The 57,671-nt window shown below is 44.0% G+C and carries 38 protein-coding genes, 1 tRNA gene and 2 pseudogenes (2 of these 41 running past the window's edge); 10 read left to right on the forward strand and 31 right to left on the reverse strand.

Annotated features, from left to right (window positions below; genetic code table 11):
* From EXT48_RS14660 to EXT48_RS14735, 16 genes are all read right to left on the reverse strand, one after another.
* Positions 1–114, reverse strand: the 5' end (the start) of a protein-coding gene (locus EXT48_RS14660) for an NAD(P)/FAD-dependent oxidoreductase (protein WP_130164896.1). 1,500 nt of this gene lie to the left of the window's left edge; only the first 114 of its 1,614 coding nucleotides appear in the window; its start codon is at positions 112–114; its stop codon lies beyond the left edge, outside the window.
* Between the two features lie 9 nt (positions 115–123).
* Positions 124–1,302, reverse strand: a complete 1,179-nt coding sequence (locus tag EXT48_RS14665; protein WP_130164897.1) for a hypothetical protein — start codon at positions 1,300–1,302, stop codon at positions 124–126.
* Between the two features lie 8 nt (positions 1,303–1,310).
* Positions 1,311–2,102, reverse strand: a complete 792-nt coding sequence (locus tag EXT48_RS14670) for an outer membrane lipoprotein-sorting protein (RefSeq protein WP_130164898.1) — start codon at positions 2,100–2,102, stop codon at positions 1,311–1,313.
* The gene (locus EXT48_RS14675; protein WP_130164899.1) at positions 2,083–4,449 is read right to left on the reverse strand and encodes an RND family transporter; all 2,367 of its coding nucleotides are present in this window, start codon (positions 4,447–4,449) and stop codon (positions 2,083–2,085) included. The genes EXT48_RS14670 and EXT48_RS14675 overlap by 20 nt, the downstream gene beginning before the upstream one ends.
* A 156-nt stretch (positions 4,450–4,605) precedes the next feature.
* Positions 4,606–5,190 carry a TetR/AcrR family transcriptional regulator gene (locus EXT48_RS14680; RefSeq protein WP_165384115.1) on the reverse strand — a complete coding sequence of 195 codons (585 nt, stop codon included), beginning with the start codon at positions 5,188–5,190 and terminating at the stop codon, positions 4,606–4,608.
* A 354-nt stretch (positions 5,191–5,544) separates the two neighbouring features.
* Entirely contained in the window at positions 5,545–6,054 is a 510-nt protein-coding gene (locus tag EXT48_RS14685; RefSeq protein WP_088531706.1) for a DUF3016 domain-containing protein, read from the reverse strand.
* Positions 6,055–7,810: 1,756 nt separating this feature from the next.
* Positions 7,811–9,100 (reverse strand): beta-ketoacyl synthase, encoded by a 1,290-nt coding sequence (locus EXT48_RS14690; RefSeq protein ID WP_130164900.1) that lies wholly within the window; start codon positions 9,098–9,100, stop codon positions 7,811–7,813.
* Positions 9,101–9,287: 187 nt separating this feature from the next.
* Positions 9,288–9,983, reverse strand: a complete 696-nt coding sequence (locus EXT48_RS14695; protein WP_130164901.1) for a flavin reductase family protein — start codon at positions 9,981–9,983, stop codon at positions 9,288–9,290.
* Between the two features lie 88 nt (positions 9,984–10,071).
* On the reverse strand, positions 10,072–10,914 hold the full coding sequence (locus EXT48_RS14700) for a MaoC/PaaZ C-terminal domain-containing protein (protein WP_130164902.1): 843 nt from the start codon (positions 10,912–10,914) through the stop codon (positions 10,072–10,074).
* Entirely contained in the window at positions 10,911–12,164 is a 1,254-nt protein-coding gene (locus tag EXT48_RS14705) for a beta-ketoacyl synthase (RefSeq protein WP_130164903.1), read from the reverse strand. The genes EXT48_RS14700 and EXT48_RS14705 overlap by 4 nt, the downstream gene beginning before the upstream one ends.
* Before the next feature lie 805 nt (positions 12,165–12,969).
* Positions 12,970–13,239, reverse strand: a complete 270-nt coding sequence (locus EXT48_RS14710) for an acyl carrier protein (RefSeq protein ID WP_130164904.1) — start codon at positions 13,237–13,239, stop codon at positions 12,970–12,972.
* Positions 13,240–13,388: 149 nt separating this feature from the next.
* Positions 13,389–14,303 carry a hypothetical protein gene (locus EXT48_RS14715; RefSeq protein ID WP_130164905.1) on the reverse strand — a complete coding sequence of 305 codons (915 nt, stop codon included), beginning with the start codon at positions 14,301–14,303 and terminating at the stop codon, positions 13,389–13,391.
* A gap of 148 nt (positions 14,304–14,451) precedes the next feature.
* Positions 14,452–15,189, reverse strand: coding sequence for a 3-oxoacyl-ACP reductase family protein (locus EXT48_RS14720; RefSeq protein ID WP_130164906.1), 738 nt, complete (start codon positions 15,187–15,189; stop codon positions 14,452–14,454).
* A gap of 41 nt (positions 15,190–15,230) precedes the next feature.
* A complete protein-coding gene (locus EXT48_RS14725; RefSeq protein WP_130164907.1) occupies positions 15,231–16,151 on the reverse strand; it encodes a metal-dependent hydrolase in 921 nt (306 codons plus the stop codon).
* Between the two features lie 109 nt (positions 16,152–16,260).
* Positions 16,261–17,874 carry an NAD(P)/FAD-dependent oxidoreductase gene (locus EXT48_RS14730; protein ID WP_130164908.1) on the reverse strand — a complete coding sequence of 538 codons (1,614 nt, stop codon included), beginning with the start codon at positions 17,872–17,874 and terminating at the stop codon, positions 16,261–16,263.
* Positions 17,875–17,878: 4 nt separating this feature from the next.
* A complete protein-coding gene (locus EXT48_RS14735; protein ID WP_130164909.1) occupies positions 17,879–18,760 on the reverse strand; it encodes a DUF1702 family protein in 882 nt (293 codons plus the stop codon).
* Between the two features lie 1,145 nt (positions 18,761–19,905).
* Here EXT48_RS14735 and EXT48_RS23890 point away from each other — a divergent pair.
* A pseudogene (locus tag EXT48_RS23890) lies at positions 19,906–20,154 on the forward strand (transposase family protein); the annotation flags it as partial.
* Between the two features lie 47 nt (positions 20,155–20,201).
* Here the strand turns inward: EXT48_RS23890 and EXT48_RS23895 are convergent.
* Positions 20,202–20,333, reverse strand: a pseudogene (locus EXT48_RS23895) (DDE-type integrase/transposase/recombinase); the annotation flags it as partial.
* Positions 20,334–20,692: 359 nt separating this feature from the next.
* Positions 20,693–20,842, reverse strand: a complete 150-nt coding sequence (locus tag EXT48_RS14745) for a transposase (protein WP_130164911.1) — start codon at positions 20,840–20,842, stop codon at positions 20,693–20,695.
* Between the two features lie 315 nt (positions 20,843–21,157).
* On the opposite strand from EXT48_RS14745, the gene EXT48_RS14750 reads away from it, so the two are divergent.
* Both EXT48_RS14750 and EXT48_RS14755 read left to right on the forward strand, forming a co-directional pair.
* The gene (locus EXT48_RS14750; RefSeq protein ID WP_130164912.1) at positions 21,158–21,358 is read left to right on the forward strand and encodes a hypothetical protein; all 201 of its coding nucleotides are present in this window, start codon (positions 21,158–21,160) and stop codon (positions 21,356–21,358) included.
* A gap of 748 nt (positions 21,359–22,106) precedes the next feature.
* On the forward strand, positions 22,107–22,613 hold the full coding sequence (locus EXT48_RS14755) for a hypothetical protein (RefSeq protein ID WP_130164913.1): 507 nt from the start codon (positions 22,107–22,109) through the stop codon (positions 22,611–22,613).
* Between the two features lie 19 nt (positions 22,614–22,632).
* Here EXT48_RS14755 and EXT48_RS14760 read toward each other — a convergent pair whose 3' ends face one another.
* From EXT48_RS14760 to EXT48_RS14775, 4 genes are all read right to left on the reverse strand, one after another.
* Entirely contained in the window at positions 22,633–23,262 is a 630-nt protein-coding gene (locus tag EXT48_RS14760; RefSeq protein WP_130164914.1) for a hypothetical protein, read from the reverse strand.
* Positions 23,263–23,565: 303 nt separating this feature from the next.
* Positions 23,566–25,212: a chaperonin GroEL gene (gene groL / locus EXT48_RS14765; protein WP_017217202.1), complete on the reverse strand. Its 1,647-nt coding sequence runs from the start codon at positions 25,210–25,212 to the stop codon at positions 23,566–23,568.
* 50 nt (positions 25,213–25,262) lie between these two features.
* Positions 25,263–25,550 (reverse strand): co-chaperone GroES, encoded by a 288-nt coding sequence (locus tag EXT48_RS14770; protein ID WP_010368755.1) that lies wholly within the window; start codon positions 25,548–25,550, stop codon positions 25,263–25,265.
* A gap of 157 nt (positions 25,551–25,707) precedes the next feature.
* Positions 25,708–26,220 carry an FxsA family protein gene (locus EXT48_RS14775; RefSeq protein WP_099028990.1) on the reverse strand — a complete coding sequence of 171 codons (513 nt, stop codon included), beginning with the start codon at positions 26,218–26,220 and terminating at the stop codon, positions 25,708–25,710.
* A gap of 129 nt (positions 26,221–26,349) precedes the next feature.
* Here EXT48_RS14775 and cutA point away from each other — a divergent pair, with 129 nt between their 5' ends.
* The 7 genes from cutA (at position 26,350) to EXT48_RS14815 (ending at position 32,883) form a co-directional block, all read left to right on the forward strand.
* Complete coding sequence (gene cutA / locus EXT48_RS14780) at positions 26,350–26,670, forward strand: divalent-cation tolerance protein CutA (RefSeq protein WP_039494127.1); 321 nt, start codon at positions 26,350–26,352, stop codon at positions 26,668–26,670.
* A complete protein-coding gene (locus tag EXT48_RS14785) occupies positions 26,670–28,631 on the forward strand; it encodes a protein-disulfide reductase DsbD (protein ID WP_240703391.1) in 1,962 nt (653 codons plus the stop codon). Before cutA ends, EXT48_RS14785 begins: the two co-directional genes overlap by 1 nt.
* A gap of 195 nt (positions 28,632–28,826) precedes the next feature.
* Complete coding sequence (gene aroQ, locus EXT48_RS14795) at positions 28,827–29,288, forward strand: type II 3-dehydroquinate dehydratase (protein WP_010368763.1); 462 nt, start codon at positions 28,827–28,829, stop codon at positions 29,286–29,288.
* Positions 29,289–29,307: 19 nt separating this feature from the next.
* Positions 29,308–29,769 carry an acetyl-CoA carboxylase biotin carboxyl carrier protein gene (accB, locus tag EXT48_RS14800; protein WP_130126957.1) on the forward strand — a complete coding sequence of 154 codons (462 nt, stop codon included), beginning with the start codon at positions 29,308–29,310 and terminating at the stop codon, positions 29,767–29,769.
* A gap of 20 nt (positions 29,770–29,789) precedes the next feature.
* Positions 29,790–31,136 (forward strand): acetyl-CoA carboxylase biotin carboxylase subunit, encoded by a 1,347-nt coding sequence (gene accC, locus EXT48_RS14805; protein ID WP_010368767.1) that lies wholly within the window; start codon positions 29,790–29,792, stop codon positions 31,134–31,136.
* A gap of 513 nt (positions 31,137–31,649) precedes the next feature.
* Positions 31,650–31,726 (forward strand) — tRNA-Ile (locus tag EXT48_RS14810).
* A 410-nt stretch (positions 31,727–32,136) separates the two neighbouring features.
* Positions 32,137–32,883 carry a hypothetical protein gene (locus tag EXT48_RS14815; RefSeq protein WP_130164915.1) on the forward strand — a complete coding sequence of 249 codons (747 nt, stop codon included), beginning with the start codon at positions 32,137–32,139 and terminating at the stop codon, positions 32,881–32,883.
* Positions 32,884–32,926: 43 nt separating this feature from the next.
* Here the strand turns inward: EXT48_RS14815 and EXT48_RS14820 are convergent, their stop codons facing one another.
* From EXT48_RS14820 to EXT48_RS14855, 9 genes are all read right to left on the reverse strand, one after another.
* Positions 32,927–33,988, reverse strand: coding sequence for a DUF6765 family protein (locus EXT48_RS14820; RefSeq protein WP_130164916.1), 1,062 nt, complete (start codon positions 33,986–33,988; stop codon positions 32,927–32,929).
* 69 nt (positions 33,989–34,057) lie between these two features.
* Complete coding sequence (locus EXT48_RS14825; protein ID WP_069021378.1) at positions 34,058–35,137, reverse strand: prohibitin family protein; 1,080 nt, start codon at positions 35,135–35,137, stop codon at positions 34,058–34,060.
* The gene (locus EXT48_RS14830) at positions 35,134–36,795 is read right to left on the reverse strand and encodes a cyclic peptide export ABC transporter (protein WP_130164917.1); all 1,662 of its coding nucleotides are present in this window, start codon (positions 36,793–36,795) and stop codon (positions 35,134–35,136) included. Before EXT48_RS14830 ends, EXT48_RS14825 begins: the two co-directional genes overlap by 4 nt.
* Positions 36,796–36,950: 155 nt before the next feature.
* Positions 36,951–37,127: a hypothetical protein gene (locus EXT48_RS23735; protein WP_017217212.1), complete on the reverse strand. Its 177-nt coding sequence runs from the start codon at positions 37,125–37,127 to the stop codon at positions 36,951–36,953.
* Between the two features lie 80 nt (positions 37,128–37,207).
* Positions 37,208–37,768, reverse strand: coding sequence for a YcjF family protein (locus EXT48_RS14835; protein ID WP_010607109.1), 561 nt, complete (start codon positions 37,766–37,768; stop codon positions 37,208–37,210).
* Positions 37,769–38,034: 266 nt separating this feature from the next.
* Entirely contained in the window at positions 38,035–39,411 is a 1,377-nt protein-coding gene (locus tag EXT48_RS14840; protein ID WP_130164918.1) for a serine hydrolase, read from the reverse strand.
* An 81-nt stretch (positions 39,412–39,492) separates the two neighbouring features.
* On the reverse strand, positions 39,493–40,461 hold the full coding sequence (locus EXT48_RS14845; RefSeq protein WP_039494111.1) for a TauD/TfdA family dioxygenase: 969 nt from the start codon (positions 40,459–40,461) through the stop codon (positions 39,493–39,495).
* Positions 40,462–40,493: 32 nt separating this feature from the next.
* Positions 40,494–52,550: a non-ribosomal peptide synthetase gene (locus EXT48_RS14850; protein WP_130164937.1), complete on the reverse strand. Its 12,057-nt coding sequence runs from the start codon at positions 52,548–52,550 to the stop codon at positions 40,494–40,496.
* Positions 52,550–57,671 carry the 3' portion of a non-ribosomal peptide synthetase gene (locus tag EXT48_RS14855; RefSeq protein WP_240703392.1) on the reverse strand. Its footprint extends 4,688 nt past the window's final position, so only the last 5,122 of its 9,810 coding nucleotides appear in the window; its start codon lies beyond the right edge, outside the window; it ends in the stop codon at positions 52,550–52,552. The genes EXT48_RS14850 and EXT48_RS14855 overlap by 1 nt, the downstream gene beginning before the upstream one ends.

Here is a 57,671-nt window from a genome sequence, read left to right on the forward strand (position 1 = left end):
TCTCTCTATAACCGTAATTTTCATATCTGGGTGAGCCAATTTTAGTTGTCTTGCCAAGCAAGCCCCCGCCATTGAACCACCAATAATCAATACATCTGCGTATTGGCTTACCATAATTTCTCCTTAAAGGTAGTAAGTCAGCCTAAGTTCTATAAAATCATCATCTTTAAACCCGTAGGTCGCATCACGCTGGGTTTGCTCTAAAAACAAGTTTGCTTCAAGCGCTAGACTCAAGTGACTGGAGAGCCTAGTCGAAAATTCGGTTTTAATGGTGTGAGCCCCAGTATCGTTATCGATTAAGACCCCAGTAATCATGCTCGTATCATCAACATCATTCCACGCGAGTCGCATGCCAATAAATGTCGCATCTTGATAGAGACGATTTAGATTCACCTGTTCTTCGGTATCTCTATGTAACTCCATGAGTAAACTGAGATCTTTGTTGGAATTGGCGATACCGTAAAAGTAGTATTCGGCACCGACTACATAAGCCCAGCTTTTCCCTCCCATTTGGTGTTGGCGATGTACCGCTTCAACCTTCCCAAGCAGGTACTCAGACGTCCACTGTAAGTCCAATGCTGTTTGTTGAAGGCGCCGATAAATGGCATCGAACTTTTGATTATCATTAGGCCGTATAACGGGCTCCCTGTCGATGCCGTCGAAGTAGTAGGCTCCAACATCCCAATCACCTAGCACACCGCGATAACCTAATAAGTAGCTACCTCTATAATTAGCATCTCGGCCTACAAATTGCTCATCTGTTACAGCCAGTGGCAACGACAAGCGATCATCAGGAAGGCCGAAATCACGCTCACGAAAATAAGGTAAAGACATGGCAAACCAATGACCATTATCAGTAAAATGCTGATAATGAAGTAGTAACTCTCCAAGCTTAGACTCGTTATCTAAATTTCGTGTCGGCTGCTTTTGATTGACGATATCAACCAAATGACGAGACTCTGCAACTCCCCAAAAAACAGTATTTACACCAACATTCAACTGTCCTTGTGAGAAAGAGCGAGTGATATATGCTTCTTGAATGTCGAATGCCCTTACCCCCTCATTTTTCGCTGCACTCAACACAGGTTTAAACCCTCCGCTTAAGCCTGTTTTCGGGTTTTCAAAATCCAACTCCCACATCAATTTAGCATCGAATTCTCGGTCAAGTTGTGAGGCTCTCATTGGAGAGCCATTATACTGCCGAGTGCTAAGGTCAATGCTGGTGCTACTTTGCCATTCCATCTCTGCTTTCGCATAAGGAATGCAAGATAGCACAACAGCAAGCATCGCCTTGAGTCGCATACCACCCCCTATTTCAACGACGACTTAATAAAGTCGCGAGCACTCAAGGCAATATCAAATTGGTAGTCTGAAAACTCTAATATCGTCTTTTTGCCCGACTGATGATTTTCCATTGTCATGGTAAGCGGGCGCCAGTACGCCTGTTGATATAACTTGTAGTTATCTAGGCTCAATGTTTTTAAATGACTGCCTTTTCTATCGTAGAAGTCTATTTTTCTAACTTGATAATCCTTGGTATCTATTAATGCACGTTGTTTGGTATATCCCGAGTTTTCATATTTTGGAAACCGATCTATCACCGCACATGTCAGCTCGCCACACGCCTCTTCCGATACATATTCATAGCTATACTTATTGAGTTCTTGTGCTGTAAAATCTTCAAACGCAAACTCGCTGCCAACAAATGGTCCCGATTTGTTTGCAGAAGAGATCCGTTTAACACGCTTAAGCGCTGGGAGATATAACCACTGATCATCAGCATCTATAATTTGCGCATGTGAAAGCAGCTTGGTTTCTTTTACATCTGCAGGAGAGTTAAAAATAATAAGGCTTTTGTCACCTTTGTCTTCGTCTGCCACTTCCATGGTTTTCATGGTCAATAAACGTTCGGTTTCTTGGCCTTTCTTGTCTATCAAACGCATTTTTAAATCAACGGCACTGACTTCAAAACCTCGATCTGAACGATCTGCTTTAGCTGCAATGTTGTAGCCTAGATTGTCTTGCGTTGCGTTGCTGGCAAAAGGTATAACCAGCAATCCGATTGCTAAATGCGATAAAAACTTAGGCGTTGTAGATTTCATTTTTCGTTCCTTCTTGAATAGACGCTTTGCTCGCTTGCTTTGATCTTTTAGCCAGTAACATAAGCAGCGCGGGTAAGAATAAAAAGTCCACGATGAGTGCCATGACAATGGCAAGTGCAGTTAGCAGCCCCATCTGCGCATTGATCATAAAGGTTGAATAGGCCAACACTGCGAAGCCGCCAGCCAGAATAAATGTGGTCAGTAAAATAGCTTCACCGACGGTTTCAAAGGCATACTTCACCGCACCTGCTGGGTCCAATCCCTGCTCTCGCCTCGCCCGTAAGTACTTGGATAGGAAATGCACGGTATTATCAACAATGATCCCTAAAGAAGTTGAAGTTACCGTAGCCGCCGCCACACCAACTTGACCGACCAATATAGCCCAAATACCAAAAGTGAATAGCATCGGAATTGTGTTGGGTAGAATACTTGCGATCCCATATTTAATACTTCTCAGCGTCATCACCATAATCAAGGTGATCACGATAACGGCAATTAAATTACCGCTGAGCATGCTTTCTGCGTTACGCTGGAAAATATGTGAGAACATTACGGTCGCACCGGTTGCTTTAGCATGCATAGCATCTGGTGTATGGTCGGCTAACCAAGCCTCAGTACGAGCGATAAAAGATTGGATCTGGCCAGTTGAGAGGTTATCTAGAGTCAAGCTTACTCGAGTTGCCGATTTATCCATACTGATCCTGTCCGTCAGGTCTAACCCAAATGGCAAGGACATTTCATAAAGCAGGAGATACTGCGCTGCTAACTCTCTATCAGCAGGTAAACGATACATACTGGTGTCATCTTGATGCATATTTTTGTTGAGACGCTTAACAATATCCGTGTAACTATAGACATGAACCACCTCTGGTTGCATTCTCAGCCACTGTGTAAATTGATTCAGATTGGTAAGATATTCAGGCTCACTGATCCCACCTACTTTGCCACTTTCAACATCAAACTCAACCACATAAATACCAGTAAGGTTTTCCATGGTAAAATCAGTATCACGGCGAAACTCCACTCGATGATCAAAGTACTTCACAAACTCATCATTGAGATCAATATTAGGGACCACGTAGGCACTAGCCGCAATCGCAACAACAGTAAATAGCAAAATAGCTCGATATTTCTGCGCGACAACACCACCAAAACGACCTAAGTAATGAGATAACATGCTTGTACGAGTTGCATAGCTCTTTTTGTCTGGCAAAATGGCGATGAGGCTGGGTAGTAAAATTAGAGATAATACCCAAGCAGCAGCAATACCAAATGCTGTAATGTTGCCCAAATCGGCAAATGGAGGGGCATCCGACATGTTAAGAGTTAAAAAGCCTACAATTGTAGTCAAGCTGGTTATAGATACGGGAACGAAGTTAATTCGTAAACTTTCCACTATCGCGTGATTTTTTTCGTGTCCTGCTTTTCTTGCTGCATAGTAAGACAACAAAACGTGTATGCTGTCAGCTATCGCTAGCGTTAGAATAATAGTCGGTGCGGTTATCGAAATAGGAGTTAATTGAATACCAGCGTAGCCACTGATCCCCATAGCAACAACACTTGAGAAAATCACCACAGATACAGCTGCAATAGTTCCTGGAAAACTGCGTAATCCACAGTACATTACAATGATCAAAACCAAATACATGATAGGCGTAAGGGTTTCGGCATCTTGCTGCCCTGACTCACTAAATGCATTGTTTAGCATCGAAATTCCAGAAAGCGCAAACACTAAATCAGGATTCTCTTGCTGTGCTTTTGCGACTATTTCGCGAACATGCTTTACCGCTGTCGGTACTTCAGTCAGTGATTCACCTGGGTACTGAACGGTAATATTGATACCTGTCGTCTTCCCGTTATTTGCGATCAAGCGCTGTTTTAATAAAGGTTCTTGTTGTGCAATTTCCGCTTTTTGTAAAATGTCTTCTTCACTTAATGACTGGATGTTTTTCATTAAGTCCGCAACTATCAGCTCATCTCCCTCCGCGTAACTATGCTGAAAGTTAGTCACAGAGTCGACTCGACTAGCATAGGGGGTTTGCCACGCAGCCTCTGTCAGCTGCTCAACCACCATTGCGTGTTGTTTGGATAAACCGTTACCCTCTTTTTGATGCACAACAATAAGAATATTATCGTTCTTGGTGTACTTGTCCTGAAAAGCTTCAAAAGCCAGTAGTTCGGGGTTTGAAGCACTAAAAAATGCCCGATAATCATTAGAAAATGTTAAGCCTTTTGCCCCAATACCAATTGCAATACAAGACATGATACTGAAGAGTAAACACAAGTATTTATATCTAGTGACAAACTCACCGAGTCGCTTAGCAACTCCTTCTAGCGATGATCCCATTGTCTCTCCTTAAATAACAGAACAACTATTCTGATATAAAATAAAAAAATAGCTAAAAGCTTTTCTTCACGATCACTTCTAGCAATTAAGCAAACGCTTTGGGTAATCTTTACTGATCACTCAATTCAAATCTTTATCACGACGTATTATCTTTCGTTACTTCTGCGCCATCATGTCAAAAATCGTAGTTAAGTAATGTCTCAGAGTTTCACGATGGAAATCTCCTTTTGCCATCACGGCTACACCTTGAAGCACACCAAGTAAACAAAAGCTCAAACTGTTTGCATCAATCTCTTTGCGAATCTCACCTTGCGCTTGCGCTTTTTCAATGAAATCTCGAAACTGCGCACTCAACGCACTGTAGACCTGTTGCACCGCCGAATTCATATCAGGGTCGGACTCACCCACTTCTGTGGCCGTATTACAGATCAAGCAGCCATTAGCACCATGCGCTGCAATGTTTTGACTATACAAGTTAAAAAATGCAGTTAAGTCTGCCAAACTGCCATCGCTTGCACTTAAACGCTTAAGCCCAGGTCCAATTTTACGCAGAGAATACTCCTGCAAACAGCGTTGAAACAATTCCTTTTTATTACCAAATTCTTGGTAAAACCCGTACCGACTAACACCAGTACAAGTGACTAACTGTTCCATGGAAGTATTCCTATACCCTTGCTTCCAAAACAGGATTGTCGCTTGTTCCAATGCTTTATCGACATTAAACTCTCGCGTTCTTCCCATAGGCTCCTCAAAAAACAGAATATACATTCTGAAATAAAAAAGTCAACAAAATCACAACAAAATAATAAAACCGTAACAATTGGATTGTTATGACTTTAGTTCAGCTTAGGTACTTATAAAAGCATCCAACCTAAGTACGAAATAAGTAGTGAGTTACGATTAGAACTTTTCACAACTCCAAGGAACAGTAACATGTATTTGAGGTAGGCAAAATATTTTGAGGTATAAAACTAAAAATTCCCACAATAGAGTACAAGTAGTAGCACTCATCTAACTTACTAATATTCAGCTAAAAGAAGATGAGAATGCCCAATCTCGGCGCTCTCATCAAAGTCACCATAACTATTGATCAACTCAACTAGCTTTCTTCATCAAGTCATCTTCAAACCAGTCAGTTAAAAGACGCTTTTCATAATAAAAGGATTCGTCCATGCCTCTTTTTATTCTATCCATGAACGACATATCTTTTAACGTCACGCCATTTTCCTCTGCGATGGTTTTACCAGACTTATCTGTTAACTTATAGCTAATTTCAAAACGGGGGAAATGGATTGGTTTAATCACCCGAATATCAGTGGTACCGTAATGAACATCACCAGCAAGGTCTATCTCATCAAAGGTAATTGCGAGCTTGTAGCCCTCGGGTAATTTAGTCGCTAATTCTTCTAGGTGTTTCTGCAGTTGCTTTTCAACCCGTTTATGAAATGAACCTCGCGTTTCATTACCTGGCTTAACATCGCGATACTCTTTAAAGTCCTTCCAAGTCACAGCGACCTCACCTGCATTGACAAACAAGGGAGTCATAAATAAAGCAAGTATTGCAATTTGTGTTTTCATCTTTGGATCTCCTTCAAACTCTACCATCACCTTACTCCTTCATTGTGCGAAGTAAAGCAAGATCACACCCTTTTACGCAGTGTGACATTTGACTACATTTACATAACCAACCTAAAGCTGTACACAAAAGTTAGTTAGCTAACTGAATGAAAAACTAAGTTCACTAATACTATTCCACCCTAGATAAGTGCTTTCTCAAAAGCAATGTAGGTTTTCGGGGCTATTAAAAACAAAGTTAAAGCACTCTTAAGAAATCTCAATCGCTAGCGCGCAAGTTGCTACTCTGCCAACGTTCAAGTTAGTTTATAGTTAGTAAGACCGAGATTAGGGTAAATCGTTCTCAAATGGATGTAATCAAAGCAGTATCTTTACGACTATAAGCAATCGAGTAGCTTCATCTCTATGCTCTTTTATCCCCCATCAAACCACTGCTACTTACCCTGCATGATAAATCCGACCAATAGAAAAACGTAAACATTTCACATTGATTGTCAGCTACTCTTTTCTATCGTTATCTTATGATTTTCTTTATATAGATCAGTCAGTTCTTTGTAGTTCAAGTTTAATTTATAAAACCCTGAAAAGTAACAATATTTACCGTCAATATATTTATAGTAAACCTCAACTTTTCTAATCCAGCCAATAGACTCAAAAGCATAAATAATATCAATCTTTACAAACTCAATTTCACTCATATCTATAGTATTTCTATCTAAAGACAAATGGTCATGAGACAAGCTTACTGTTTTGTATGACTTAAAGGATCGAGTGAGTGAATAAATAAAATATGCGAAGAACATTGGGGTCAAGAAGTAAAGTATTTTTATCTTGCTATGGTCAATAGACTCTGGATTAAAGTGCAGAAATATGCCATACAATGTAAAATACAACGAACTAACAACCTCAAGGTTCAGCAAGTTTTTTCTCATTTTAAGCATATATTTCCTCTTGTATAAAAGAAGGAGCCCCTTGTTCACCTACATATTATTAAGGTCCATCACGATTTTTGCAGTAAGCAATAATCTTAATTTACTTGTGATGTTATGGTAAGCGCTTTGCACTCACCACGGATAGCATTGTGACACGAAGTCACTAGATTGGGCTGGGTTTAATGCTATTCATATCGAAAATACGACCACATGTTCCGTCGAGGGCATGTCTACTTCCTCTAACATGAGGCACTAAAAGAAACTAATGCAAAGCTTTTCAGCGCACTTATTATGCACTAGAAACAACACATGGGCGTTAAATCGATACCCCCACTTTGCCCCCAAAATGATGAAATTTTAGCAAATTCCAGACACAAAAAAACCCTAACATCAATGTATTAGGTTTTTTCTAAAGCGTGTAGTACTTAGAGGGTGATGTTTATTACATCACGCCGCCCATGTGAAATCTAACTATTTGTTTCTATTAAACTATTAGAATGGGGGAAAAGTAGCATACCTCACTTTATACCCCTAAGGTGAAATAAAGGATAAACTTTTATTTTTCAAAAAGTTACCTATAACTACAAAATCTCTATTGAAGCCTCTTTGGTATATACAGAAATTAAAACTGACAGTCACCTATAAAAGTGGGTAACTACCAGTTTAATTTTTGAGCTAATACACCTTATCGGACAATATTTTCCTTATTATCTTGTGATTCCAAGGGGACTAGCGTAAGCAGTCCATAGTGCTTGTTTCACAAACAACAATAAGGGGCCTGATGACTTCCAAAATCATTACAACTGAGCCGTATTCACCTAATAATGAGGCCTAATAGCTCTTATGCATTGCCGCTATGAGTATGAACCAAAAGCGAGACAAACATTAGTTCCTCCGAAGCCAAACGAATTTGATAGTGCAAAATCAACTTTTTGCCTCAGTGGTTCACCGAATACATGCCGTACTCCTGCGCACTCAGAATCCAAGTTATCTTCCGTCAAATTCCTAGTAAAAGGCACAACTCCGTGTTTAATGGATAGCACGGTAAAAACAGCTTGTAGTGCTCCTGATGCCCCTAACAAATGACCTGTGCACGACTTAGTTGCAGAGACAGCAACATTAGGTGCATGAGGACCAAATACGTCACGAATCGCCCTAATTTCAGTGCCATCAGCCTGAGTACTTGTAGCGTGCGCGTTTACGAAATCTACGGACGTTGCTGGACGACCTGATCTTACTATGGCTCCTTCCATCGCACGTTTCGCTCCTAACCCCTGAGGGTGAGGCGCAGTTATTGATCCCCCTGTTTTTCCATCCCCAGTTCTACAAAATGATACAAGTTCAGCAAGAATCGTGGCTCCACGTTCAAGCGCGTGAGAAAGATCTTCCAGAACGATAGCCGCCGCACCTTCACCCATTACAAACCCTCGTCGATCACTGGTAAAGGGCCGCGAAGCCTGTTCGGGAGCATCATTTTTGGTAGACATAGCAGACTGAGCATTAAAAGTTCCGATTCCAACTGGTGTAATTGCGGCTTCAGTTCCACCGGCGACAATTATGTCCGCTTCGCCACTTACGATTGCATTGTAACCGTCGGCAATAGAGTGCGAACCAGCCGCACATGCTGTGCAGTGCGCATTATTCGGCCCGCTAAACCCCCAAGTACTCGCAATATAGCCAGCAGCGATGTTTGGCAGAAACTTTAAGTTACCGAACGGTGATTGTCGGGACCCTGATCGAGAAGTAGTAGTGCATTGCTCAACACTTTCAAGGCCCCCAACGCCCGTAGAAAAATTAACACCAATTCGATGCAACTTTTCAGGATCAGTTTCATCATGTAACTGTGCCATTTCAATCGCTTCGGCCGCTGCGATCATCGCGAAAACCTGATGACGATCAAGTTTTTTTAGCTGCTTGGTTTGTTCGGCCAAAGACAAATTTTTGAACGGCGAAAATTTACCTGGATTGAACTCCTTGTCTACCTGAGCCGCAAAGAATGTTTTGCATGCAACTTCTGCTGGATCGAATCTTTCAATTTTCCGTATCCCATGTTCACCACGAATAAGGCGTTCGAAGCTCTCATCAGCACTACCACCTAAAGGGGAAATTGCTCCAATTCCCGTTATGACAACTCGTCCTTTCATCTTCACCTCTGAAATATATTGTTTCCTACACGTCTAATCTAAAAAGCAGATCAGTGCTCAGTAGACCCTCAGTTATATATTATCAAATATCTCTAAACTGTTGTTTATTTTTTCCACTTTTGGCCAGAAACTATCAACGAGTACGATGTGGACTAGTTTAGGTATAGCCACTTTGAGCATGATAATATTATCCGCCCCCAGACATTACCTTTTCTAGTATTTCTGGCGTAACAGCCTCGAGTAGCTCTTTACTTACCGGCATTCTCATTGGAAAGATATTATTAACCGTTGTGTAGTCAAAATACCCCATTCTTGCTAAGGGACGAAGAGTATCAATATCAATTTTACCATCCTCACCAACCGCTGATTCTTTAATATGAATTCGACGCACCAAACCGATAATCATATCAACTTTACCCAACCCCAACTCTACTTGGCTCGATTGTGGGCATTCAATTGTTTCAAACTTGAAAAGTTCACACTCCATCTTTATAGGACTGGATGCCACCATGCTAACATCACATAAATCAGCCTTTTCCTTTTCAAGCCCAGCTAACTCAAATTCGTCTGTTTCATGGGAGACAATTGAGGAAGAGGCGTTCATTTCACCTTTTAGTTCTTCTGTACAAAAATTCCATACAAACCACCCAGTTTTTTCAATATTAATAGAGGAATCCTTTCGTAACCCATTTGGGTAATGGTTTGCTGTAAAGCAAACCATTGGTGGATCAATGTTGAATATTTGCGCTTGACTAAAAGGTGCCAAATTACAAATTCCGTCCTCGCTTTTAGTGGAAATCCACGCTATCGGACGAGGTACAACACAGCTACGGAAAGCGGAAAAAGGGAGAGGACACTTCTCTGTTAATGGATCAAATTTCATAAAACATACTCCTTATATTATTTTAGTATACAAGTATTCAAAAACAGGGCACCGAATCACTCAGGTCTGTCAATCAAATTACTTAGCATCACCGCGTGCTTTCACTCGAAGTTATGGGAGATTTACCCGCACTCATATCAACTACGAGTTTGCTCTTTTCGAGGAATTTCACCATAAGCCCCATTCCAATCTTCATGACGGCTTCATCGTCTTCAAGGACGCAGAAGTCTACCGAGCCATATACGGAATCAGTCATTCTGACCAGATCGACTCCCTTAGTAGCGTAACTCAATCCGCTTAACTCCTGCCGCGTCTTGCCCACTAGTTTTCGTGCTATAGTTACCTTATGACTTATCTGGTAGACAGCAAACTCTTTTTCGTAGACTTCGCTACCAAGAAACTCTTGAGTGTCTTTAGCGAGCGATGTGCCACCATTACCCTCAACATATATAGCAAATATCAACGCATCGAGAAAAATCCAATCAAATGGTATGTCAGGGTAATTTTCACTAAACTCAAGGCGTTTTTCGTTTACAAAATCACTGGGTAGATCCCTATGAATTGTGGCTTTATCATCCATCACAAGAGGTTTAGAACTCTCCTTAATGCTCGAGATATAAAACGTCTCTCCACTATCTCCCTTTTTTATACTCAAATTCGTGTGCTTTTCTAATTTGTTGAGCTCGTATATCATTTCTTGCTGTAATGGAATGGGTTTCCTGAGTGAAAAATTGATTTCTATATTACTATCATCAATGATGTCACATGCCATTTTCTTTGCCTGAAGCATTGCAAGCATTCCATGCACGACTGTAGAATCTAACCCATTCTTTCTAGCCAACTCATGATCGAAATGAATAGGATTCCAATCGCCGGAAAACGTTGCCCAGTCACGAAGTTCGTTTTCAGTAAATGAGTGAGAAACGCTCATTTATACCTCCTAAGCACCAATGCGCTATTACAGCCTCCAAAGCCATAATTAATATTTAATACATTTTCAATGCCTTTGACGGTTCTGTGTTCATTAGGAGTAAAATCGAGATCTAACTTTTCATCTGGTGTTTTAAGGTTTACCGTCGCTGGTACCATATCATCTTCCATGGTCTTCAAGCAGAAGATGCTTTCAATGATCCCGGATGCAGAAACCAAATGTCCTGTATACGACTTTGTACTTGAAATGGGAATTCGCTTGGCATCTTCTTGAAAAACCTCTTTGATTGCCTGTGTCTCGTTCGCATCATTGAGCGGTGTCGATGTCCCATGAGCATTAATGTAATGAATATCATTGTTCTTTAGCTGTGCTCTTTCAATTGCCTTTTCAATGGTCATTATGCGACCTTTTAGGTCAACAGCCGGTGCTGTGATGTCATAAGCGTCAGAGTAATTTGCATAACCTGTGATCTCACCCAATATATTTGCACCTCGGCGAACTGCATCTTCCATATTTTCAAGAACCATTGCAGCAGAACCTTCTGTTAAGACAAAACCACTACGATCGGCACTAAACGGACAGCATGCCTTTTCTACATCATTTTGCTCCTTGGAAAGTGCCCCTAAGACATCGAGAGTCCACACGTTATAATCGTCTAATACACTTTCTGCCGCACCAGCGAGCATCATTTTAGCTCTACCACTGCGTATGATTTCGTAAGCATCACCAATCGCAATGTTCCCTGTAGCGCAGGCCGCCACGGGAGTATTTTGATAGCCTCGGAGATTCCAGTTAATTGACATCAAACCGGTACCGACGCTTGGCATGCACTCAAGATTAGCAACAGGGGACGCTACTCCATATTTAATATAGGAGTTATTATTTGCGATACTGGTGTCCTCACCTCCCCAGCCAGTTCCGAATATGATCCCTCTATCGAAAGGGTCATAGAATTCATCAAGCGTAGCCAGTGGCTCTTGTCCAAATGCCATTTCAATGGCTTCGTCTGCCGCGATAAGACCCAAGCGACCGAATCTCGGCATACTTTTTAGTATCTTTTTAGAGAACTTACTCACATTGATCGGTTGTTCGATTCTTCCAAAGAACTTTGCGGTCACAGATTTATTCGGATGGGTGTACTTGGCATACCCTAGCCGATATTCAATAATGCTTTTCCAGATCTCTGGTACAGAATTTCCTAAAGGGCATATCGCTCCGTAACCGGTTATCGCTACTCGGTTTTTATACATATCTTGGTTTTCCCGTAAATTGTTTAACAGCTTTAAGATTTCTATAGTTCGCTTTCAGCACATCCAATTGCTGACTCAGAGCTATATTGCACAGCAGTCATTGTATATATCCTCTGACACTATTCAGCGACGCGCACAAATCTATTGCTGTCAACAGCGTCTTTCATAGAGGTCATCTTCAGTGATCAGCTGAACTGCTTTTTCATAGGCGTTTATTTATTCGATAATCACAAAATTGAAATAGATAAATGTTAGCCATGATGGAAAGCCCCTAATAAAAGTTTTCTTTTTATCGTGAGTATCAAAGTCGTAATTTCAGCTAGATGAGAAGGAATGTTAGACAGTAGCTGTATTTTATGACTACACAATATTTCCTTGAAGGTTATGTCCCAACTCATGTTCGATAGCCTTTCAATATGCGAGATAGAGCCTGCGAAATAGTCTGCTTTGTGATTCTCTTCCCGCTTAGTAATTAAATCTTGCATAACAACGTGCTATATTGGAAAAGTTCACTCGAATAGCTGGTGGTCTCATAACCACACAGATATATGCTACTCTCCGCACTTTTAAGTTCAGTCATACATCTCAATTCCATTATGTACACATATTTCCTTTCAACCGCAGTACTTCAAACACTTCCTGCTACACCGTCACACTGACACCACTTTGGGCACAGTTGAGTATGACAATTCGCTCCGATTTCACTCGTCCTAGGCGATTAACTACCTGAAATGGATTTTCACCATACCTTTACCTAGTTCAAAGCTTAAGCAATCACAATGCTAGTTATCACACTCTCATTTGCCTACGCTGGTGTTTCTTCTTCCAACGGGCTTGAAGCCACAAAATTTACTAGGTCATCAAACGTTTGTAACTCAGCTTCAGCCATAGCGTCGAGGTCCACTGCAATCCCAAGCTCTTTCTTAAAAGTTACCATTATGGTTACATAGTCAAGACTAACCAGATGCAACTCTTCCATATTAGTGTTACTGTTGATGTCGCTTGCGTCATAATCAACTAGCTCTCCAATCGTGTCCTTCAACAAAGTTGCAATTGAATTATTTTTATCACTCATTTTAAATTTACTCCTTTATATAAAATACGACATACCTACAATGGGTATGCACACCAGTGCGACAAGACATCACTATGTCCGCACGATAACCTAGAAGCTCTCTCAATCAGCTAGGATCACTCATCCTAGATGCCCAGACAAACTTCTCATTAATCAATAAAACAAATATTCCCTTCTACCTCTTCCGAGAATACGGCCCGCTTCTTTCCGCGCGTTCTGGCAAGAAACGCATAATGATTTTCTTTCACTTGTGCGAAGCTATAAGGGTTATCTTCTCCAAACAGTGTATTGAGAAGTGTATATTTAGTATTGATGATCCTTTCGATGGTTCCTGGTTCTCCATTCTTTGAGCTAACGAAGAAGCGCATCATCTTGTTTTGCCCTTCAAAATAGGTTTCATGTACCATAGCGTTGTGATAATTCAGACCGCAATCGAGTTCATCCAGAAAACACTTTTTATGGTATTCGTCTGCATCGACTATATTTTTTATGACGCTCAGCCAAGCGCGGATATGTCTAGCTTCATCTTTCATAATATTCGTGATGACTTCTTTGAACTTTGGATGCTTTATTTGCGGCCTCATATCCTTGTACAGCTCAGTATTGACCACTTCTGCAAACAAATGAGCTAGTGCATAGCTATATAAATTCCAGTATCTCCTATCTTCATAACACCATATGTATTTCCGACTGTAGTCCCTCACAGTTAAGTGTTCGAAGTAGTCGAGATTTCCATGGCAGGCGTAGTGGTTTATCAACCCAACAGATAAACCATGTCGCGTTTCTTCATAAGCTATAATATTGCTGTACGATAGGAATTCCCCCCAATCATCCAGCAACTCCTTAGGATATCCTTCCTCTTTTGCTTTCATCATCAGTTCGTAGGTCTGTGCCACAGATGCTTGACCTGAGTATTCCCCATCGGCAAGACAGTCAAGTAACTTCGCGATCTCCTTATCATCCGGTTCAAGTTCTCGAAGCCATTCCCATTTGTACCTATTTGCATCCCATCTTTGTTCGTCAGACATACAACCATATTTTACGATCGTGTTGATCCCAGTCATCTTATTCCTCCAATATCGCTATATTGAACAGGGCTACCTTAAGTAGCATCCACCATTTTCCTTTGCTTTTAGTAACATACGTGCGCTAACTACTGACATTCACTCCATTCTCTACGCCTTCAAAGAACCAAACAAAGGCAGGGAAACACTAAGCAGTGAATCCACCGTCAATCACGAGTGTTTGACCTGTGATATAATTTCCACCTGCTCCGAGTAAGAAAAGTACAGCTGGTGCAACATCATGCACTTGGCCTATTCTCCCCAATGGAATACTCTTGAACATGCTATTCATACTTCTCTCGTCTATTTTCGATGTCATTTCTGTTTCAATCAGGCCTGGAGCTAGAGAGTTCACCCGGATATTGAAACGTCCCAACTCTCTGGCCAAAGTTTTTGTCATTGCTATAGTGGCAGCCTTTGTTGCGGCATAATTGATTTGGCCCGGATTTGCCTTAAATGCAGTGACAGAACTAACATTGACGATACAGCCGCCTTGCATCAGCATCGATTTAACCAAACTTTTTAAGACATAAAACTGTGAGTTCAGGTTGGTATCCATCACTTCTTCCCAGTGCTCAAGCTCCATATTCAAAAGTATCGCATCTTTGGTAATTCCCGCATTGTTGACCAATGCATACGGCGCTCCATATGCCTTCTCAAGCTTTTTAGCCAGCTCGCCTACTTCACTAAATTGTGTCATGTCGCACTGATGTGCTTCGCACAAATGCCCTTCCTCGGTCAGGCTAGCACTTATACTCTCTGCTTTTAATTGACTACTTTTGTATGTAAAGACAACACGATACCCAGCAACAGCTAACTCACGTACGATCGCTTCACCGATACCTCTAGTTCCACCAGTAACTAGCACCCATTTCGTTTTATTCATATCTTTCTATCCAATCACTGATTCGCGTATGCTCGCAGCACTTAATTAACCGACTGTTGATTAATTGCCCTAAGCAATTGCGGCTCCCACTCCTTATCCCACTTCTCGATCAAATAAGCTCTCCGTTTCTTCACGTCAGCATCGTTGGGATGAAACCCTTCTTGAATGAGTTCTCTTCGATTAGCCATTATGCCGCTATAGAAGGCAGATGCTTCAATATCCGCCCGGGAAATGTCTTCACCAATCTGCTTTGCTATTGAGTACGTTGATATAATCGCTTCTACGTCGTCTAGATCACGTGTATTAGCCAATTCTTCAGGGCTCCACACTATTTCATCGTAGATCGATTGGTATAAATCGACAGCAATACTGCAATGCTCAATTTCTTCAATAAAATGGTACCCGAGTAAATAAAGTATCCCCAGGTTTTGAGAGTTTCGAATGGTGTAATTAAGGATCCCGTTATCGAATAATTGTTCGAAAAAAACGAAGCTAGATACACAAGTTTTACTTTCGAAAACAGCCACATCAAGAAGCGCCTGTTTAAGGAATACATTATCTTTTCCTGAGAATCCCAAATCATTGCGAGCGCCTTCCAACATTGGCTCATATTTATCTTTATAAATAGGATACAAAAAGTCATACACCCTTGGATGATAGCGCTCCTTAAACACTACTCCCTTGTGAAGCACTTTATTCAATTTCCTATGCTGGTTAGCATGGTGCATTTCCTGAGTGTAGTAATCTTTTTCGGCACGCATCACGGCTGGATCTGTAAGCAGTTTAAGCGCCGCTGAACGAACTCCTGTATAGAAGAGTTCGATAAACTCCACATAAAATGAGTAGCCGAGCCCTAGTAAGGAAGTTGCTCTTTCAAGGCTCCAAGCATAGTTAAAACCACTCTCATTTATCACCTTTTCTTCCATACGAAATGGGACCGCTCTTATAGTTATATTTTCCATACAACCTCCGAACGATTCAAAACATGATCTAAAAGTGATCGCTCACCAGTCTGCTCCTTGCTTATATTGATTCGTTTCATACTTCCCTCGTAATTTATTATGCTCATTGTCAAACACCTACTTTATCTAAAATATAACTGTAGTGTTCACGGCGGCCAGTTACCGATACATACTGTAAGAACTCCTCTAGCTCAGGTACACGATTAACACCGGCTTGTACCATTTCCCCAGCTGCTTGAGACAGTCTTTCGAATGCACCCTCCAACTCCTTAAGAGTCTGCGTATTCTTGGTCGCACAGACTAAACGCTCATTTAGTGACCTAAGGAACTCACACTCCGTCCAATCAATGTACTCTTGTGTCGGTTCATTTTTGGTATCAAGGCGGCTCCAAGTTAAGAAAAACCGTTGCATGTTTTCATTGAGAGCTGTAAATGAATGGAGCAAAGGCCAAACTTCGGGTTTCTTTGGTAGCTCTGCATAGTCTCCTTGACAGAAAATGAAAGCATTTTGGGTCCAATATATTGACCAGTCCCAACAAATCTTTAATGGCATAACTTGCTGGTTTCCAAAGATTTCATATTGACCACGAAATATCTTGAAGTAGGCATCTGTAAGACTTAGGAAGAAAGAATTAGCCGCTTCAATTCGACGATCTACACCTTTATCCCCAGCATGGTCACTGCAAATTAGATCCGTAATAAAAGTATTACTAAATGCAATAAAATCACTTCCAGGGGAGTAGAACGGATCAACGAATACTCCAGCAATCCCTGTTAGAAACCAGCGATCAGGTGAGTAAGCTTTTGTAGTGTGACGTGAAAATTCTTTTAAGATTCCAAAGTCTTGGAAATCAGAAACTGCTTCTTGTACCAGAGAAGCACATTGTGGCTCGTGCTTTTCCATCCACTTAACAAGCTTTTCGAATGTGTCGAATTCACAGCTTGGATGAAGATGTTCATCAGCAACGAGACCAATACTTGTGGAGCCACTTGCTAGCGGTATTAACCATATCCAATAGCCTCGTCCCATAAGGTGGTTGACACTAAGGCGTCGTTCAGGGCCACTGCCATGTCGCTCTTGCCATTGTAATGATTCGCTCCATTCATCTACTTTGACCTCACGTGCAACCCTAAACCATGCAGAACTAACCTTATGATCTGCCTCACGATCTAGTTTCAGTTTCTGCTTTAGTACGGCCCCTCCGCCAGTTGCGTCCACAAGCCACCTGCAACTGACTTGGCTTTGACTCCCCGCACGTTCGTAAAACACGGTATGATCTGACTCCTCTGAGCCTATCTGCACATCAATAACTTTAGTTCCTTCCTGAACGTCAATATTATCGCGGTTACACTTATCTATAATGAAGTTTTCAAAGCGTCCTCTGGCAATTTGGTAAGTATCAGCGGCAGGGAAATCACGACACCCGAGCTCCAGGCGAGATGATATATCTGTGTTTGAGCCATTATCCCAGAAAAATCGCTGGCCAAGTTTTGGCAAATGCTCATCTTTTAGGTGCTGCCCAAAACCAAGTATATTGGCAAAGTAGTGAGACGAAACCTCTACCGTAGACTCGCCAATTTTATAGGCACTTTCCTCAACAGGAAAAGTGTTCCGTTCAAGTACAAGAATTCGAATTGTAGGTAGTTGGCGTCTCACCTGAAGTGCAAGTCCCATCCCGGCCATTCCACCACCGAGAACCACTAAATCCATACGCTGTTCCATCGTTTCACCTCAAGTAACTAGATGCAGTTGTAATGTTTTTATGAAAGGGGTTGTTATAATCTAATGGTTTACAGAGAATCGTCTTGGTTTTCTGGATCGATGGAAAATTTTCGTGCGCTTTACCGCGCAAATACAACCCGTATTGTGCACCATGTGAAAGGTGATGACGGTGCTCCGTGCAGAAATCAGACAGCTCGGTGATTACGTCAAGTTCCGCTCCGCCAGTAAATGTTGCCGCCAGCCCAACGCCACGCCACACCGCACCTCTGCTACGCAGAGGTAGGGTTTGCAGGATGTTAAAAAGCTTTTCTGGCTGCGATGAACTTGCAAACCATAACGAACGTCCGTATCCGCTCCAAAGCCCAAAGTCAGAAGGACCATCATTTATGAGAGCATGCCCATGCCTTTGCAGCCGATGCCTAAACCTTATGCCGGAGTAGAAGCCATATCCATCCTTTATTGCTCTAAAACTCAAGCGTTCCCTAAAGCCTAAGCATTTTTCAAATGGTTGCCCCAGGAAGCCAATGCTCATCCCTACCCCGAAGGAGAATAACCTGTTAATGCTTGCTATATTAAAATAAGAATTTTCAAGTACATTTACTGTAATAAAACGAGTGTGAAAAAGTATACCGAAGGCCATTCCCGCGCCCTCGATAATATATGGCGCATTGAATGTATTATCATTATTAACTTGATATTCTAGTGCCGAGAAGTCTCTACCATCCACATATTCCAACATACTCTCGTAGAAAGTATCTAACAATGACTTAAAGTGCGCCTTTGATTTTTCTGAGCTATCGGGATCAAACCATTGTTCATAATCAACTTTTCGAGGAAGTGCGGCAAATAGTTCCGATCGACCAAATTTATTTTTAATAACATCCATATACTTATCTCCAACACTTCAAATCAGACTACCAAAGAAAAAAGAAAGTCACGCCAGACCTTCCTTCTCAAAGCAAATAAACAATATTTAAACATCATATTTAAATCCAACCATTAAATCAACAACCCCACCCATAGCGCATATTATTGCAACAAATTAAACACAAAACTTTTTTGAAATTTCATTCTATTAAACAGCTGAGGGGTTTTAAAATTAAATTTTTATGTAATACAGGGATTCACTAAAATTTAATATTTGATAGTAAAAACTGTTAATTTTGGATGAAAATCCACTTAAACCCATGATTTATAAAGTATAAAGTAATCACTTCCGGAGCATAGACTTAAAATATTCACATAAGTGTCAAAATAGAGTTATGTGCATGACCTGAGATTCATACCTTGTAGCCTTTTAGCTACGAGACTTATAGATAAATTTAATACCCCACAGTCAAAGACACAACCTTCACTTAAAAAACAAATAGTTATAAAAAAAACTTGAAATTTAAAGCTATTACTGGTGCTTATTCGATAAAAAATTGCTGAAGATACAGCAGTACTAGCTACCTTTATCTTTAGTTCAATAAAGAGACAACCTTATTTTCCCGTTTTCATCAATGCATTGTAAAGTTGAATAATAAAAACTAAACACATCCAATTTACTGTATATTTTTATTCACCACTGAAAATAATCGACATGACTAAAACCAAGCACCACTCACATCAAGAATAAGAATTGATAAGTTGCATACTTAAGAAAAGAATTTATCTTTTTTATTTTTAAACACTCCCTTTGACATATCTATTGTGATTAACGTAGGCACTATCACACATAGCCACAAACTGAAAATAAGAAAATTATAGCGATAAAAAACTATTAGAAAAAATACAATTCACCTAAAGAAAAAAGCAATAATTTATTGATAAATACAAAACAAAATAGGTCTGTAACTCCTAAAAAAAACGATATAAAATACTAACCCTTCAACTTATTAATAAAATTAAGGATAAATAAAAAGAGCAAAAACACTAATAATATGAAAAATATTAACAAACATCTTCGGGCTAGGGTGGGATCGAGCTTTAAATTGACAAGTATTGGAGTTTTATGATCTGGTTAAGCACCGCAATTTTTATGTCGTTACAATGAGCATCATGCATTTAGAATGGATTGAAGATCCTATAAGCGATGTTAATATCAAACATAATCTTGTCGGCATCTTGTTTTTGACTCTGAGTGCCGTGCTTAGTGGCGCTGACGGATGGATGCCAATTCTAGAGTTTGGTGAGCTGCAACTGGATTGGCTACGGCATCACCATCCCTTTGAAAAGAGCATTCCAAAACGCCATTGTATTGCTAATATAATCAAAGTGTTGGATACAGACGCTTTACTCACTAGATCAGTGGTCATACACCTATCATTATGCCAGCCAACAATTCAACGTGAATATAGATCCATTACAACAGCAAGATACATCCAGCCTTCGTCATTTTTTAGGTACGTCACGTCGCCAGCCCAAATTTGATTCGGTGCTACCGGATTAAAGCTCTGGTTAAGCAAATTATCAGCAACGGTATCAGAGTACTTCCGCTGAGTTATTACCTTATAAGCCACACGTTGTTTAACAACTAAATTGAGCTTCGCCATTAACTCTCTGGTTTTATAGCGCGTTATTTTAAAACCTGCTTTGCTTAAGCTCTTACATAACTCACGGTAGCCTAAGCTTTCTCTGCTGCATTTCAACAGTGCTTTGCCTTTCGATAAAGATGTAACTTTTCAGCCGTTATAAGCTTTACTGGACTCGCTAGCCGTGCGTAATAGTTTGAGCAACTCACTTTCATAGCTGAACATAATTTGATAACTCTAAAAGCTTGGCTATTCTCTCTGAGGAACCGATACTTTGCTTCTTATCTCAGCCGTTTTACTCATCTTCATTTAATGAATTTCCAGCTATAAATCAGTTTGGTGGTGATCTCTAAAGAAGCAGCCGCCTCTGAAACTGAATAGCCTTGCTCTATCACTAAAGCAACTGCTTCTTGCTTAAATTCAGTTCTATAAGACTTATTTTTACGTTTTGTCATTTAACACCTCAATATTAGATCATTGTCCATTATTAAAGTGTCCGGCTCAATTAAACCAGTTCATCATTACAATTCGGCCTTCGCTTGGTCAGACATCCTTTACCCACTTATCCAACAACGACCCTTGCGGGTCGCCTACCTATAACTTTGATAACAAAAGTTAAGCGAATAATTGGGCTTCCCAAGTTCCACTTTGATGACAACGATAGGGTTAGGTTCTACTTATCCACCAATGGTTCTTGTCATCATATTCCCAGATGTAAAAGGAGTAACCCGCCACATACCTTTTGCTTTAAGCGTAACAATGAGATTTTGATGATTGCAGTTGACTGTGTTTGCAGTAGTTTACGTACGCTAACCATTGCTATCGGCCTAGCCCTATTTCGGTTTGTCATTCACCAAAACCACCTTTTGTTCACAGAAAAAGATGCCTATTACAGAGGTACATTGTCAGGAAGCTTTGCACCATGCCGTTACCAGCATCGCACTATCCCTAGGCTACTGTTAGCTGAATAACAGGTCTGGCCGCGGACGAAATACGCCAGACAATCACCAAAGCAGCTTATATCACTGCGCTGTTATTGAAGTAGTAACAGCAACAATAAGATGCTGTGAAACTTACATTTTGAAATAAGCCAACTCCTTCAAGAAGTTGGCTTAATTTTGAAGCAAGGTCAGTTGGTTCAATTACATCATGTAATCGTTCAACTCGAGCACCCATTTAATATGTTGACCTTTGGTGTTCTAAGAGTCCCAGATAACTCTGGGTAAGGGGTATTGAGCGTTTCGTCAACGCTCAACCAAGGGAGCGAAACCTACAAAATCACCATACTAATCAATAGGTTATAAAAACAAGCGCGACTCTCGTCGCACTTACATCATGCCGCCCATACAGAGCTTAAGCTTTTGTTTATATTGGACTATTAGCATGGGAAAAAGTGGCGATACCCCACTTTATACCCCTCGGATGAAATAAAGTATAAATTTATTTATATTTCAACCAGTTACCTATATCAATAGCGCGCTAACAACAACTCTAAGGCTCTGAAGCAATTCAATATAAATTATTTAATAACAAATTGTTATGATACTGGCAATCATATAATTAGAAGTAAATTTCGAACTACCTTGTATTGTAATAGGAACATAGATAAATTAAAATTTTCTCCGAGTTTGATTCTGAGAAAAGGCTTTCAAGAGTCAAGTTACAAAATCACTCTCTTTTTCTCATCATACAAAATAACTTCAAGGACAAAGGAATATTATGAAAGTTATCGGTTTATTAAAATCACTTATGTTAGCGACATTGGTTAGCACTTCTGCTATATCTTATGCTCAAGCCGAAGGTGGATTAGTTCAAAGAGCTGAAGCGGTCGCTAAAGCTGAAGGTATTACTATGGCTGAGCTGCTAGACCGTTCTGAAAGTGGCGAACTAGACGTAAATCAAAGAGCCGCTGAATTAAATGCTGAATGGGGACGCTGCGAGACCTATAAATATACAAAGTATGCAAGTGCTAAAGTAGATCAAGAAATTACTCTTACCAATTTTTCAAGCTTTGGCGGTACTTGTAATTCTTACTTTTTCACAATAGAAAGAAACTATGATGGCCATGATATGGAATTAATTTTATACCGTGATGATAGAGAAATTGATCGAGGTACTCATATCGGAAGATACCTTCCTCGTGGCAGCTATAGATTAACTCTGAAAAACAACGGTGGCGGTACAAGTATACGTGGCGGTGTACGTTACGAATACCGCGAGAATTAATTTATATTACGCAGGCTAATTAAGCCTGCGTATCAACAAGTTTAGTTTCTTGGCTTTTTAGGAAATTGATCACCTTCTCTTGATACTCTTGGAGAAAAGATTCTGAAGTGATTTTAGCAACTGTTTGCTGTTTCTTTTGAGCATTACCCAACACACCATGAAATGAGCGGTAGTTCTCTTTTTCCATTTGCGCCGCGCCTTCTACATGATCTACAAAGAAGTCGATAATATTTATTTTTTCGTCAGGCTTGAAACCTTTTTCCTCAAAATTGACACCATCTAAAGAACCTTTCACCCCCATTACATCATCCCAAAATGTGTCACGTAAGCTCCCCGTATACCCACTCGAGCGTGCCATATCAGACTCCAACGTTCGAATTGCGTCAACAATACCTTTAAATTCATTGATAGACATATTCTCAAAATCAAAGCCCTCAGGATTAAGTAGAGCGCTGTATGGTGAACTGCTCGGCGCATCACCTGTAAATGCAGCAATAGACACAGACTCGTCAGATACTTGTTTCTCTTTGGTATCTTTAACCTGATTTGGTTCTGGCTCCTTTTTTACGGGCGTAGCAAACGGTTGTGTAGGTGTTGATGTTGGCGCATTCGTTGTTGACACCGAATGGATATTAAAATGAATAGTCATAAAAGCTCCTTTTCGTATTGCCTTAGTATCGGCAGTATTCCTATTTTACTTTAGCATATTGTGTTGGATTTTATGGTTGTTATACATTGGTTAGTTAGCCCAACTAAGCATGTTCCTGCTACTAGTCCATTTGTGTAAAACAGCACAAAGCACATTTTTTTTACAACACATGGGACTTAAATCGATACCCCACTTTATACCCCTAAAATAATGACGCTTGAGCAAATTTCAGACACAAAAAAACCCTAACATCAAACTGTTAGGGTTTTTCTAAAGCGTGTAGTGCTTAGGAGATGATGTTTATCACATCATGCCGCCCATGCCACCCATTCCGCCCATGCCGCCCATATCTGGACCAGCAGCTTCTTCTTTCGGAATTTCAGCAACCATCGCTTCTGTAGTGATCATTAGACCAGCAACCGATGCTGCGAACTGAAGTGCAGAACGCGTTACTTTAGTTGGGTCTAGGATACCCATTTCGATCATGTCGCTGTATTCGCCAGTTGCAGCGTTGTAACCGTAGTTACCTTCGCCAGCTTTAACTGCGTTAACCACAACTGATGCTTCGTCACCTGCGTTTGAAACGATTTGACGAAGTGGTGCTTCCATCGCACGAAGTGCCACTTTAATACCGTGGTTTTGGTCTTCGTTGTCACCAGTTAGCGATTCAAGCTTGCTCGCTACGCGAACTAGCGCAACACCACCACCAGGTACTACACCTTCTTCAACCGCTGCGCGAGTTGCGTGTAGTGCATCTTCTACGCGGTCTTTTTTCTCTTTCATTTCAACTTCAGTTGCTGCGCCAACTTTGATTACTGCAACACCGCCTGCAAGTTTTGCCATGCGCTCTTGTAGTTTCTCTTTGTCGTAGTCAGAAGTTGCTTCTTCGATTTGTGCTTTGATCTGAGATACGCGACCATCGATTGCTTCTTGCTCGCCAGCACCGTCAATGATAGTTGTATCATCTTTAGTGATAACCACGCGCTTAGCTGTACCTAAGTCTTCAACCGTAGCTTTCTCAAGCTCAAGGCCAATTTCTTCAGAGATAACCGTACCACCAGTTAGTGTCGCGATATCTTGTAGCATTGCTTTACGACGGTCACCAAAGCCAGGTGCTTTAACCGCAGCAACTTTCACGATACCACGCATGTTGTTTACAACCAGAGTTGCCAGCGCTTCACCTTCAAGGTCTTCAGCAATGATTAATAGCGGCTTGCTTGTTTTAGCAACGGCTTCAAGTGTAGGTAGAAGTTCACGAATGTTAGAGATCTTCTTGTCTACTAGAAGGATATGTGGGTTATCTAGCTCAACTTGGCCTTTTTCAGCGTTGTTGATGAAGTAAGGTGATAGGTAACCACGGTCAAACTGCATACCTTCAACTACATCTAGTTCGTTCTGTAGTGATTGGCCTTCTTCTACAGTGATAACACCAGACTCGCGACCTACTTTTTCCATTGCTTCTGCAATGATGTCACCAATCTCTTTATCAGAGTTAGCTGAAATCGTACCAACTTGTGCAATCGCTTTTGCGTCTGAACAAGGCACTGAAAGCGTTTTTAACTCTTCAACAGCAGCGATAACTGCTTTGTCGATACCACGCTTAAGGTCCATTGGGTTCATACCCGCAGCAACTGACTTAAGACCTTCGTTCACGATAGCTTGCGCAAGAACAGTTGCAGTTGTAGTACCGTCACCCGCTGCGTCATTAGCTTTAGACGCAACTTCTTTAACCATTTGTGCGCCCATGTTCTCGAACTTATCTTCAAGCTCGATCTCTTTCGCAACAGATACACCGTCTTTAGTGATAGTTGGTGCGCCGAATGACTTTTCTAAAACAACGTTACGGCCTTTAGGACCTAGCGTTACTTTTACTGCGTCTGCTAGTACGTTTACGCCTTTTAGCATTTTTGTACGAGCGTCACCTGCAAAACGAACTTCTTTAGCTGCCATGTTATAAATTCCTCTTAAATTCTGTTGTCGATTAAACTAAAAAGTATTAATTATTCTACGATGCCTAAGATGTTATCTTCGCGCATGATCAGGTACTCTTGACCTTCGATCTTTTCAGTTTTTTCGATGTAAGAGCCGAACAACACTGTGTCGCCTGCTTTTACTTGTAGTGCTTTAGTTTCACCATTGTCCAACACGCGGCCGTTGCCTACTGCAACTACTTCACCACGTGAAGACTTTTCAGCTGCAGAACCAGTTAACACAATGCCGCCAGCTGACTTTGTTTCTTCTTCAAGACGCTTAACAATGACGCGATCATGTAAAGGACGAATGTTCATTTATATAGTTCTCCTAACAGTTTCTGAACAATGACAGAAATAATGCTTTTTTAAGGCGCTGTTACATCCACAGGTTGTGGTTAACACACGCAATTTTAATTGCTTTCATTTATGGGGATGGGCAAATTAAAACCCAAGAGAAAAAACCAAAAAAAGTTTAGTCTTTTCTTTCGTATTCACCTTCAATCGTTGTTGAAGAATTTCTACCCGATTGATTTTTAAATGGATCTCTAATTTCTTCCTGCTGCTCCGCACGCCCGTCGCGTGATTGATTAGCAAACGGTGACTGACCTGAGTGCATGCCTGTTTGCACTCTTACGGTGGCATGAGCTAAAAGCGACTGCGCCAGCCTTTTTCTAACGGCTGGGGTTAACAGTAAAAAACCTAATACATCGGTCATGATCCCAGGCGTCATCAATAGCACACCGGCAATGATCACACACAAACCGGTAAATAAATCTTGTGCAGGCAATTGCCCACGAGACATCTGTTGCTGTACGTTGACATAAGCGCCAAGACCCTGCTGTTTAACCAGTCTTGCCCCTAAAATGGCGGTACCAATTACAAGCGCAATGGTAGCAAAACCGCCTATCACCTCGCTGACTTGGATCAGCAAAGCAATTTCAATAATCGGAATAGCGATAAATAAAATAAATAAGAATCTAAACATACTTTCTCCAAATCTACGAAAGATAAATATGGGTGCAAAGGTCTTAATTCAAGCGATACAAGTAAGACGCTTTAGAAAAGAGGAGCTATCCGCTAAGATGCCATTACTAACCCTAAAATGGAAATGGCAATGGGCGTAAGATATAAACTCGTCTTATCTACATGCGATTCGGTTGCAGAAGCGCGTAAGATTGCAACGCAACTTGTAACGCAAAAACTTGCTGCTTGTGTGAACCTAATCCCAGCAGTGGAATCTATTTATGTTTGGGAAGGTCAGGTTGAACATGCACAAGAAACCAAGCTGTTAATCAAGACAAAATCCGAAAAACTAGAGCAAGTGATGGCTGCTATTCGTGACTTACACAGTTATGATGTCCCAGAAATTCAAGTCGTGGACGTCACCAGCGGCAACTTAGCTTATTTCAAATGGATGGACGAGGTATTATTGTAATGCGACTCTTAGTAGTTCTTTTCTCATTGCTGATGTGGTTTCCCGCGCAAGCAAACAATGCGGTGCTAGACAGCTTACTGGCTCCTAAGCAACAGACTTTTTTACCAGTAAAAGAAGCATTCAAGTTCGATTTTGACCAGCAAGGCAACACCTTGTTTGTAGGTTGGGACATCGCCGACGGCTATTACTTATATAAGAAGAATCTTCAAATTATCGCCAAACAAGCCGACATCCAAGTGCCACAGCTTGAAAAAGGGGAGATGATTGAAGATGAGTTTTTTGGTCGCACTGAAGTCTACTTTAATAACTTATCTGTTATCTCTAAGCTCAGTAATATCGAGCAAGGTGCAATCGTAAAAATACGCTATCAGGGCTGCGCCGAAGCTGGACTTTGCTACCCGCCAGAAATTGTAGAAGTGCCGTTAAGCACGATTGCAGGAGAAAAGCCAAAGACCACGCCAACCAAAGCTCCTGAAACAAAAGCACCTGAGACAAAAGCAGAAGCTCAAAGCGAAAGCGCGCCTGTGGATGACGATAATTTGTCTTTCACTGAGCAGTTAATGCAGCGCAGCTTACTTGCGAATATTTTGACGTTCTTTGGCCTTGGTATTGGCCTTGCGTTTACCCCTTGTGTATTCCCGATGTTCCCAATTTTGTCGAGCCTCATCGCCGGTCAACAAGGCCTTTCGACTAAAAAAGCCTTCAGTTTGTCTTTTGTTTATGTGCAAGGTATGGCGGTCACTTACGCTGCACTTGGGTTAGTCGTTGCGTATTTCGGTGGCCAAATTCAAGGCTACTTGCAGCATCCAGCGGTACTTATCAGCTTTAGTATATTGTTCGTCGCACTCGCGCTATCTATGTTTGGGGTTTACGAAATTCGTTTACCTAGCGGCATGATGGATAAACTCACTCAGCTCAGTAACAAGCAAAAAGGCGGCAATTACTGGGGCGTATTCATTATGGGTGTGCTTTCTGGACTTATTGCATCGCCCTGCACCACGGCTCCACTTTCTGGCGCGCTATTATTTGTCGCGCAAAGCGGTGATTATGTAGTGGGCGCGGTAACGCTATACGCACTTAGCTTGGGCATGGGCCTACCGCTATTACTGCTAGGTACCTCAGGTGGAAAATTACTGCCAAAAGCAGGTGGTTGGATGGATCAGGTCAAAACGCTATTTGGTTTTGTGATGCTCTTCGTACCGCTTATCCTTTTAGAGCGTATTGTAGACTTTGACATCATAGTACTAATGGCAAGTATTTTGGCTATTGCAACAGCTCTATATTTACACTTCTGGCAAAGCCAGCTTCAAGCAAGTAAAGGAAAGACTTTACTATGGACAATGGCACTTATGTTACTGATACCGGGTTTATTTGGTGTTAAAGACGCAATTATGCCTAAACAAGAGCCAAGTTTAGAAGCCAGTCTAATACAAACTCAATTACACGTGGACGAATTAGCCGCTGAGTTGGCTGCTGAGTTGACCGCAGTAAAACAACAGTTAGCAGAAAAGACGGCTGGGCTATCCGCAAAAGACCAACCAAAGGCGACTGAGTTACCAGCCATAAAGCAACCAAGAGTAAGTGGACTGCAAAAGTTTAGATTGATCCCTGATTTAGCTGCACTGCGAGAGGAAGTGATCAAGGCTAATGCTAAAGGCAAAGTGCCTATCGTTGATTTATACGCAGAGTGGTGTGTTGCGTGTAAAGAGTTTGAAAAATACACTTTCCCGAAACCTGAAGTACAAGCACAGTTCAAAGATTATGAGCTATTAAAGCTCGACTTGACCAAAGCCAATGACAACACCCAAGAGATCATGGAAGCATTTACGGTGTTTGGTTTACCGACTATTTTAATCTTTGATAGTCAAGGTAATGAGATGCTAACACACCGCATCACAGGCTTCTTAGACGCAAAAGACTTTGCTGCCCACCTAGAAAAGGCCAAGCAGGACGCAAAGTAACCATTTTAGGGGCAAGTACACTTGCCCCTCTTCCCTTCTGATTAGACCAGTATTTTGCTGCTATTTACCTCGAACTCTCTATAATACTCCACGAAATGGAGAAATATTTGCTATTTGCTGGAATTCGGCTTAAGTTAACAAGCCATACAGTCTAAATTTTTGGCTAATGCTTTAGTTAAAGGAAGTTCGCGTAATATGTCTGCAAAATTAAAGATTTTATTAGTAAACGGCCCTAATTTAAATATGCTAGGTCGCCGTGAGCCGCACAAGTACGGCACGCAGACTCTCAACGAAATTGTTGACGCATTAACTGAATATGCAGAAGCACAGCAAGTCAGCTTGTCACACATTCAAAGTAATAGTGAAGCGCAGCTAATCGAGGCTATTCACGCTCAATATGAACAATGCGATGCGATTATCATTAATCCTGCCGCATTTACCCATACGAGCATTGCCCTTCGAGACGCTTTACTCAGTGTGGACATCCCTTTTTATGAAGTACACATCACCAATGTGTACGCCAGAGAGCCATTTCGTCACAAGTCTTATTTTTCTGATGTGGCGGAAGGCGTGATATGTGGATTAGGCGCGTTGGGCTATCGTGCTGCATTTGATGCAGCGTTAGCGCAATTGCGAAAACAAAATAACTCAAATTAACTAACAGGCGGGTCATTGTATGGATATTCGCAAGATCAAAAAACTTATCGAGCTAGTAGAAGAATCAGGTATTGCAGAGCTAGAAATCACTGAAGGTGAAGAGTCAGTACGTATCAATCGCCACAGCAGTGCACCAGTTTATGCACAACCTCAACAATACATGGCAGCTCCAGCGGCACCTGCACCAGCAGCACCAACGGCAGCTCCTGCAGTAGAAGCTGCACCAGCAGAAAGCAGCGCACCTGCAGGTCACCAAGTTAAGTCTCCTATGGTTGGTACTTTCTACACAGCTTCTTCTCCAACAGCAGCGGCATATGTTGAAGTAGGTTCAAAAGTAAATGTTGGCGACACACTTTGTATCGTTGAAGCCATGAAGATGATGAACCAGATCGAATCAGACAAAGCTGGTGTAGTGAAAGCAATCCTAGTTGAAAACGGTGAGCCAGTAGAATTCGACCAACCGCTATTCATCATCGAATAATTACGCAGAAGGTCAACGTTATGTTAGATAAAGTAGTCATTGCAAACCGAGGTGAAATTGCACTTCGCGTATTGCGTGCCTGCAAGGAGCTAGGTATAAAGACGGTTGCTGTGCACTCAACAGCTGACCGCGACCTAAAACACGTTCTTCTTGCAGATGAAACCATTTGTATCGGAAAACCTGCGGCAAGCGAAAGCTACCTTGATATTCCTCGTATTATCGCGGCGGCAGAAGTCACAGACGCGGTTGCTATTCACCCAGGTTACGGTTTCCTTTCTGAAAATGCCGACTTTGCTGACCAAGTTGAGCAAAGTGGCTTTATCTTTATCGGTCCAAAGGGCGACACTATTCGCCTAATGGGTGATAAAGTATCAGCAATTGAAGCGATGAGAAAAGCAGGCGTACCTTGCGTGCCTGGTTCTGATGGTCCATTGACTGATGACAACGACCGCAACACGCAGATCGCTAAGCGTATCGGCTACCCAGTTATCATCAAAGCGGCTGGCGGCGGCGGTGGTCGTGGTATGCGTGTCGTTCGCAACGAAAAAGAACTTGCAAACTCTATCGCCTTAACACAACAAGAAGCGAAGCAGTTCTTCGGTAATGGTATGGTTTACATGGAAAAATTCCTAGAAAACCCACGCCACATCGAGGTACAAGTACTCGCTGACGGTCAAGGCAATGCAATCCACCTAGGTGAGCGCGACTGTTCAATGCAGCGTCGTCACCAAAAAGTAGTGGAAGAAGCACCTGCACCAGGGATCACAGCAGAAATGCGTAAATACATTGGTGATCGCTGTACTCGTGCATGTATCGAGATTGGTTATCGCGGCGCAGGTACGTTTGAATTCTTATACGAAAACGGCGAGTTCTACTTCATTGAAATGAACACCCGTATTCAGGTTGAGCACCCAGTAACAGAAATGGTCACTGGCGTAGACTTAATCAAAGAGCAACTTAAGATTGCAGCTGGCCAACCGCTTTCTATCACACAAGAAGACGTGGTGATCCGTGGTCACGCAATCGAGTGCCGTATTAACGCAGAAGATCCAGAGAACTTTATCCCTTCACCGGGTAAAATTACGCGTTTCCACCCCGCAGGTGGCCTTGGGATCCGTTGGGACAGCCATATTTACGCTGATTACACAGTGCCGCCACATTACGACTCAATGATCGGTAAGTTAATCACTTATGGTGAAAACCGTGATGTTGCGATCGCTCGTGCTAAAAACGCACTGAATGAACTAGTGATTGACGGGATTAAAACCAATACCCCACTTCACAAAAAGATCTTGTCAGACGAGAACTTCCAAAACGGTGGCACGAATATCCACTACCTAGAGAAAAAACTAGGCATGCACCAATAACCTAATTCGTTCTCCTAAAAGAGGCCGGCCAATTGCCGGCTTCTTTTATCTCTGCCCTACTTCCACCAAATACTACTAAATTCAACTTATCATAAGCCAACCTTACAGCTTGCTCATCTCGCGTTTACAGCAAAAATCCAACTCGAATTTTAAGTGACTCTATTTTTTACACTGCAAAACCAGACCAGTACTTACCTCACCATTTTAATGATCCGCACAGCGCAACACCCTCACCGCTACAACATTGGCTTAATATTGAGCAATCAATCCATTCGCCCCGACTTTTTCACGTTTTAATAGTGACAAGCCTGTTAAAAATTTTTATACTGCCTGCGCTTTCAGTGATTTACCTTTAAATCACTACAGCAAATAGCCCTATGGCTCAGTTGGGTAAACTTTCAAAGAAAGTTTACGTCGAGGAAGCGAAGGGATATTAGCGCAGCGACCCTGAGTGTTGAATCCGAGACCGGAACCAAGCTTCATGGACGAATATAACGCGCAAAAATACAAAATGGCCCTATAGCTCAGTTGGTTAGAGCGCACGACTCATAATCGTTAGGTCCCTGGTTCGAGTCCAGGTGGGGCCACCATTTTTCATACCTTACGTCTTTTGTACTCTTTTTTAACATACTACTGAAATCAATATTCAAAAGCTTATTTGATTGCAAACTATAAAGATATTGGCTCTTTAGCCCTAAATTTTAAAGTTGTACAGCTTCAATCCAAAAAACGGTACAAACACAACTGTCAATCCACATAATAAAATACTGAAACCTAGTAACTAGAGCTTCAGATGACCTGCATCTCCACCCACTTGAACTCCATTCATCTAACGCTGGCTAAACTCTAAGTATTTATATCCACATCACGTACCAATACAGATAGCGATTGCAGTAATTAGATAGTTGCCAAAACCAGAAAAATCAAAAAGTTGCATGAAGTTACATTTACCTTATATTGAGACTGAATAAAAAACAAACACAACTGTAAAGGAAAAACTATGGTTACATTCAACACTCGACTACTTGCTATGGCATTGGCTTGTAGTTCCACTTCTGTTTTGGCTACACAGGTATTTTATGATCAGGATGGTGCGGGAGATCATTCGCAGTATCAGGGCGCACCTGTTGATTTTATCTCAGCTCGTGCAGGCACAACTGAGTTCTTTAATGCGCTCACGGGCGGCTTAGCGGCGGATGAGTGCCATCAATTTGAAGTGGTTAATACACAAACCGGCGATTTGATTGCTCCTCTCACATTCAACGCGCCCTTTATTTCTGGCCCACTGCCTGCGGAGCATAAGCTGACAGAAAAGTCGGTTAAACTCAGCTGCACCTTACCCTCAGGTGAAGAGGCGATTGTTTATCACAAGATACCCAAGGCTCCCGCCGTTGTATGGCACAGTGAAATCACAGTGGCTGATTGGCAAACGCCGAGCAATGGCCCTGGGTATTTTGCGGATGTTCAATATACCGGCTTGATTAATATTAATAACAACTCGCACCAAGGCCTGTGCCATAAAACCAACTACGTCAGTGGTAACCCAGAATTTTTCAATGAAAGACATCAAGGTGGATTTTATAGTGATGTCTTGAATGTTGTGGGTGAGGCTAAATACAGTGGTTTTTATAAAGTACTGGTGACAGAATTAATTTGTAAAAACTCGGGTGGTACGACTCGCCTTGTTGAAACTTGGCATATTAACCAAAATTCACAATCCCGCGAGCTTTCTTCCGAGCTATTTTAAACACAAAAATGGTGCAGCCTTGCTGCACTTACTTTACTGAAGTTTAGCTCACACAAATTCCGTATTTGGGCAGAATATCATCAATGACACAGAGGCGATGCTTTTTGGCTGCATCGTGAAAATACTTCCAGTTAGAAGTTAGGAATTCACTGCGAAATGAATAGCTATCGTCATCACCTTTAGCACGGGTTGTACCTAGCGCTTGATGTTTCCACGACCCCTCACCTTTGGCAATGTAAGTTAGGGTATAACTTCCAAGTCCAAATCGGTTAGCTTCTATGGCATCAAGCCACAGTTGATGACGTTCTTCACCATCATCCATATCAAATTCAGCAAAGCACTGCGCTATTTCTTGCTTTAATGACTCACTCAAGCCACTGATAGCCTCGCCTCGATAGTCTTGATAGACTTTGCAAAGCTCATCGGCCGCGACCAGAAAATCGCTTGGATTATCTCGCACCACTTTCTCGCCCAATCCGTTGAAGTAACTCCACTGCTGATGAGGCTGATCAGGGTGAGAAAGCGCCTGCCCATGTCCTAAACTTGGAATATCATCTTGAAAAACACCAGAAAAGTATTCGCTTATTCGCTCGCGCCAAGTCTCTTCTGCTTCACCATTCAAGTCCATTATTTCAGTCACTTCATTGACTTCATGCTGTATGCCAGCAAATCCCTGGTGGCCCCAAGTATCAATAAAGACATGAGAGGTGATACCAAGGCGGTGCAGTCCATAAGGCCTATGCTTATCTGCAATACACTCAGCGACCATATCTTTTGCTACATGGGAATGTGGCTTACACACTAGCTTTTGAATAAAGGTGCCCGACGGATTTTGCCCAGCAGGTAAACCGCCGTTACCCGGTAGGAAATGAAAAGGTACCCACACTTTCATATTCTTTAAGCTGTCTAGGTTTTTATAATCGAGCATTTTATGAGCGGTTGCGATGCGCTCATAAGCAGCACCGTTATCAAACTTGATGTGACCATAGTTTGTTGCATCATCTACGTATTGTGCCGAGTGAGCAATAATTTCAGCCTCTTGGTCGGTGAATCCCGCCGCGCGTGCGACCACCCATGTCATGCCATGATGTAAATCAATTTGCATTTTTCGTTGTCCTTCTCTTTTCCTTTATCGCCACAGTGTAGTCCGTGATACTGAAAATGTAACTATTCCTTACTTTGATTTAGTCGCATTAGGCGTTTGTGGCTCTTGGCTTTGTGGATCCGTAGCATTTGGGTTAACCGAGGCAGGCAAAGCGGATGTGCTGCCCTCCGTATTTAAGATCAATGGTAGGCCATCTTTACCACTGCCTATTACCACCACTTTTGCGTTATTAGATTTCGCCAATTCTATGGTTGCTTCTATGCCGCGCCATCTTAGATAAGTTTCAGAGATCCCACCACTCACCGTTTCTTGAAAGTCGGCTATCCCCTGAGCTTCGGTTTTTTTTCGTTCTGCTTCTTTTTTGGCTACTTCTAAACGCATTTCATACTCTTGATTTAAGTACATCTGATTCACTTTGGAAATAATTGCGTTATGTACTTTATCTGGCACATCCACCTGCCGAATAAGCATATCGTCAAGGTTCACTAAGTTATGCCCTTGCATCGTGCTTTTCTCTTGCTCAAGAATTGTTTTTTCTTGCAGCTGTAGCTCCTTTAACACCGTATTCAATAGCCGAGCCTGAACTTCTAGACGCTGATGACCATAGACTTGCTCCGCGGTATAGTCAGATACAATCATGCGCACCGCAGAGGCAACCTCAGGGATCACCATTTCATCTAAATAATCCTCTCCAACTAATTTATGTAGGTACGGAATATGCTCCACTACAGGACGGTAACGTACGGTGATATCTAGCTGGATCCGCAAGCCCTCAGAGGTGATCGCATGTACCTGAGTAGTCGCGGTTTGGAATCGGCTCGAATAAATCGTCAATGTATCCCAAGGATAAACTAGCACCGTGCCCTCATAAAATGGATGTTCTACGAACGTACCACCGCCAATGCGCTTCCACAGTACTCCAACTTGACCTGAGTCTACCTTGATAAAAATGATTTTGACCAATGCAACGGCAATAAACAGTAGAATAAGTAACGTCACACCAGCGCGAAAACGCCAAGACAAAATACGCTTATGCCACTTGGGCTTGTAACGCTTTAACACCCGCATGAGCAAATTAGATAGGATCAGCGCCAGTATTAAGCCGCCGGCGACGAGTAAGGCAAAATCCCCTGAAATATTAATGTTCATGATGGTACTCCATTACTTTCACTGTCGTGGTGTGCTAACAACTGACCTTCCTCCATTTTTAAGTGCACATCGGCCAAATGGAAATAGGCATCGTCATGGGTGATGGCAATAATGGTATTACCACGCGCTTTTAAACGAGGTAGCACTTGTTCATAGAATTTTCGCCTAAAGATAGGATCTTGATCTGCCGCCCACTCATCAAAGATGTAAATGGGACGATTTTCTAAAATGGTACTCAAAAGCGCTAAGCGCTTGCGCTGACCTGACGATAGATCTATGGTGCTAAACGCCCCATTTTGAATACCCACTTTGGCGCGCATCTCTAAAAAGTCCAACCATTCGTCGATTTCTTCAGTACTCAAATCACGGATACCATAGAGCTGCTGGAACAAATGAAAATCCGCAAAAACGGCTGTGAATAAGCTTCGATAAGCAAGGCGATTATCTTCCGTAACCGCTTTGCCATTCAAAAGGATTTGTCCGCTCTGTAATTCATAAAGGCCAGTCAACATCCGTATAAACGTTGTTTTACCGCTACCATTACCACCGGTAATAAAAGTGGTTTTTCCTTGTTCAAAGGTGATATCCACCGGCCCCACAGCAAACGGACGATCGCTCGATTTTTTCTGATGTTGATAAAACGCCCCCGCTAAGGTGATGGCATTGAATGAGGTTAGGCTTTCACTCGGTTCAGGTCGTTTAACCTCTTGCTCATCTTGGACGTTTTTTAAATCGCGCTCCAATGCTAAGACGTTTTGCGCCGCCTCTGTTGCGGTGGTGAAAACGGGGATCCCACCAACAATACTGGTAATAGGGCCGATTAAAAATAGCGATGCGGTGGTAACTTTAATGACCACATCGGTATACACGTCAGAGAGCATAGGGACGATAAACACCATAGCGCCTGTCGCTGCGAAAAAGGTGATTTGCGACAGAATAAAGTCGGTCGCAAACAAGGTTTGGGTTTTGGTTTTTGCACGCCTTGCACGATTCGAATCACGGCGGTACTCATGTTCTAAATCTTCCGCTCTTGGCTCACTGAGCTTTACTTCTTTAAAGCCATCGAGCAAATCAGATAAGCGTTGAATAAGCTGATTTTCGCTTTCAAAAGAAATGCGCATGTTGCGCTGGATTTCATTGGCGCGTAAACGGTGAATACTGGCGCCGACCAAAATCAGTGTCGATATAACCATAAACGCCACAAAAGAGTGCCAGGCAATATAAAGAGATGTAAAAAACACCAAACTGATAGATTGACCAATGATCACAAACAGCTGCGCCGACTGAGATATGGTCTGTAACTCTTTGCTGATGGTATTAAAGATCCGCTCTTTGCCAATTTTCTCTAACGTTGACAGCTCGGTATGACGAATGCTTTCAAACAAATCGACTCTCAATTTATCTATGGCACGCTCCACCATTTGCGCGGCTTTAGTCATCAATCTTTGCTGAGTGAAACCATATATTGCAATCGTCAGTGTAAATAGCACCAAGTAGTAAAGAATATGATTTTCTTTATTAATATCAGAGATATTGGCTGCTACGTTGTTGATAAGCGCAAGCACCAACGCGTTGGCCAAACCAGAAATGCACCCCAGTGCAACAAAGGTCCTTTTCTTTATCTGAATATGTCGGCGAATTAATTCGTACAATACCATTGTTATTATCTTTTATTGTTATTGGGCTACCGCCCGCGCATGCTACTTAGCATAGTCCCTAAAAATCAAAACTGCCTGTTGGATTTAAATAAATATTGCATTAAAACATTAAGTTATATTTATAAATCGCCCAGTTTTACCGGCAATGTAAGATCTCATTCCTCGTCATTCACCTCTGTGGGCTTGCGCTTTTGCCCAACTAGTAAAATGATCAAGCCAACAATAGGCGTAAACATCAACGAAATTAAAAAGAAGCCCACAGGTCCGGCAAAGGTGTTTCGTCCCCAATAACCAGTTAAAATGCATAACACTAAATATAAAGCGATAAGCATAATTTTCTCCAAGTTGTTGATAAATTTGGTGCGAAGAATAAACCAGCAGTTGCCTGCCGGTTTATGTCAGCCAGTATCGGTTATACTGTGGCTTTTTCCGCTGTAGCTGTTGCGTCCGCATTCCCTTTATTTGCACGATACTTAGCTGCGATGTCTGCGATATCCCCTTTCATACTTGCTAGATTCAGGTCTATCAGCGTGCCGCCATTTTCAAAGTGTCGAACAAAAGTTGCGCCTACTGCGTGTGTTGATGCCGCAGACACAACTGGCATAAATGCGATTGCGCTTAACGTGCCAAGTACAGGAACCGCCTTCAAAAAGCTGCTTAGTCCCGCGCCCCCTAAGGTTTGTGGAAAAGAGCCGCCGATCAATGCGCTTACTGTGCCACGCAGCTTGTTGTCACCATATGATTGACCATAGACTTTTGCTACTTCGCCTATCATCTTCATTTGGATCCCTGTCAACGCCACTAAATCAACCGCAGGAACGGGAATAAACCCAGAGCCAAACGACCATTTTGTGTATTTGTCGACAATCAGCTGAGCAACGGCTGCTCTGTCTTCATCAGCAACAAGTTGTGATTCCTGTTGTTCTGGAGCGTCGCTCGCCTTGTCATCCTTCGCTGTTTTTGTCACTGCCATAATTCATCCTCTATGATTTATTTAAACAGTTGTCGAACTCATCAAGCACCATATTGGCACTTGCCCTAATACCCAAAATCAAACAAGCTGCACTTATTCAACTCTGAGTTTTACCGCCTTCATCCATGATGAAGAAGTAAACCTAAGAACAACCAAGGATTTGCACAGTGTCACAAATACAACTGAGCGAAACGTTGCCACCTACTGCAGGCGTTCTATTAATTTGTTTAACCGAGCGCGAAAGCTCGGTATTTTTCCCTACCGCGTTATGCCTGATTCAAATCTTGCTGGCATTGCTCGGTACGGTGTTTATCACTATAGAAGATAATGTTGCGGATCTCCTTGGCGATACAATCTGACTCAATCCCCTCTTTCACATAGTTGCTAAACACCATGATGCTTTGATCTCGTTCCAGTAAACGGGTGAAACTGGTCACCCATGAATAGGGGTAACTACCAGAGTACTGTAAAAATTTTTCATACATTCTGAGATTTGCATCAGCTGGGTTTTCGGGGCAATTTGCCACTTTGCCGTACTGGTTTGGGTCAACATAAGTGACAAACCAACCATAGCCATAGTATTCACACTCGTCGCTGCTACCAGTGTTAGAGTAAGGAGCAAAGGCCGCTAGTTTCTGGGTATCGTTTAAGATTTGAGTGCCATACAAGCCTTGATCCCATTTATGCATGTCTTCCACTGTGGAATACAAATCTCCAGCGGAATACAGTACCAAAGGGTTGCTATATGGATTCACTAAAATGTCTTCGTAAGGTGCAGGTCCACCTGTAGCTGGTGGACGACCATTGGCAAGGGGTAAGTATTGGTTTTGATTATAGATATAGCCTGTGGTCATATTTGAATAGACACCAATCGCACTGTAAGAGCCGCTGTCCGTCATGCTAAGCGGATTTAGAATTTGCTCTTGAACGATATTGGCAAACCAATACTCACGACCGATATTGCCTTGTTTGCCAGCCGCTAATTGCTCAATGATATTACCGATAAGATAGTAGTTACAGTTGCTATATTCATACTTGCTACCCGGGGTAAATGACGGTGAGCCACTTTGCCCCGCTTCGGCACCACAGGTGCAAAAGCGATTACTAAAATCTTCCGGACCGTTAAGATCTAGACTCGAGTTATATAAATAAGGCCGCCAACCGTAGTTATCGTATACGGCTTCGTTGTCGCTGTAGTTATTGATCCCAGACGACATGGTAAGCAAATGATGTAGCGAAACATCCGCACATTGGTTATCTGGGTACCAAGGCAAGTGATCGCCAATGGTTTCCTGCCGTAAGTCCTTACCATCTAACATCTGCATTAAAATAGCAGCCGAAAACGCTTTGGTATTGGAACCGATGCGATACTTGGACTTAACGCTGTTATCAACATCATATTGCATGTTCTGTGGTCCGCAGTTGGACTGGTACACCACCTTATCAACCGAGGTGATATAAACCGTGCCAAAGAATAGGTTGGCATCGCAATATTCCTTCACCACCGCCGCTATCATTTCTAATTGATTAGGCATAATGGTGTGATTATCTGCGATGCTCTTTTTCTGCAAACAAGAAGCCAGTGCTAAGGTGATGCAAAATAGCATCATCATTCTTAGCCGTAGTTGTATTAGCCATTTCATTTTTTCATTCCTTACATTGCCAACCACGTAACCACTAACAAATGTTGTTGCCCGACTTTCATCGGAATGAGTACCAACTAGTTATGCTGACGCGATATTTGCCATGCCAACTAGTACTTTACGAGTGCCTGTATAGGCCTCTCTGCCATGAGTAAACAGCATATTATCCAGCAGCAAAATATCGTTTCTTTGCCACGGGTAAGCGAAAGTGAGGTCTTGATAAACCTGATTGATAAGCTTGATGTCTTGGTCACTTATTTCGCTACCATCACCAAAAAAGGCGTTACGAGGTAAAAATTCGCTGCCGATACTGTCACGCATTTGTGCACTGAGTTGATTATCTAGACTCGAGCAGTGGAACAAGTGAGCTTGATTAAACCAAACCTTTTCACCACTTTTTGGATGACGCATGACCGCCGGACGCCATTGCTTGGTTTGTAGCCTTTTATCATCAAGCCAAGTAAATTCGATTTCATTTTTTCGACAATATTGCTCAACCTCGGCTTTACTCTCGGTCTGAAAAACCTCTTGCCAAGGTAGGTCGATATCACCGTAATTGCGCACGTACTGCACACCTAAACGCTCAAACTTGTCTCTTAATTCACTGGGAATACGACGATATACTTCACGGCTGTCGGCAAGTGGTGTGCACCCACCCGTGGTTGCTGGGATCACACAAAAAAAGCCCATTCGCATCGGCCAAACATTGGAGTAAGCATTTTCGTTATGCTGCAGGATCACTTGATCGGCATGATATTCCGTGGTGGTGTAAATATTGTTGTTCAGTGCCGTTCGTGGCGAAGAGCGATACACATACTGGCTTAAGCGCTCACCAAACAAGGTCTCAAGTATGGCGCTAAACTGATTCGTGCTCACAATATTTAAGCCACGAAGCAATGCAAAACCATCTCGCTCAACCCAGTTATTCACCTCTTGAACGTGGTTTTTCACCCATGCCATGCCGCTTTGTTTAACCTCAGATAAATCATGTATCCGAGAGTCTGCTGCAATCGTTGTCGGATCCAATTCCAAAGAAAGTGCGTGATCCATTGTTTTCCCATCCTTAAAAGTATGTACTTTTGCTAGTGCAACACATAGTTGCGCTCAATTATGTTAACCAACTGTCCTACTTGCTCGGCTTGCAGGCAGGACAAATGATCTCCTTTGACTTCATAACAAGAGAGAGAGTGACTAAATGGTTTCCATCCCATGTCTTTATTCACAGGACGGCCTTCAAATTCTTGCGTTTGCTGCGTTTTTACAACGCAGATTGGGGTGTCGCTAAGCATAGACGGCATCTCAATATTTGCTCGCAGTTGGGCACTAAAAACTTGTTGAAAGTGGCGTAGATGCGCATCACTAAAATTAAATCCAGCTTGATGTATCCAGCGATTGAGATAGGCAATGCGTGCTGCAGCATCACCTTGCTTATAGGCACTGATTTCTGCATCAGAGACACTAAGGCGGAAAAACGCCACCAGATTATCCAGCATCATTTGTGCGATTTGCGCTTCCCCTAAGTTAAGCGTTGGGCTGCTCGGTACAGGCGTATCAATCACAGTTACCAAACAGCCAATTCGACCTTGTTGCTCAAGTAAAGTGGCAAGTTGATAGGCAATAAAGCTGCCAAAAGAATGTCCGACCAAATGCACTTGTTCACCAAGTTCAGCACCTGCTAATACACTCAAGTAATACTCTGCGGTGCGGCCAATAGAAGTTAGCGTCTCGGGTTCCTCGGCAAGCGCCTCTGGCTGCAAGCCATAAACGGGTATACGGCTATCAAGCCCATTCACTAACGCATGAAATGCCATTAGCCAACCTCCCGCTCCCGCAATCAACACCACAGGTGTAAAGCCAAGCTCGCCCTCTTGCAAACACACTAAGGTTTCAAGCGATTGAGGTTTGCTATCGCGTTCGCCAAGACCATCTCTCAATGCTTGAATATACTGGCTGAGCCCACGCACAGTCGGATACTCAAAAAGTGCCGACAGTGGAAAATTGAGTTGTAGGTGCTGATTAATATCACCCACTAAACGCATCGCTAATAGCGAATGACCACCTAAATTAAAGAAGTTATCGTCAAGGCACACTCCATCCAACTGCAAACGACAGGCAAACTGCTGCGCTAATTGAGTTTGTAGTGGTGTGAGCCTCTCCCGCTTAGCCTCTTGCCGCAAGGGTTGAGGCGGAGTGTATGAGCTGGCCAGCGCAATGAGCTGTTTGCGATCTACTTTGCCGTTCGTTGTCAGCGGAAGCTGGCTAATTGATTGAAACAACTCAGGGACCATGTAAGCGGGTAGTACTGCGCGTAATTGCGCTCGCAAAGCAGCATCACCCACTTCCGTATGCTGTGTTGGCTGCACAAATGCCACTAATTGCGCGTTGTTACTGCTATCTTCACGCACCACCACAGCACACGCAGCAACTTCGTCTAACAGCTGAAGTTGCCGCTCAATCTCACCCAATTCGATGCGGTAACCGCGCACTTTAACTTGGTCATCACCACGACCTAGATACAGCAATTCATTTGAGGCTAAACAGCAAGCGCGATCGCCAGTTTTGTAAAGTCGCTGGCCGCTATTTGGCTCAATGATAAAGGCCTGCTGTGTCTTTTCTTTGTCGTTGAGATAGCCTCTGGCAAGGCCAATACCTGCAATGTATAAATCCCCTTCCACACCGGTAGCCACCGCTCGAAGCTGCTCATCAAGTAAATATAAAGACAAACCAGCGACGGGCTGACCAATTGGCACGCGTGCACCGCTGAAGTGTGTGACATCATTAAGGGTTGCCGAAATGGTTGCTTCAGTCGGGCCATAGGCATTAATAATTCGAATACGGTCGCCGTAGCGCTGCTGCCAATCGGTGAGCGCGGCAATCTGCATTTGCTCGCCACCTATGGTGATGATCCGCAACGAGCTTGGCAAGGTAACTGAAGTTGCTGCAAGTTGATGCCAATACGCCGTTGGTAAACTCATCAACGTTAACTCGGCATCTTGGCTTAATTGCGCCAACTTGTTGGGGTCCAACATGTCGTCTGTCGGTGCCATCACCAAGGTTGCGCCACGAATTAAAGTACAAAAGACTTCTTCCGCAAACACATCAAAGCTCATGCTAGCAAATTGCAGGTAATTGTCGCTGGGCGTAATCGCATATTGCGCGGCTAATGCCTGCACATAATTAACGACACTGGCATGCTCCACCATCACCCCTTTTGGCATGCCCGTGGTGCCCGAGGTGTAAATTACATAACAGAGGTCGTCAATCTGGCATGGCGCAGTAAAACAACGACTAGGCTGCTCAGCCAAAGCGCCCTGAATACTATCTAAATCGACTTGAGGCACCACCTGCTCCGAGCTACCCTGCCAATATTCTGTTTTGGTAACCAGCATGGCTGCATTGGCATTTTGCAACAGCAAACGACGTCGAGACTCGGGTAGTGTTGGTGCAATTGGTAGATAAGCTGCGCCCAATTTGAGCACCGCAAGCATAGCCACAATAAGCTGGTAATTCGCCTCTAGACACAGACCAATAATAACGGGGGATGTACTCGGCTCTAGTCGTGAAGCAAGGTAATGGGCGAGCTGATTGGCGTCTTTATCCAGTTGTGAATAGTGATAACAGCGAGCCTCCCCAGAGGCGGTACTATATTCACGAATAGCAATATGCTCAGGAAATTCAGCAGCAACTTGAGCAAATAATTGCTGAATAGGTAAATTTGGCGTTTGATATTTCGCCGCTTGCGTCAGTGCAAAAGTAGGCTGAGGCAATGCCTTGCTATACGGCGCGTGTTGAGGCTGCCAAGACAATTTTCCGAGTGTTTGCTCTGGCCGTTGTGTCGCAGCTAACATCAGCTGCTGCATCGCCGCAAGGCTTTGCTCGATAAACACTTCATCAAAGCATTGCTGCTGATAGCTCAGCGTGAGCGATAAACCGGCCCCTACGCCGACCACAAAGGTCAATGGATAGTGCGTTTCGTCAACTTCACTTAAGGTTGTTGCGATAAATGGCAGCGCAGCGCTATTTTGTAACGGATCTTGCGGATAATTTTCAAAAACATACAAGCAATCAAACAATGGACTGTCGTTTTCAATACCCGACCACTGATGAACTTGTGTCAGTGGTGTATGCGGGTGCTGCGCCAATGCCGTAAGCTGCGATTTCACCGCTTGCAGGTAATCTTGCACACGCGCATTTTGATCTATCGTTACATGGACCGCTTGCGTATTGATATACAAGCCAACGCGCTGCGCCATTCTACTAAGCGCTGTAGGTCTACCCGCGATGGTTTGACCAAATAAGGCATACGGTTCGTTGCAGCAATTTGCCACCCAATAAGCCCAGAGCCCTTGGATAAACTGATTGACGGTAAGTCCTTGCTCGCTTGTAAAGCGAGTCACGGCATCTTGCAGCGATTGCGGTAAAGTCACACTAAGTTCTTTAACACCAGCCGCTTTATTTTCAGTATGTAGTACCTTTTCGCTGAGTAATGTGGGCGTGGTAACTCCACCCAAATACTCCCGCCAAAACGCTTCGTCGCGGTCAACATGCGTATGCAAATATTCGATATGATCGCGGAAATTATCTACCACAATGGGGCGTAACTCACCTTGGCAACGGGCTTGATAAAATGCCAATAACTCAGCAAATAACACCGGCAGCGACCAGCCATCCATGATGAGATGATGATAAGTCCAAACCACCCCAACATTGCCATCCTCAAAAGCAATTAACCTCAATCGCATACAAGGCGCTTGTGAAAGCCTAAGCGGCTCGGCAAGCTCCACCGCGGCCTGTGATTTCACCACATGCGATTGCGCATCTGCAATAGCGACACTCTGCACCAGATTCAGCGGTACATCAGCATGTTTACAGACCACTTGCAGCGGCTCGCCAGCAACATCTATAAAGGCCGTGCGTAATATGCTGTGCTGTGTAATCAATTGCTGCCAAGCATAACTCAACGCCTCAATATCCACACAACCTTGTAGCAATAAGCTGGTTTGCTCGATGTAAGGTAGCGTGCTTTGAGTGTGCGTCTCACGTGCCGTTTGACTGTGGAACCACATGCCTTGCTGCAAACCAGTTAGAGGGTAAATATCCTCAACTTCCCCTTCAACCTGCCCAAGTATGCGCTGTAACTGCCGTTCAGAAATGCCGCTGAGAAGTGCAAAGTCACTGACTGTATAATGACGTTGAGGCTGGGATTGGCAATGCTCGATGACCTGAATTAGACTTTCGAGTATCTCTTTACTTAATCGTTCCGCTGCTTCAGATGCCAAGCGCTGGCTGTCAAACTCTAACGTTAACGCCAGTTTACCATCCACGACCGCCGCCGTTAGCTGCGCTCCAAAGTAACTGAGGTTTGACGCTGCAACCAAAGTGCCAGTCGACTCACGAGCGTCTCCCAGCAAACCTTGTTGCTCAATGACTGTATCTAGCTGGCCTAAATAGTTGAAAAACAGTAAGCTACGAGTATCAATCTCAAGCGATGAGCGAACGTTTAGATCTGGGTGTAAGTACCGCACAGCGCCATAACTACTTGCAACTTTACTGCCGCTTTCAAGCTCCGCCTTAATACTGCAAATAACATCATGTAAGCGGCTGCCATTGCTAAATAACTGCATTGGATAGAGCGCCGTTAACCAGCCAATGGTTCGGCTGCTGTCCAGTGCCTCCGTCAGTAACTCGCGACCATGCCCTTCTAGCATGATCACTTCACTGCCTGCACCACGCTTTTGCGCACACCAGGCAAGCGCACTGAGCAGCAATGCTTGCGCCGTTGTACCATAACTGGTGTTGGCGGACCCCAGTAGCGCACGGGTGTGCGCTGTTGACAATGTGTGGCGAACTTTGGCTATGGTTGGGGTCGCTTTTGTATCCTTAAGACTCAATAAGTGTGAGGTTTCAGCCAGTGCAGCCACCTTCTGCCATTTGCGCAAACCACGCTCATCGGTTGCAAGTTCACGATAAAAATCGGCAAGTTCAGCCAAATTCGCGCTTGCGGCAGGAAGCTCCAGCGGCACATTGTTTATTTGCTGCTGTAGTAGCTGGCTCACATCTTCAAGTAACACACGCCAAGAGACGCCATCCACTAGCAAGTGATGCGCGCTAAACAGCAAGCGATTATTGGCCTCACTGTCAGGCGTAACATATAACACCGCTTTAAACAGTGGCGTGCCAGTAAACGCAAAGCCTTGCTGCACTTGCTCACTGAACTCGCTCAGCTCAGCTTGCCATGCTTCACGCTCAAGCGTATGCGCCGTAAATACCTTTTGAATATCAATGCCATCACGTACAAATAGGGTATTTTCATCCGCAACCACCAAACGTAGCGCATCGTGCTGGGTGAGCAGATATTTTACAACTTCCATAAGCTGCGCAGGTGTGACGGATTTATCTACACTCACCAGCACGCTTTGATCCCAATGACTGGGTTTGGCAAATTGTTGAGCAAAGAACCAATGCTGAATTGGTAATTTATCAAGCGGGCCTGAAAGTTTTAGCCTTGCTTTACCCATCGGCCGGTGAATATCTTGCTGGGCAAGTCTTGCTGCAAGCGCCGAAACACAGGGGTAGGTAAACACGTCGGTAGCACTAACTGGTAACTTGAGTGCTTTAGCTTTACTGGCGATTTGAATACTCAAAATAGAGTCGCCGCCTAAAGCAAAATAGTCGTCTTCAGCGGTCATGGATGGCGTATTTAATACCTGCCGATAAATCGCCAGTAACTGGGCTACGATGCTGTTAGCCTGTGGTGTGACCGCGCTCTGCTCGGTTACTGTGATAGTCTGTTGAGTTTTACCAAGTGTTGCCAAGGCACGATGGTCAACCTTGCCATGCGGTGTCAAAGGTAGCCTTGCGAGCATGACAAAATGCTCTGGCACCATATAACTTGGTAGTCTTTCCTTTAGCTGGGCTTGAAGCACTTGAGGCTCAGTTGTTGTTACCACAAATGCCTGCAACTGTGGCTGCCCTGACGCGCTTGTGGTTATCTGAACCGCACATTCTTGTACGCTTGGTAGTAGCCCAATTTGCTGTTCAATTTCGGCCAGTTCAATACGATACCCTCGCAGTTTTACTTGTCCATCGTTACGACCCATATAGGCGATACGGCCGTTGCTAAGCAGGCGAACCAAATCTCCCGTTTTATAGGCTCGCACCATGTGCGAGGGAGAGACTTGTAGCTCAATAAAACGCTCAGCACTAAGCTGTGGTTGATGTAAATATCCTCTGGCAAGTCCCGCTCCGGTTATATATAACTCCCCAATCATCCCCGGTGGCACAGCGTGCAATTGTGGGTCTAAAATAAATAGCTGACTATTGTCGACAGGCAAGCCGATACCTGGCACCTTTCCGTCAAACTCAACCACACCTGAAGTCGCGACCACCGAGGCTTCGGTGGGTCCATAGTTATTGACTAGGGTAAATCCGTACTCTTTTGCTTGAAGCGCACCAAGTTTATCGCCGCCAACCAATAAATAACGCAAGCTTTGTGGATTAAACAAAGACTCAGTGAGCAGCGCTTGAGCGATTGGCGTTGCAATAAAACTATGCGTGACTTGGTGTGTATTGAAACAGGCTGTTAATTCGGCCGGTGACTGTAGCACCGCTTTTGTCACACACACGAGGCTCGCGCCAGCACATAAATAAGGCCAAATTTCCCATGTTGCCGCGTCAAAGGCGGGGTTGGCGGTTTGACTCGCAACGCTATGATTATCCACCGCAAAAGCTCGTCGGTGCCAACCACATAAATTCGCCAACCCTTGATGGGCTATCATCACGCCTTTAGGATTACCAGTCGTGCCAGAGGTATAAATCACATAGGCTAGCTGCTCCGCTTTAACTTTTGGGAACTGCTGAGGTAGTAGTATTGCCGCAAGGCGCGCTTGCACGTTGGCGTCATCAACACAAATGACATGTGAGGAGCGATATTCAGCCTCAATGTCGTTATCATCTAACTCTGCTACCTCAAAGCGAGCGGCAAACTCACACTTTGTTAAAACCAGCGCAGCGCTGCTGTCTTTAGCGATGTAATTGACTCGCGCTTGAGGGTAATGAGGGTCAACTGGTACATAACATCCACCCGCTTTTAACACAGCCAACATCGCCACAATGAGATCTGCGCTACCCGTCATCGCAACAAGCACAGGCTGCTCTAGTTGCAGCCCTTCGCTTAATAACAGCGCCGCCAATGCCTTGGCTCTTTCATTAAGTTCACCATAACTCAAGGTTTGATTTGAGTTTGTGTCAATTACTGCGAGCCGCTCAGCTTGTGCAGGCTCTGCCATATGTCGCTCAATTTGCTCAAGCACTGACTGCTCAAGGTGTTCCGGCGCTGATTTGCCTGAAATCGCATGATTCTCTAGCGGCTGCTCCTTGCAAAGTTTTATATCCACAAGTGCGCAATCAGGCTGTGTGAGTAACTGCACTATCACGGCATTAAAACACTCTGCAATGCTCGCCACAGTTTCTCTTTCAAATAGTCCACTGTTGTATAGCCAGTGCAGTCTCAACCCTTGCCCACTTTCTGTTGCACTGAGCTCGAGATCAAACTTGGCACGCGCGTTTTCCGACGCTAAAACTTCCGTGCTGAGCCCCACAAACTCTGGCGTTTGCTGTGGCTCGGGATTAAACGCAAAACTCAACTGGAAAACACTCTGGTGACTCAACTCTCGGCTAACACCAAGATGATCAATGAGCTGCTCAAAGGGCAAAGATTGGTGTTGATGTACTTGTTCAATTTGCTCTTTTTGTATATCGAGTAGTTGGCTGAAACTCTGCTGCCAATCGAGCTTCACGCGAATAGGTAAGGCATTGACGAAAAAGCCAATCAACTGCTCCACTTGTGGGTGATGCCGCCCTGAAAATGGCGCACCAATCACAATATCATCCACTTGGCTAAACTTAGCGAGCACCACCGCATACGCGCTATGCAACCAAATAAACGAAGTTATTCCCAAACGCTGACAATACTGTTGCAGTCGTTGCCATGTCTCTGCGCTTAGCTGCTCATTAAATGCTTGCGCGCTATTATTCACAACTTGCCCACGCGGCGTATCGAGCGGTAATTGGTGCAGTGGCGGCGCATCGTCAAGATACGCTGACCAAAATGCCATGTCTGCACTTTGCTGCGCGCCTTGGCACTGTGATCGATGCCAATGGGCATAATCCGCGTATTGCACTTCAGGTGGCGCAATCAAGTCATGGGCAAGTTCACAACCTTGGGCGTAACGGGCATAAAATTGCGTAAGATCTCGCATTAATATTTCAATGGAGCGAGCATCACTAGCAATGTGATGCATATTGACGATAAGCCGATGGTAGTCTGATGAAAAGCGAACTAGGGTTGCGCGGATCATTAGATCTTTACTAAGATCAAAACCCTGCGCTTGGTCGTCTCGTACCGCGCGCTGCCAAACCACATTTTGCCAAAGCGGCGATTGTGTGGAGACGTCAATGAGCGTAACAAAATGCTCAGGCAAAGCGACAAGGTACTGTTTGGGCTCATCGGTAGTGTTGATGATAGCCGAGTGCAACACCTGATGCCGTGACAACACCTTTTGCCAACTTTGCTCGAATGCGCTCAGATCAAGCTCTCCTGAAAACGCCAATAACGCTTGAATTTGATATTGCTGGCTGCCCTGCTGCATTTGATCTAATGTCCACAAACGCTGCTGAGCAAAAGACAACACTACGCCATTGGTTTTATCCACCACAGCAATAGTACTTAGCTGCGCGTCTTGCTTTTCAAGTGCAGCCGCTAAACCTTGTACTGTAGGGTGCGTAAAAATCGCTTGCAGCGGTAACTCAATGTGCAGCGTCTTGCGAATATGATTTGCCAGTTTTGCAGCAAGTAGCGAGTGCCCGCCGAGTCTAAAAAAGTCGTCATAGCGACCAACTGATTCGTGCTGCAGTATCTCGGAAAAATAGCTTGCAAGTTGGGTTTCAAGCTCGCCAATCGGTGCTTCATAAGTGTTTTCGTTAAAGCTTGTATCAAGTTGCTGCAGTAGTGCTTTTTTATCTACTTTACCATTGCTGGTCAGTGGCATAGCTGCCACCGCTTGAACTTTGGCCGGCAACATATGGTCGGGTAAATTTTGTTTTAAAAACTGCTGCATGACTAAAGTGATGTCGTCGAACTCGACCTGTTTGTGTAACACCACAAAGGCGCAGATCCAGACATTTTCTGGGTCTTGCCGATTTAACAGCACAGTAACCTCTGCCACTTCGGGGTGATGGCGCAACTGGTTTTCAATTTCGCCTAATTCAATGCGATAACCCCGAACTTTTACCTGGTCGTCAATTCGGCCAACATAGCTCAGCTCTCCGCTGGCCATTAAGCGCACGAGATCACCTGAGCGATATAATCGCTGATCAGGCGCTTCACTAAACGGGTTTTGAATAAAGCGAGTGGCGTTTAACTCGTCACGTTGCCAATAACCCCGACAAACCCCCTCGCCCCCTACGTACAACTCGCCCACGGCACCTTGCGGCAAGAGCCTTTGCTTGTCATCAAGCACATAGCAGCTGGTGGTCGGAATAGCACGACCTATATTACTGGTGCCAAGCGTCAGATCCGCAGGCTCCAGCGCCTTAAACGTAACATGTACCGTGGTTTCAGTAATGCCATACATATTGATTAACTGACAATTTGGTAAGTGCTGTGCCCAAGGTTGTAGCTTACTTGGCTGCAACGCTTCACCACCGAAAATGACGTACCGCACTGCACATTGGCTCGCCAACTGACTGTCATTGAGTAGCGTGGCTTGTAGCGCGTAAAACGCACTTGGCGTTTGATTTAAGACCGTAACACGAGCATCAACCAACAACTGAGCAAAAGCTTGGGTGTCTTGCGTAGTCGCTTTATCCACAACCACAAGACGACCACCAAAGAGTAACGCGCCATACATTTCCCACACAGAGAAATCAAAGCAAAAGGAATGAAACAAGGTCCAAACATCTTGCTCATTAAAATCGAATAAGTTGGGCTCAACACGAAGTAAGCGCACCACATGACGGTGCTCAATTTGTACGCCTTTTGGTCGTCCTGTGGTGCCAGAGGTATAGATCATATAAGCCAAGTCTTGCGGCTCAATCTGAATAGCATCAAGCAGCTTGAGAGCTTCGCGGCTGACCTGATGTTCTGCCTGTGACACATTAATTAGCTGGTATGAAAGCTGACTAAACTGTGCCTGAGTGGCGTTATCACAAAGTAGCCATGGGCTTTGCACGTCTCCCAAAATATACTCAATGCGTTCTTGCGGGTAGTCGGGATCTACTGGCACGTAGGCAGCACCAACTCTAAGTACTGCCAGCAAGGTCACTATCATCTCAACGCTGCGTGATACACTCACCACCAACATGGTTCGTGGCGTGACGCCTTTCTGTAACAGCATTATCGCCAACGCATCGACTCGCTCGTTAAGCTCACGATACTTCAGCACAGTCGTGCTATCTTGCACGGCAGTGCGTGTGGCAAAGCGCTCGGCGTAGCGCGTGAATAAACTGGTGATGGTGTCTTGCTTAGGCCAAATTGCCGCTTGGCATTGAGCGCCAGTTATTAAAGCTTGTTGCTGTTTTTGACTCAGTAACGCAAGTTCACCAACGGCGGTATGAGGGGCTGTAACACAAGCTTGAAGCAGCGTGTGAAAGCAATCCGCCCAATGTTTGATGGTCTCTGCTGTGTAAAGATGGCTATCAAACTTCCAATGTAAATAAAGTGCCTGCTCATCAACTACGGCATTGAGTTCTAAGTCGCATTTTACCGCTATGCTGTCTGCCTGTTGTTTTTGCACTTCTTGAACCGATAATCCCGGAAGCGTAAAAGCGCGCCCATCACGGGTTTCCAGTGTAAATAATATTTGTACTAGCGGGTGGTGACTTAAATCTCGTGGAGCGCCAACCGCTTCAACTACTTTATCAAAAGGAATATCGCGGTATTCAAACGCCGCTAGGTTGAGGTCTTTTTGTTGCTGCAACCATTGGCTAAATGGCATATCACTTTCGAGCTTTGCTTGCATCACTAAGGTATTAACGAACAAGCCGATTAATGGCGTTAATTCGGGGTGATGACGGCCATGCTCTGGCGTGCCTACAACCACCTGCTGCGATTGCGTAAGCCTTGCGATAAACAACATAAAGGTATTGAGCAGCCACATAAAGGGTGTGAGCTGGAGCGACTTCGCCTGAGTCGATATCGCTGCAAATAACGACGCATCGAGCGCTTGGCGATATACTTTCCCCGTTAACGACTGCACCGCAGGACGGACAAAATCACAAGGCAATGACTGCAACGGCGCTAATTCGCTAAATTGCTGTTTTAGTTGCGCCAGAGGTGCCTCGATGCGCTCTGGCGTTAGCTGTGCTCGCTGCCACTGGCTAAAATCACTATATTGCACCTGCATAGTTGCAAGCGGTGTATAAGATGCGCCTATGTGTTTGCAATAGCCAGCTTCTACCTCTTGTGCAAGTAGCGCCATTGACGCCCCGTCAGAGACAATATGATGCATATTAAATGCAAGGTGATGTTCATCGCCATCACTCACCACCAGCACGCGAAGCAAACAATCATGAGCCAAATCAAAAGGCTTATTCTGATGGGCCTCAAGGTGTGAAGTAATATAGGCTTGCCGTGTTTCCTCAGGTACTACACTGGCATCAAGCCACTCGAGCGGCGCACTAATATCATCCGTTATTTGCAGCTGGGGTTGGCCATCTTGTTCATTTTTTACAAACCTAGCGCGCAGTATTTCGTGGCGCTGCAGCACATCTTGTACGGCGCTGCGCATTGCTTGAATATTAAGCTTGCCGCGTAACAAAAACTCGGCGGGCATATAATACTGCTTGCTGCCTTGCAGTTGCTCAATAAACCACAGTCCTTCCTGCGCAAAGCTCAGCGGTAAGATTTTCCCCGCGCTTGGCTGCGCGACTATTTTCGGCGATGAGTTCGCCACATCACGGCTTTGCTGCTGAAAGTAGGCAATGATCTCTGATTTATATTCAACCACCTGCTGTTTTAACTGTGGAGGAAACCCAGCGGTTTGCTTAAATGCCAAGCCACCGTTTTTTTCATACAAGGTCACGCCAGCTGCTAATGCTTCTGCGATCAAAGCCTCTATCTGTCTTTGTTGTTCATTCATCACAAAAACATCTCCTCAGACTGACCGTTTTCGTCTGCTGCTTTGGCTGCACGATGGATCTCACACCAAGTTGCAAGTGCGCTTACGCTTGGCCGCTCGAACAATATTTTTAAGGTAATAGGCACCTCAAGCGCCTGTTCAATTAAGGCAACCGCTTGGCTTGCTGATAAAGAGTGCCCTCCTAACTCAAAGAAGTTACGGTTAATATCTCGAACTTGAGTATTGAGCACTTGAGCAAAAATTTCTGCCAGCAGCGTTTGTAGTTCAGTCATAGGAGCTAAAGGTGCTGTAAGCACTTGCGCCTGTTGCGATTGCACCAGTTGTGCAAGCGCTCCTGCGTCTACTTTGCCGTTATTGGTGAGCGGCATAGCAGCCAGTGCATACAGCTTGTAAGGCAACATGTAACTTGGTAGGACCTCTGCTAACGAGGCTAATATCTGAGTGTGTAGCGCCTGTTCAAGCTCACAGATGGCCTCACTGTGCGATGGTGTAGTTAGCACCACACAGGCTAGTAAGTTATCTTTACTTTCGTTAAGTAACACATGTGCTTGTTGCACTGCATCTAGTTGCTCAAGCTGAGCCGCAATTTCTTCAAGTTCTATGCGATAGCCACGCAGTTTAACTTGGTTGTCTCGACGACCAATAAACTGCAGCACACTAGGGCAGCCCTGTTCATCTAGCTGCCAGCGCACTTGGTCGCCCGTCTGATAATAACGCTGTGAGTCATTCATCAAAGACAATGACACAAATTTACTGGCGCTGAGCTCAGGCAACCCAAAATACGCCTGAGCCACATTATCGCCTGCAATGTATAGCTCACCGGGCATGCCCATCAGCACCGGCTGTTGATGCTGATCTAATACCACCAAATGAGTGCCCTGAATGGCGCTACCGATTGGCACAAAGCGCTGCGATTGCTGTGCAAGCGAAACCGCATCTTGGCCGTTACAGCGATACACACAACAACCGACCGTTGCTTCTGTTGGGCCATATTCGTTATAAAAATAAGCCTGTGGCAGCAGTGCCCCAACTTGAGCAACCACGCTGCTAGATAAGGCTTCTCCCCCCACCACAATTTGGTGCGCAGCATTGCTCGGTTGTAATCGCGCCAGCACGCCTTGCAAGTGGGCTGGTGTCAGCTTAAACAGCAGCGCCTCATCACGCGCTAAACACGCACTAAGCTCTGTGATTAACTGCCCGCCATCGCTTAACAATACAACGCCAAGACCATTAACCAGCGCGCCCCATAAGCTCGTTACTGTCGCATCAAATGCTAAAGGTGTGCTGACAACACTCTCCTGTATATCGCCTTGGAGATAACTGTGACTAACGTGCTCAAGATAAAGGTGTAGATTACGATGGCTGATCACCACGCCTTTGGGTCGCCCTGTAGTGCCAGAGGTATAAATCATATAAGCAGGCGCATCAATATCACTTAATGGCGCAAGCGCCTCTACAGGCATGTTCTGCCAATGCGGTGCGGTGTCCATTAGCACCAAACGGTAGCTGAGCTCTGCGCTGTTTGGAAGTAGCGCTGAGGTGGTGATAAGGCAAGTCGCTTTACTGTCACCCAATATATATTGCTGACGCTGACTCGGTGCATTGGGGTCAAGCGGCACATACACGGCCCCGACCTTTAAGACTGCCAAAAGTGCCACTACTTGCTCACAGCTTGGCGCTAAGCTTATTGCGACCTGCGACCTTGCCGTTACGCCTTGTTCAATCAAGTAACGCGCTAGCTTGTTACTTTGTAGCTCCAATTCGCCAAAACTTAACCGCTTGCCAGCCATATCTCGTACAGCATTTTGCTGTGCACTATGCTGAGCAAAGTCTCGTATTTTATCGCTGATAAACCAAGGAGATTGCGGCTGCGCTTGCGTGGTAAGCCCTAGCTCGCTAAGTGCTTTAGTCTCAACTAATGGTAAGGTATTTACGCTTTGCTCAGGGCTTTTCAGCGCCGCGTCAATTAACGTCACAAAAGCGTCGACCATCGCCTGTACGCTAGTGTGCTTAAACAAGGCTTTGGCATAATTCCACTGCACAGTTATCTCACTGCCAGATTCTTGTGCATTGACTTCTAAGTCGAACTTCATTGCAGGCTTAAGGTCAAGCTGTTGCTCGATTTTTAGATGAGGTAGCTTGAAGTCACTTTGTTCGTTATTTTGTAGTGCAAAGAGTATTTGTAACACGGGCGAATGCGCTAGGCTGCGCGGTGGATTAATGGCATCAACAAGCTGCTCAAAGGGTAGATTCTGATGGGCAAAAGCCGCCAAGATCACCTGTTTTTGCTCATTTAGCCAGTCGTTAAATGAAGGCGACCCCACTTTGCGAGCTCGAATAGCTAAAGTGTTCACAAAGCAGCCCAGTAACCCCTCTAATTCTTTCACCTCACGTCCGGCAATGGGCGAGCCAATGACAATATCCTGCGTTTGACTAAGACGAAGCATCAACAGCGAAAAGGCACTTTGCAACCACATATACAAGGTCACCCCTTGTGCTTGGCAATGCGCTTTTATCGCCTCAACTTGCGACGATGTAAGAGTATGACGAATGCATTCACCATCAAGGGACTGAACTTGTGGCCGCTCAAAGTCCAGCGGTAATTCATGAACAACAGGACACTGCTGCAACTGAGTTTGCCAATAAGAAAGATCTGCCTGATAGCTATCTTGCTGTTGCTGCTGCCAGTAGGCAAAGTCTGCATACTGCACCGCTAGCGGTTTAGCGTATTGCTCTGGCAACGGATACGCTGACGCTTCGCTAAAGTGCCGATAAAACGCCACAAATTCTTTAGCAAGCAGCGCCATTGACCAACCATCACTGGCAATGTGATGCATGTTAAACAAGAGCCCAAATTGGTTGTGACTAAACTGTACACAGATAACGCGCAGCATAGTGTCTTGGCATAAATCAAAACGCTTGCTAAGTGATTGTTGCTGTAATGTTTGCCAACGCTGCTGTTGCTCGGCGGTATTCAGCCCAGACAAATCTACTAATTCCACAGGACAGGCTACTTGGGCACGAACTTGCTGCCCAGCACCGTGATCACCACTTGCAGGAACGATGACCGTACGGAGTACTTCATGACGTGCAATAATCGCGCTTAACGCTTGTGTTAAAGCGTCAATATCTAAGGCACCTTCACACCAATAGCTCGCTGGCATATGGTATTGCACACTCTGCTCATGTAACTGGTCAATTAACCACAAACGCTGCTGAGCAAAAGACAGAGGTAACGCTTGGGCTCTTGATACCGGCTCAATGGTATTGCTGTGCGCAATCATCGAACTTGCGGTTATCACTTCAGCAAACGCTGCAACACTTGGCGCATCAAAGAGTTGTGGCAAGGTGATATCTCGCCGCTGCTCACTGCGCACTCGGCTGATCACTTTTATGGCAAGCAGCGAATGCCCGCCTAAGTCAAAGAAACTATCGTTAATACTCTGTACTGAGCTCGGTAGTAGCTCACGATATAACTCAAGTAAATAACGCTGTATGTCTGTGAGCTTAGATCCATCAATTACCTCGGCGACCTCTTGGCTTTTCGCCTGTGCCTGATAGGCAAGCTGTAATGCTTGCTTGTCTACTTTTCCGTTTGCAGTCAGTGGAAGATCAGCAACGATATCCAGCGCGGCAGGTAACATGTAACTGGGCAGCGACTGCGATAAAGCTTGGCGCAACTGCACAAGTGTGAGCTTAGCCTCACCATTTAAAACCACATGAGCCACTAAGCTTTCTTGTGCTTCATCAATACTCACAGCGCAGCTTTTTACTTGCGCCAACGCGTCGATTTGATGGGCGATTGCCACAAGAGAAATACGGTAGCCGCGCAGTTTTACTTGCTCATCTAACCGCCCCAAATAACAAAGATAGTCTGCCTCACCGCGCGCATTCGCCTGCCACTTTGCCTTGTCGCCACTGCGATACCAACGCATGCTTGAAGTACCAGACGCAGGCACTGCTTGCTCAACAAAGCGTGTTTGCGTCACACTCGCGAGATTAATATAGCCTTCACACACCCCACCTCCCGCTAGCCAAAGCTCTCCGGGCATATTGGGTAAAGCCAGTTCGCCAAACTCGTCAACCACCGCAAGGGTCATATTATCGATGGCATGACCAATAGGCACTTCTTCGTGGCTCGCTAACAAGTGGCGCGACTCACGGCTTACAGCATAGATACTACAGCCGACTGTTGCCTCAGTGGGGCCGTATTCGTTTATCCACTGGGCGTTAGGGAGCTTATCCATCAGCTTATCAACCAAGGCTGCACTTAGCCCCTCACCGCCAACCACAAATCGGTGGGCGATATTACTGCGAGTTTGTGCGTCACTTAATGCAAATACCGCGCGTAGGTGAGCCGGTGTTAACTTGAATAACTTGGCTTCGTTGGCTGCAAAAATCTGCACTTGTAAGGCAGGCAACAATTCAGCGCCCGTGGGGAGCAACTCAAGCTCACCGCCTCGCATTAAAATAGGCACTAAGGCGGTCACCGTTGCATCAAACGCCAGCGGTGTACTGAGTACTGCCTTGGTTATGCCTCCTGATTGTGGCAGGTAACGCTGACAAGCAAAACGCAGATAATTATTGAGGTTGCCATGACTAATGGGCACCCCTTTTGGCTGCCCAGTTGAACCTGAGGTATAAATAACATAAGCAAGCTCGGCCTCGTTAAATGCTGCTGCGTCTTCATCTAGCAACAAACTAGTATCGTAAAACGCAAAGTTCCCTTCGGCTTCGAACAAATCATCCAGCAACAAAAAGTCACTCCCGGCTTCAATCAAGCGCTCGGCATCTTCACTTAGCGCCAGCGTCAATACGATGTCTGCATCATTCATGATATAGGCTAAGGTATCGGTTGGCGTGTCATGATGAATTGGCACATAGGTATGGCGCGCTTTTAATATTGCCAGTACCGCAGCCACCATGTAACTTGAAGACGGCAGTAAAATAGCAATGCGACTTTGCTCGGGAAATGCCATTTCTAATAAGCTATTAGCGAGTTGATTCGCGCATTTTTCTAAGGTGAGATAACTACAAGTGAACTCCCCCATGCGCACCGCAGTCTGTAGTGGGGTCTGAAGAGCCACCTGACTAAACTGAGTTATCCATGGCTGTTGCTCT

This window comes from Pseudoalteromonas sp. CO348, assembly GCF_004208845.1.
Taxonomy (GTDB): Bacteria; Pseudomonadota; Gammaproteobacteria; order Enterobacterales; family Alteromonadaceae; genus Pseudoalteromonas; species Pseudoalteromonas maricaloris.

Bases quoted from the DNA above. Each gene is read 5' to 3' on its own strand.
- EXT48_RS14665 (WP_130164897.1), bottom strand. From the start codon at position 1,302: ATGCGACTCAAGGCGATGCTTGCTGTTGTGCTATCTTGCATTCCTTAT.
- EXT48_RS14670 (WP_130164898.1), bottom strand. From the start codon at position 2,102: ATGAAATCTACAACGCCTAAGTTTTTATCGCATTTAGCAATCGGATTG.
- EXT48_RS14675 (WP_130164899.1), bottom strand. From the start codon at position 4,449: ATGGGATCATCGCTAGAAGGAGTTGCTAAGCGACTCGGTGAGTTTGTC.
- EXT48_RS14680 (WP_165384115.1), bottom strand. From the start codon at position 5,190: ATGGGAAGAACGCGAGAGTTTAATGTCGATAAAGCATTGGAACAAGCG.
- EXT48_RS14685 (WP_088531706.1), bottom strand. From the start codon at position 6,054: ATGGTAGAGTTTGAAGGAGATCCAAAGATGAAAACACAAATTGCAATA.
- EXT48_RS14690 (WP_130164900.1), bottom strand. From the start codon at position 9,100: ATGAAAGGACGAGTTGTCATAACGGGAATTGGAGCAATTTCCCCTTTA.
- EXT48_RS14695 (WP_130164901.1), bottom strand. From the start codon at position 9,983: ATGAAATTTGATCCATTAACAGAGAAGTGTCCTCTCCCTTTTTCCGCT.
- EXT48_RS14700 (WP_130164902.1), bottom strand. From the start codon at position 10,914: ATGAGCGTTTCTCACTCATTTACTGAAAACGAACTTCGTGACTGGGCA.
- EXT48_RS14705 (WP_130164903.1), bottom strand. From the start codon at position 12,164: ATGTATAAAAACCGAGTAGCGATAACCGGTTACGGAGCGATATGCCCT.
- EXT48_RS14710 (WP_130164904.1), bottom strand. From the start codon at position 13,239: ATGAGTGATAAAAATAATTCAATTGCAACTTTGTTGAAGGACACGATT.
- EXT48_RS14715 (WP_130164905.1), bottom strand. From the start codon at position 14,303: ATGACTGGGATCAACACGATCGTAAAATATGGTTGTATGTCTGACGAA.
- EXT48_RS14720 (WP_130164906.1), bottom strand. From the start codon at position 15,189: ATGAATAAAACGAAATGGGTGCTAGTTACTGGTGGAACTAGAGGTATC.
- EXT48_RS14725 (WP_130164907.1), bottom strand. From the start codon at position 16,151: ATGGAAAATATAACTATAAGAGCGGTCCCATTTCGTATGGAAGAAAAG.
- EXT48_RS14730 (WP_130164908.1), bottom strand. From the start codon at position 17,874: ATGGAACAGCGTATGGATTTAGTGGTTCTCGGTGGTGGAATGGCCGGG.
- EXT48_RS14735 (WP_130164909.1), bottom strand. From the start codon at position 18,760: ATGGATGTTATTAAAAATAAATTTGGTCGATCGGAACTATTTGCCGCA.
- EXT48_RS14745 (WP_130164911.1), bottom strand. From the start codon at position 20,842: ATGACAAAACGTAAAAATAAGTCTTATAGAACTGAATTTAAGCAAGAA.
- EXT48_RS14750 (WP_130164912.1), top strand. From the start codon at position 21,158: ATGATTGCAGTTGACTGTGTTTGCAGTAGTTTACGTACGCTAACCATT.
- EXT48_RS14755 (WP_130164913.1), top strand. From the start codon at position 22,107: ATGAAAGTTATCGGTTTATTAAAATCACTTATGTTAGCGACATTGGTT.
- EXT48_RS14760 (WP_130164914.1), bottom strand. From the start codon at position 23,262: ATGACTATTCATTTTAATATCCATTCGGTGTCAACAACGAATGCGCCA.
- groL (WP_017217202.1), bottom strand. From the start codon at position 25,212: ATGGCAGCTAAAGAAGTTCGTTTTGCAGGTGACGCTCGTACAAAAATG.
- EXT48_RS14770 (WP_010368755.1), bottom strand. From the start codon at position 25,550: ATGAACATTCGTCCTTTACATGATCGCGTCATTGTTAAGCGTCTTGAA.
- EXT48_RS14775 (WP_099028990.1), bottom strand. From the start codon at position 26,220: ATGTTTAGATTCTTATTTATTTTATTTATCGCTATTCCGATTATTGAA.
- cutA (WP_039494127.1), top strand. From the start codon at position 26,350: ATGGGCGTAAGATATAAACTCGTCTTATCTACATGCGATTCGGTTGCA.
- EXT48_RS14785 (WP_240703391.1), top strand. From the start codon at position 26,670: ATGCGACTCTTAGTAGTTCTTTTCTCATTGCTGATGTGGTTTCCCGCG.
- aroQ (WP_010368763.1), top strand. From the start codon at position 28,827: ATGTCTGCAAAATTAAAGATTTTATTAGTAAACGGCCCTAATTTAAAT.
- accB (WP_130126957.1), top strand. From the start codon at position 29,308: ATGGATATTCGCAAGATCAAAAAACTTATCGAGCTAGTAGAAGAATCA.
- accC (WP_010368767.1), top strand. From the start codon at position 29,790: ATGTTAGATAAAGTAGTCATTGCAAACCGAGGTGAAATTGCACTTCGC.
- EXT48_RS14815 (WP_130164915.1), top strand. From the start codon at position 32,137: ATGGTTACATTCAACACTCGACTACTTGCTATGGCATTGGCTTGTAGT.
- EXT48_RS14820 (WP_130164916.1), bottom strand. From the start codon at position 33,988: ATGCAAATTGATTTACATCATGGCATGACATGGGTGGTCGCACGCGCG.
- EXT48_RS14825 (WP_069021378.1), bottom strand. From the start codon at position 35,137: ATGAACATTAATATTTCAGGGGATTTTGCCTTACTCGTCGCCGGCGGC.
- EXT48_RS14830 (WP_130164917.1), bottom strand. From the start codon at position 36,795: ATGGTATTGTACGAATTAATTCGCCGACATATTCAGATAAAGAAAAGG.
- EXT48_RS23735 (WP_017217212.1), bottom strand. From the start codon at position 37,127: ATGCTTATCGCTTTATATTTAGTGTTATGCATTTTAACTGGTTATTGG.
- EXT48_RS14835 (WP_010607109.1), bottom strand. From the start codon at position 37,768: ATGGCAGTGACAAAAACAGCGAAGGATGACAAGGCGAGCGACGCTCCA.
- EXT48_RS14840 (WP_130164918.1), bottom strand. From the start codon at position 39,411: ATGAAATGGCTAATACAACTACGGCTAAGAATGATGATGCTATTTTGC.
- EXT48_RS14845 (WP_039494111.1), bottom strand. From the start codon at position 40,461: ATGGATCACGCACTTTCTTTGGAATTGGATCCGACAACGATTGCAGCA.
- EXT48_RS14850 (WP_130164937.1), bottom strand. From the start codon at position 52,550: ATGAATGAACAACAAAGACAGATAGAGGCTTTGATCGCAGAAGCATTA.